Below are 48,975 nucleotides of genomic sequence, written 5' to 3' on the forward strand. Positions count from 1 at the left end.
ATCGTAGACGGCTTCGTTCTGGCCTCCCAAATATGAACCCGAAGCAAATGTGTGCGCACACTAGCCCCTTGTGGGAGAAGGTGGATCGGCGCGCATCGCCGAGACGGATGAGGGGTGTTGGAAGGAATGAGGCGTCGGCGTTCCCTGGAACACCCCTCATCCGTCCAAGCTTCGCTCGGCCACCTTCTCCCACAAGGGGAGAAGGAAAGAGCTAGCTAATGCCCCTCGAAGCCGATCAGCGTCCGCACCGGCACGCCGAGCGCCTCCAGCTTCTGGCGTCCGCCGAGATCCGGCAGGTCGATGACGAAACAGGCCGCGACGATGTCGGCGCCGATCTGCCGCAGGAGCCTGACCGCCGCTTCCGCCGTGCCTCCCGTCGCGATCAGATCATCGACTAGGATCACCTTCTCGCCCTCTGAAACGCCGTCCTTGTGCATCTCCATCTCGTCCAGCCCGTATTCGAGGCTATAGGCGACGCGCACCGTCTCGTAGGGCAGCTTGCCCTTCTTGCGGATCGGCACGAAGCCGGCGGAAAGCTGATGCGCCACGGCGCCGCCCAGGATGAAGCCGCGCGCCTCGATGCCGGCGATCTTGTCGATCTTCAGCCCGGCGTAAGGGTGCACCAACTCGTCAATGGCGCGGCGAAAGGCGCGCGCGTCCCCCAGCAGCGTGGTGATGTCGCGAAACAGGATGCCGGGTTTGGGGTAATCGGGGATAGTGCGGATCGCGGCAAGCAGCGTGTCTTCGAGGGAAGGTTTCATGAGACGAGGCTCTCCGCGGTCGGCTATAAAGGTGTCGGCGCATTTCGACACGACACAACCAATAACGGCTACCGCGATGCGACGCCCGAGACAAGCGCATCCGGCAATGGATTGGGATCGCTTGCCTAGTCCCATGCCTGCACGACGATCCGCCAGTTGCCGCTGCCCTGGAATTGAAACCGCGCCGGAAGACCTGAAACACAGTGCTGCAGCCAACGAAGAAGGGCGCCGCGCGGCGCCCTTCGAAGATATTGCGGATCGCGCCTCAGTGCGCCACGTCGGCCCACACCTTGCGCTTGGTCATGTAGACCAAAGCGCCGAACAGCAGCAGGAACACCAGCACGCGGAAGCCGGTCTTTTTGCGGTCTTCGAGGTGCGGTTCGGCGGCCCACATCAGGAATGCGGCAACGTCGCGCGAATACTGGTCGACCGTCTGCGGCGAGCCGTCGTCATAGGTCACCTGGCCGTCCGAAAGCGGCTTCGGCATCTTCAGCGACACGCCGGACAGGAAGTACGGATTGTAGTGCGTGCCTTCCGGGATCGCCATGCCGGCCGGCGGCGTCTGGTCGTAGCCGGTCAACAGCGAGTGGATGTAGTCCGGCCCGCCCTGGGCATATTGGGTGAAGATGTCGAAGACGAAGCGCGGGAAGCCGCGCTCGACACCGCGCGCCTTGGCGAGCAGCGACATGTCGGGCGGCGCGGCGCCGCCATTGGCGGCCGCTGCGGCCTGCTCGTTCGGGAACGGCGCCGGGAAGTGGTCCGAAGGCTTGCCCGGGCGGTCGAACATGTCGCCGGCATCGTTCGGGCCGTCATGGATGGTGTATTCGGCGGCCAGCGTCTTGATCTGCGCTTCCGAATAGCCGAGGCCCTCCAGCGTGCGGAACGCCACCAGGTTCATCGAGTGGCAGGCCGAGCAGACTTCCTTGTAGACCTTCAGGCCGCGCTGCAGCTGGGCCTTGTCGTAGGTGCCGAACGGGCCGGCGAAGCTCCAGCCCATCTCCTTCGGCTCGTTGATCGGGAAATGCGTCGGCGCCGCCTCAGCGTGCCCCTGCTCCTGAGCGGCGGCGGCTCCAACGCCTGCCGCCAGAAGGCCGAGCACCGCCAGCGAGGTGAGAATCTTCTTCATGCCAAATCCCCTCAGATTCTCAGCCCTTGGTTTCCGGCGCCATGACCGCGCCTGCCGGATGTCCGCCGGCCCCCTTGTTCTTCTTTTCCAGCACCGCCTCGGTGATCGAGTTCGGCAGGCGCCGCGGCGTCTCGATCAGGCCGAGCACCGGCATGACGACCAGGAAGAAGGCGAAGTAGAACAGCGTCGCCATCTGCGCCATGAACACGTAGCTGCCTTCCGCCGGCTGCGAGCCCAGCCATCCGAGCAGGATGGCGTCGGCCACGAACAGCCAGAAGAACAGCTTGTACCAGGGCCGGTAGACCGCCGAGCGCACCTTGGAGGTGTCGAGCCACGGCACCAGGAACAGCATGGCGATGGCGCCGAACATGCACAGCACGCCGCCGAGCTTGGAGTTGATCGGCCCTATGTTGAAGGTGATGGCGCGCAGGATCGCGTAGAACGGCAGGAAGTACCATTCCGGAACGATGTGGGCCGGCGTCTTCAGCGGGTTGGCGACCGTGTAGTTGTCCGGGTGGCCGAGATAGTTCGGCAGGTAAAAGACGAAATAGGCGAAGACGAACAGGAACACGATCATGCCGAACGCGTCCTTGATGGTGGCGTAAGGCGTGAAGGCGACGGTGTCGGTCTTCGACTTCACCTCGATACCGGTCGGGTTCGACTGGCCGACGACATGCAGCGCCCAGATGTGCAGCACGACGACGCCGGCGATCATGAACGGCAAGAGGTAATGCAGCGCGAAGAAGCGGTTCAGCGTCGGATTGTCGACGGCGAAGCCGCCAAGCAGCAGCTCCTGGATCCAGTTGCCGACCAGCGGAATGGCGCTGAAGAAGCCGGTGATGACGGTGGCGCCCCAGAAGCTCATCTGTCCCCAGGGCAGCACGTAGCCCATGAAGCCGGTGGCCATCATCAGGAGATAGATGATGCAGCCGAGGATCCACAGCAGCTCGCGCGGCGCCTTGTAGGAGCCGTAGAAGAGCCCGCGGAAGATGTGGATGTAGACGGCGACGAAGAAGAACGAGGCGCCGTTGGAATGGAGATAGCGCAAGAGCCATCCCGAATTCACGTCGCGCATGATCTTCTCGACCGAATCGAAGGCGAGAGTGGTGTCGGAAGTGTAGTGCATGGCCAGCACGATGCCGGTCAGGATCTGCGCCGCCAGCATGATCGAAAGGATGCCGCCGAACGTCCACATGTAGTTGAGGTTGCGCGGCACTGGATAGGCGACGAAGCTGTCATAGACCAGCCTGGGCAGCGGCATGCGGGCATCGAACCAGCGTCCGATCCCGGTCTTCGGCGTGTAGGTGGAGTGTCCCTCGCTCATCGAAATATCCCTGCCTCAGCCGATAAGGATCTTGGTATCGGAAATGAATTTGAATACCGGGATCGCCATGTTCTCGGGCGCCGGGCCTTTGCGGATGCGGCCGGCGGTGTCGTACTGCGAGCCGTGGCACGGGCAGAACCAGCCGCCGAAATCGCCCTCCTGGCCGAGCGGGATGCAGCCGAGATGGGTGCAGACCTGCACCATCACCATCCAGGCTTCCTTGCCGGGGGTGGTGCGGTTGGCATCGGTCGCCGGCGCGTCGGCCGGCAGGTTGGCGTTGCGCGCGATCGGATCCTTGAGATCATTGAGGCTGACCGCCGCGCCGTCCTTCATCTCTTTCTCGGTGCGGTTGCGCACCACGACCGGCTTGCCGCGCCACTTGACGACCAGCGAGCTGCCGGGCTGCAGCGAAGAGACGTCCACCTCAACCGAAGCCAGCGCCAGCGTCGAGGCATCCGGCTGCATCTGGTCGATGAACGGCCAGGCGACGGCCCCTGCGCCGACCACACCGGCCATGCCGGTGGCGATATAGAGAAAATCGCGACGGTTGGGATCGTGGATGTCGGTTGCGCTCACGGGTGCCTGATCCTTTCGCCTCTTTCCGTGCCGGCGGCCGAGCCTTGTCCCCGCTCCATCGCGCCGGCCCGACAGCGCATGGCGAACAGGCTAGCGAATTCCTCCGGCATTTGGAGTTCGGTTTATGCGTGCAGCCCGTTTTTGTCCAGACGCGTGAAGGCACAAGGGCACATTGTCGCGGGTGCATGTCACGGCCTGCGCCGAGGTGTCGTCGGCAGACCGCCGGACGCCTTGAAACAGCTGGGAATCGAGGACGAAATCGAGTCCTTGTTCGCCTCGACAGCGGCTGCTGGCCCGGTCTATTCTCCAGCCATGGCGCATGTCATCGAGCGTGACAAATGGGCGGAGGCGCCCGACCATTGGCAAGGCGAGCTGCAATGCGGCGCCTGGGGCGCCAAAAGCTGCCTGATCTTCAACTATCTGCCCGGTGTTGGCGGCGGCCCGCGCCTACATAAGCATCCCTATGTGGAGATCTTCATCATCCGCTCCGGCACCGGCCTGTTCACGGTCGGCGACCAGCAGATCGAGGCCTCGGCCGGCCAGATCCTGATCGTGCCGCCAGACACGCCGCATAAATTCACCAATCTCGGCCCCGGTCCGCTCGAGACCACCGACATCCACGAGAACGGCAGCTTCGTCACCGAATGGCTAGAATAAGCGTTATTTCGCGCCGAGCCTGACCAGCACCGCCCTCGGGATGTTGTATTCGCGGATCACAGCGTCGTGCTTGCGCAGCCCGCAGAGTTCGCGCTGGATGAAATAGCCGTGGACGGCTTCCGCCGCTTCCTTCAGCAGCCGGTTGCGATCGCCGCCCTCGCCGTTCTCGCGCAGCTTTGTCAGCGTCTCCTCGACGCGTTGGCCAGCGCGGCCAAGGGCGGCCGCCTTTTCGGCGAGGATTTCGTGGCCGAGCAGGTCGAGCGCGTTCTCCTGCGCGCCTGACCGTCCGAAATTGGTGGGCATTCTGACCGACATGGTTGCGTTCTACTCCGCTGGCCGCGTCTCTTCCAGCACGCTCTCCTCATTGAACAGGAAGCCGCCGGACTGCCGCTTCCACAGCCGCGCATAGAGACCGTCGAGCGCCACCAGCTCGTCATGCGTGCCCTCTTCGACGATCCGTCCGCCGTCGAGCACGACCAGCCGGTCGAGCGTCGCGATGGTCGACAACCGATGGGCGATGGCGATGACGGTCTTGTCCTCCATCAGCCGCGCCAGGTTTTCCTGGATCGCCGCCTCGATGTCGGAATCGAGCGCCGAGGTCGCCTCGTCGAGGATGAGGATCGGCGCATCCTTGAGGAACAGGCGGGCGATCGCCACGCGCTGGCGCTGGCCGCCGGAGAGTTTGACGCCGCGCTCGCCGACATAGGCCTCGTAGCCGGCCCGCTCGCGGTTGTCGCGCAGGCCCATGATGAAATCATGCGCCTCGGCCTTGCGCGCCGCCGTGAGTACCTCGGCGTCCGTCGCGTCCGGCATGCCGAGCTTGATGTTGTCGCGCAGCGAGCGGTGGAAGAGTGCGGTATCCTGGCTGACCACGCCGATATTGGCGCGCAGCGAATTCTGCGTCGCCTTGGCGATGTCCTGGCCGTCGATCAGGATCTTGCCGCCCTCGAGGTCGTAGAGACGCAGGATGAGATTGGCTAAAGTCGTCTTGCCGGCACCGGATGGGCCGACCAGCCCGACCTTCTCGCCGGGCCTCACGACGAGGTCGATGCTGTCGAGGACCCCTGCCCCCTTGCCGTAGTGGAAGGTGACGTTCTTGATGTCGATGCGGCCACCGACAACCGCCAGTTCCTTGGCATCCGGCGCGTCTGTCAGGCCAAGCGGCTGCGTGATCAGCGCCTTGGAGTTCTCAAGCACGCCGAGATTCCTCAATATGCTGTTGAGCTGCATCATCAGCCGTCCCAGCAACATGTTGAGCCTCAGTACCAGGGAAAGCGTGAAGGCGACGGCGCCGACGGTGATCGAGCCTTCGACCCAGAGGTAGATGGCAAAGGCGGCAATCGTGGTGATCATGACGCCCGAAAGCGTCGTCAGCGCCATGCGCACGCCGGTCAGCCGACGCGTGAACGGCCGCAGCGCATCGAGATAAATGTCGAAGCCGCTGCGGATGTAACGATCGTCGCCGTCGGCGGCGAATAGCTTCAGCGTTTGCACGTTGGAATAGGAATCGACGATGCGGCCGGTGATCATGGAACCGGCCTCGGCAGTCGCCTCGGCATGCTTGCGGATCGCCGGCAGATAGAGTTTCGCCAGAAAACCGAAGGCGGTGATCCAGATCACCACCAGCACCGCCAGCCTGAGATCGAGGCCCGCCACCAGCGCCAGCGTCGTCACCGTATAGACGATCATGAACCAGACGACCTCGAGGAAGCTCTCCATCAGGTCGCCCGTCGCCTGCCCCGCTTGCCAGACCTTCGTGGCGATGCGCCCGGCGAAATCGTTCTGGAAGAAGGCATAAGACTGGCGCGAGACATGCCGGTGCGCCTGCCAGCGCACCAGATTGTAGAAGCCTGGCGTGATCGTCTGCTCGTCGACCAGCGCCGACAGACCGACCACCAGCGTGCGGATGACCAGCACCACCGCGCCCATGAACAGGAGTTCAGGGCCAGCGGCGCTCCATAGTGCATGCCAGCTGCGCCCGCTTGGCAGCTGGTCGAGGATATCGACCAGCCGTCCGACGAAATAGAACAGCCCGGCCTCGACCAGCGGCGCGATGCCGCCGATGATCAGCATGGCGAAGAAGGCGAGCTTCGCCTGCCCGACATAGTGCCAGAGGAAGCCGCGGACACTGGCGGGTGGCCGAAGATTCGCTGGCTCGCGGAACGGGTAGACCCAGCCTTCGAACCAGCGATAGACGGCCTTCATCATTCCGCGGCTTCACCCTTGGCGCCAAACTCATGGGCGATCGCATCGTTGGCGGCCTCGGCCGGCATGTCGTCGAGCAGGAAGCCGCCCGACTGGCGCTGCCAGAGCTGCGCATAGAGCCCACCCTTGGCGACCAGCTCCTCGTGCGAGCCCTCCTCGATGACGCGGCCCTTGTCCAGCACGACGAGCCTGTCCATCGCCGCGATCGTCGACAGCCGGTGCGCGATGGCGATGACGGTCTTGCCCTGCATCAGCTTGTAGAGGTTCTCCTGGATCGCCGCCTCTGCTTCCGAATCGAGCGCCGAGGTCGCCTCGTCGAGAATGAGGATCGGCGCGTCTTTCAGCATAACGCGGGCGATAGCGATGCGCTGCCGCTGGCCGCCGGACAATTTGACACCCCGGTCGCCGACATGGGCATCGAAATTCTTGCGGCCGTCGGAATCGGAAAGCTCACTGATGAAGTCCAGCGCCTCCGCGCGTTTCGCGGCCTCGACCAGCATCTCGTTGCTGGCATCGGGCCGGCCGTAGAGGATGTTGTCGCGCACCGAGCGGTGGAGCAGCGAGGTATCCTGCGTCACCATGCCGATCTGCGCGCGCAGTGAATCTTGCGTCACCGAGGCAATCTCCTGGCCGTCGATGAGGATCCTGCCGTTTTCGAGGTCGTAGAAGCGCAACAGAAGGTTGACCAGCGTCGACTTGCCGGCGCCGGAGCGGCCGACGATGCCGACCTTCTCGCCCGGCTTCACCATAAGCGACAGGTTTTCGATGACGCCCTTCTGCTTGCCATAGTGAAAGCGGATGTCCTCGAAGCGGATCTCGCCTTGGCTGACGGCAATGTCCTTGGCGCCCGGCCTGTCCTCGACCAGCCGCGGCAGCGAGATCGACTGGATGCCGTCCTGCACCGTGCCGATGTTCTCGAACAGCCCCGACATCTCCCACATGATCCACTGCGACATGCCCCACATCCTGAGCACCAGGCCGATGACCACGGCCACGGCGCCGATCGTCACCGCGTCGTCCAGCCACAGCCAAAGCGAGATCGCCGTGACCGAGGACAGGAGCAGCGAATTCAGGATATAGAGCAGGCCGTAGAGCATCGTCACCAGCCGCATCGACCGGTAGACGGTATCGAGGAAGCCCGCCATGCCTTCCCTGGCGAAGGCCGCCTCGCGGCGCGCGTGGGAAAACAGCTTCACCGTCTGGATGTTGGCATAGCTGTCGACGACGCGACCGGTCATGGTCGAACGCGTATTGGCCTGTTCCTCGCCGACCTTGCCGAGCCGCGGAATAAAATACCGCAGCAGCCCGATATAGCCGATCAGCCATACGCCCAAGGGCGCGGCCAGCCGCAAGTCCGCCGAGCCGACAATGAACAGCATGCCGAGGAAGTAGACGATGACGTAGTTGAGGACGTCGATAACCTTCATGACGCAGTCGCGCACGGCGAGTGCGGTCTGCATCAGCTTGGTGGCGATGCGGCCGGCGAACTCATCTTGGTAGAAAGCCATCGACTGTTTCAGCAGGTAGCGATGCACCTGCCAGCGGATGCGCATGGGATAGTTGCCCATCATCGTCTGCTGGTTGAATAACGAACGCACCCAGACCGTGCCGGGCAGCGCAAACAGCACGATGAAAGCCATGCCGGCCAGCTTCCAGCTCTCGGTCTGCAGGAACGTTTCCCGGTTCTGCGCCGACAGCCAGTCGACGATGCGGCCCATGAAACCGAACATCCACACTTCGGTGATGGCGATCGCCGCCACCAGCATTGCATCCACGACGATGTAGGGCCAGACGCCGCGCGTGTAGTGCACGCAGAAGGCGACCAGCGTCCTCGGCGGCTCGACCGGCTCCGCGGCGGGGAACGGATCGAGCCTCTTTTCAAACCAGCGGAACATTCCAGGCACTCGACTGTCTATGCGCTCACGCGGCGCGGGATTGATGGGCAGGGCCGTTCGGCCGCGCTGCGCGACGGGCCGGCGATACGGAATCACTCGCATCGCCGGCCCTGCTTCGCGCAATATAGGGTGTCGCGGGCTTTTCGCCGACAGGCTCGCTTGAGGATCCTGACGGCTCCGAGCTTCCTGACGAAAAGCTGTCGCCAGCCCGCGTTTTGCCGGCCGGCCGGAACAGCCTTGCGACACGGCGCACCAGCGAAGGCCGGCTGTGATCGGGCACGGCGCGCGAGAAATCGACGTCCGGCAGCATGCCGCGATGCGGACGCCGACGCTCCTCGGCATGTACCGCCGACGAGTAGGTCTCGCCGATCAGCAGCGCCCAGGTCGCCATCTTGCGCTCGTGCAGGCTTCTCGAGCCGGGTATTCTGAATGGATCGAACATGGGTCCGTCCTCCATGTGCAAATGCGATAAAAAGGGTGAAACGAACTCGACCGCCGGCATTCGGCCGGAGGCACGCAACGCATCGGTCAGGACCTGGCGGCAAGCATCGGCCCGGACCCGTTCAGGTGGGGCATTAGGCCCCTTTGGCAGTTTGAAAAACATCGCAAGATTCCTTCGAAAGCCGAAAACTGGGTTCGGCGGGAATCGGTGCGATGAGGTCTTAAAGTGTCAGAAGAATCGTCGTACCGAAACCGCCGTTGGGCATACGTGAGCCCCGGAGAGGAGATGGATGTGCATGGTCATCATGTGGTCCCCCTCCTTCGGTTCGGGTTGACGATGGTCGGCATATACTCGAATTCGCAGAAAATGGCCACCCGCCAGTCCAGAAATCGCCAAAAGCGGGAGACGCCTGTGGCCGATCTGCCACTTATTAGAAGGATGCGGAAATGAACGACCGTCTCCGCATCGCGCTCTACCAGCCTGATATCGCCGGCAACACCGGGACAATCCTGCGCTTCGCCGCCTGCCTTGATCTCAGTGTCGATATCATCGAGCCGGCCGGCTTTCCGCTCTCCGATCGGGCGCTGAAACGGGCCGGCATGGACTATCTCGAAATGGCGGCGCTTGCCCGCCATGCCGACTGGCACGCCTTCGAGGAATGGCGCCGGACGAATCCGCGCCGCCTGGTGCTGCTCACAACCAAGGCCGCGACCGCCTATACGGACTTCGCTTTCGCCAGCGGCGACATCCTTCTGTTCGGCCGCGAATCCGCTGGTGTGCCGGAAGAGATTCACAAGGCGGCGGACGCGCGACTGACCATCCCGATGCGGCCGGGCGCGCGCAGCATCAATGTTGCGCTGTCCGTCGCGATGGTCGCGGGCGAAGCGTTGCGCCAATTCGGATAGCATCCTTAGCCCCTGCTCGGTGCCGCGGACCGCCTCCCCTTCTGCCGTCATTCTCACCCAGGCGCACATCGCCTTCTCCTCAATTTGCCTTGTCAGGATTTCCTCGCTACAAGCTCAACCAAACTTGAGGTCAAGCGGAAACTGCGAATGGCTCCGGTAAGGGAATTGACGGTCGGCCAGGTGGCCATGCGCAGCGGTGTGGCGGTATCGGCGCTGCATTTCTACGAGGCGCGCGGTCTGATCCGCAGCCACCGCACGGCGGGCAACCAGCGGCGCTACAGCCGCGACGTGCTGAGACGGGTGGCGATCATCCGCATCGCGCAGGAGGTCGGCATCTCGCTGGCCGAGATCGCCGCGACATTCCGGTCCCTGCCGGAAGGCCGCACGCCGACGCGCGAGGATTGGAATCTGCTTTCAACGGCTTGGCGCGACGGGCTCGACCACAAGATCAGCCAGTTGAAGAAGCTGCGCGACGGGCTGACCGACTGTATCGGCTGCGGCTGCATGTCGATCGACAAGTGCCCGCTCAGGAACAAGGACGACCGGTTGGCGAGGGAAGGCACCGGAGCGAGACGGCTGGTAGCGCGCTGATGGTCAGTCAGCAGCCGGCAGCCGCCGCATCGTGAATTCGATGACGTCGCCCGGCCGCTCGAACCAGCTTTCGATCTCGGTCCAGTAGGCCTGCTTGGGAAAGCGTTCGAACCACTCCTTCGCCTTGAGGCGCGCCGCTGGGCGCGGCAGCACGAAGGTCTCGCGCAGGAATCCGTCGCGCGGCCCTCTTTCGCGCTCGGCCCGCGAGCGCTCCAGCCTCTTCCTCAAGCCATCCAGCGGCGGTCTTGCCGGGGTACGCACGAAGGAACTCCTTTGTGCCTCGATCAGACAGGACTTGACCCTTGCCCTTAAGAGATTAGGGATCGCGCCCTGAAAAGACGAGTCATTTGTCAGGCGAATGGGCCTGTGACTGGAGACCGAATTGGAACGACCTGACCTTCCCGTGGGACTGCCGGCCGACATCGAACAGAAGAAGATGAAGGCCCGTCTCTGGTTCGAGGCGCTGCGCGAGCGCATCTGCGCCACATTCGAGCAGATCGAGCGGGAACTCACCGGGCCGCTATCGTCCTGGTCGCCCGGGCATTTCGAGAAGACGCCTTGGGAGCGCGACGAGGGCAAGGGAGGCGGCGGGACTATGTCGATGATGCGCGGCCGCGTCTTCGAGAAAGTCGGCGTGCACACATCGACCGTCTATGGCGAATTCTCGCCCGAATTCCGCAAGCAGATCCCCGGCGCCGAGGACGATCCGCGCTTCTGGGCGAGCGGCATTTCGCTGATCGCGCACCCCTGGAACCCCAACGTGCCGGCCGTGCACATGAACACGCGCATGGTGGTGACCACGCGCCAGTGGTTCGGCGGCGGCGCCGACCTGACGCCGGTGCTCGACCGTCGCCGCACCCAGGACGACCCCGATACGCTGGCCTTCCACCGCGCCATGCAGTTCGCTTGCGAGAAGAACGCCGCGGTCGCCGACTACGCGAAGTTCAAGGCGTGGTGCGACGAGTACTTCTTCCTGCCGCATCGTGACGAGCCGCGCGGCATCGGCGGCATCTTTTTCGACTGGCTGCACTCGAGCGAGGACAAGGGCGGCTGGGACGCTGATTTCAATTTCGTCCAGGACGTCGGACGCTCTTTCCTCGTCGTCTATTCCCATCTGGTGCGGGCCAATTTCGACCAGAACTGGACCGACGGCGACCGCGACGAACAGCTCATCCGGCGCGGCCGTTACGTCGAATTCAATTTGCTTCACGATCGCGGCACCATCTTCGGCCTGAAGACCGGCGGCAATGTCGCCTCGATCCTGTCCAGCCTGCCGCCCGAGGTAAAATGGCCGTAAAAATCCGGTGAGCGGAGGGAACGCCGCATTGATGTCCCATTCGCTGAATCTTGGCGGGCAATGTGGCGGCTACGATTTCTTTTTCGTCTAATATCCTTTTGAAAAAATTGAGCTATTTAACGTTGCCGGGTCGGGAAGCGCCGGCGGTTCGCCGCAGCTGCGAGCCGCGACCCGACGCGACCGGACGGCCCTGATCGAGAGGGGTGCCTTCCATACGGTGCCCGCATTCCAGGAGAGCATGCCAATGCGCAAGCTTATTGTGACGGCAGCAGCCGCTGCCTTTCTCGCCTCCGGTGGCGCCGCGTTCGCCGCGGTCAAGCACACCACGGGCACGGTCAAGAGCTTTGATGGAACGGCCATGAGCCTTGTTCTGGACAACGGATCGACCTTCACCCTGTCCAAGGCCTTCAAGGATCCGGGCATCAAGCCGGGCGAGAAAGTCCGCGTTTCCTGGGATATGAGCGGCAAGAACAAGATTGCCGAGGCCGTCAAGATCATGAAATGACGGCCGCGCGGCTTTAGCAAGATCAGGCAACAAGGAGGCGGAGCGGCATCGCTCCGCCTTTCTGTTTCAGCACTCGGCCGGCGGCCCGAAACAGCGCTTCGCGCCTCTTGATGCAACCGAAGCCGGCGACATGTGTTATGATTATCCACTTGAGCAATTCCAGAAAACCGCCCAGCGGTTTTCTGGAATTGCATAAAAACAATAGCTGGGGTTGGTCGAAGCTGAACCGCTCCGCAGCAAGGAAGGGAAAACCCATGAAGGAATTCCAATGCGGGACACTGGTCCCGGGCTGTGACTGGCACACGCGCGCCGAGGAGGAAGCGGAGGTCATGCGCCGCGCCGTCGAGCATCTGCGCGAGACGCATGGCGAAACGATCATCCGCGAGACCATGATCGAGGCGATCCGCTCCCGCATCCAGAAGGTCCGCGACGCGGCCTGAGGCGTCAGCCAGACCCCAAATCGCGAAGCTCGCACGATATTGGGACAGCGGGATGCAGCATGTGGGTGCATCCTGCTTCCTTATGGCTATCTGCTCTCGTTACCGGCCCTCTCTCCGCTCCCACAAAATTCAAGCAAAAACTTATATTCGTACCAGCTTAGATAACTCCGCGGTAACGGTCTGCATGCGATCGTCGCACGCATGATCCGCCACAGTTGGCTGCCCAAAGGCGCTCGCCACGAGGCGCTGTCCGGATCGGGTGGGGCGAGGTGCTTCGCGCATGCGCGAAAAGTCCGGCAATCGAGGCGGTTCCCGCGCAGCGGCGTTCCTGTTGTGCACGTTGCTCGGCGCGTCGCCGGCAGCCGCCCAGGAAATGACCATCTCGCTCGTCGATATCCATCAGGGCTCACCGCTTAGCGATCGCGCGCGAGACCTCGGCAATGGCGGCTATGAACTGCAGGACGGAAGCCAGGTCTCGTTCAATCGGTGGTATCACGCGAATTGGGTCGACATGCATGTCGACCTGCTCACCCAGTTGACCGAAAACAGCGGCATCCTGTGGGGGTTCGGCACCGGGGAGCAAGCCGAGAAATACCGTATCGCGCCAAGCCTCAAGCTCGGGTTTCTCACCCAGAGGCATCCCAGTCCGAACAGCACCTTGTCCCTTTCGGTCACCTCGATCATCGGCGGCAACCTGACTGAAAAGCCGTGCGTGGCCGACTACGGGGATCTTGGCACCTACAGCGTCAATTGCCGGCTCGCGGCCGGCGAGATGGCGCCTGAGGACACGCTGAAATATCTGGTTAACGCTACACCCGAGAGGCTGCGCCTGTGGCTCAATTACCGTGTTACTTTCTGATCGGCGGGAAGCCCTGCATGAGAAATCTCCTTGCTCCCGAAGTCCGCGATCGCCCGTCCTCGTTCCTGCCACCCTCGTTCTTGCTTGACCGGGAGTAAGACCATGTCTGGTAATTTCTTGAAGTTCGGTATTGCGGCTCTCGTCCTTCTGCCGGCGTCCATCGCATCGGCACAGGAAGCCCTCGACGCGGACGAGACGGCCGCGCTGTGCCACGGCGGTCAATCGATATGCGTGAGCGCAAAGATCCCAGTCGCGAGAACGACCCAGACGGTACAGAACTGGATGAGCCCCGACGTCGGCGCGGCATGGGCGGCGGGCTACAAGGGCAAGGGCGTTACCATCACCATCGTCGACGATTTCAGCAGCTCATCGCGCTTCTCCGGCAATTTCGGCATCGGCGTGCAGACCCAGCGGCATGGCGAATGGACGCGCGAGGAGGCGAGCATGATCGCTCCCGCGGCGACCATCCGCTCCAAGGATTTCTCTACCGGCACCGCCGTCCCGCTGGCAGGCGGCCGGAACGTTCTCAACCTCAGTTACGGCATGTACGCCAACGCCGGCTACAGCGTCAGCCAGATCGGCTGGGCTCGGGAGGAAGCCTCGATCATCTCCTACGCCACCAAGGGATCGGCCATAGTTTCGAAAGCTGCTGGCAACGACGCGGTCGCGGTCGGCGGAGTCACCGGCGGTCAGCAGGACTATCTCGACCTCGCTTTGATCGGCAAGCAAACCGCGATCTTCGTGGGTGCGCTGTCGACGAACGGCACGACAGCCAACAAGGCCGAGCTTGCCTGGTATTCCAACTACGCCGGTTCCAATACCGCCGTGCAGAGCCACTTCCTGGTGGTCGGCGTCGAAGGCGACAAGACCGGCCTTTACGGCACGTCTTTCGCCGCGCCGATCATTTCCGGATATGCCGCGATCATCGGCAGCAAGTTCACCAAGGCGACCCCGGTTCAGATCACCAACGACCTGCTCAACACGGCTCGCAGCGACACGCTGGTCAATTACGATCCCTCGGTCTACGGCAAGGGCGAAGCCAGCCTTTCGCGCGCCCTGGCTCCTGTGTCGATACGTTGACCGGCATCGATCGGTCCGGGCTGCTGCTCTAAGCCTCGAGCGCTTGCGCGGCGCGTTTTAGCAGCGCGCCGCGGTCTAGTATGAAACCGGACTCGACCCATTCCTTTTCGAGGTTTTTCAGCGTGGCGCCAACCTTCGGGCCGGGCGACGCGCCGAGTTCGGTCAGGTCTGCGCCCTTGATCGGAAACACCGGTTTTTCCCATTTCAGGGCGAAGCCGAGCAGGCGCGAGAAACCGCCGGCTTCCATCATCGCCTGATTGTCCTCGACGGCGCGTGTCCGCGCGGCGGCAAGCGCGAGCCGCAGCCGATCGAGGAAGCCTTCGCGGTCGCCGAAATAGAGCTTTTTCGAGAATTCCGTCTCGGTCGTCTTGGATTCAAGTGGTGCAGTCAGCGCCCAGTGCCGGAGACGTCCCCCTTCGCCGGTCGAAAATCTCAGCCTTTCGGCAAGCGTCTTCATGCGCGCGGCATCCGGCGGAACGACGGCCTCCAGCCGGAGCAGCGGGTCTGCATTCCAGCCTAGATCCTTTTCGGTCCGGACCAGCCCGTGGATGGCGTCGATGCCCCACTTCTCGCTCTCCGGCAGCACGGCGGTAAGAACACCGGCCTGGCGCATCCACAGCAGGGCGCGCGAAGGATCGGGTGCCGAAAACAGCTTCTTCAGCTCGGACCAGACGCGCTCGGCCGAAAGCCTGCCGAGCCCGTCCTTCAGCCTGGCGCAGGCCTTCAGGCCTTCGGCATCGGGCCGGCCGTCGCCATACCAGGCGAAGAAGCGGAAGAAGCGCAGGATGCGCAGATAATCCTCGCGGATGCGCGCTTCCGGATCGCCGATGAAGCGCAGCCGCCGCGCCTCGATGTCGGCGACGCCGCCGACAAGATCGACGACCGTCCCGTCGGCCTCGGCATAGAGCGCGTTGATGGTGAAGTCGCGGCGCTCGGCGTCAAGCTTCCAGTCGCGCCCGAACGTGACTTTCGCCCGCCTACCATCGGTCTCGATATCGGCCCTGAGCGTGGTGACCTCATAGGCCTTGCCGCCGGCAATCGCCGTGATCGTGCCGTGCTCGATACCGGTCGGCACCGTCTTGAAGCCGGCGGCCTCGGCGCGGCGGATCGTTTCCTCAGGCAAGGTCGTCGCCGCGATATCGATGTCGGCGACCGGCTGGCCGATCAGCGCATTGCGCACCGCTCCGCCGGCGACGCGCGCCTCCTCGCCGCCTTCCTTCAGCGCGGCAAGCAGCTTCTGCAGGTGCTTTTCGCCCAGCCAGCCGGCCCTGCCAGACAGAGACACCCCCGCGCTCATGCATAGAGCCTTTCATAGAGCGTGCGGACGATGCCGGCGGTGACGCCCCAGATGCGCTGGCCGCCATAGGGCATCTCGTAGAAGAACCATTCGAGGTCGTTCCACATGCGGCTGTCGCGCGCATGGTTGGCGGGATCCATCAGGAAGCGCAGCGGCACTTCGAAGGCGGCGTCGACCTCGTCGGCGTTGAGCGTCAGCGAAAAGCCAGGCCGTACCACGGAAAGCACCGGCACGATGCGATAGCCGCTGCCGGCGACGTAGTCGGGCATCCGGCCGATGATTTCGATATGGTCGCGGTCGAGGCCTATCTCCTCGAAAGTCTCGCGCAGCGCGGCGGCCTCGGGGCCGGGGTCCGTCGGATCGATGGTGCCGCCGGGAAAGGCCACCTGACCGGAATGGCTGCGCAGCTTCTCGGCGCGCTTGGTGAGCAGCACCGTGGCGCCATCGGCGTGATCGATGACCGGGATCAGCACCGCGGCATCGCGCAGCGGCTTGATATGTTTCAACCTCGGGTGGCCGGGATTGAAGCGATGATCGCCGAACTCGTCGCCGGGTTGCGCCTCGGCCTGTGCGGCGACGCGGGCGCGAAAATCCGCGATCGAGAACGGCACTGGCGCCATCTGGTCCATCACGCGCTTAGCCGCTCGAGTTTTTCGGCCGGCATGATCGGATAGACCTCGCCGCCGGAGCGGACGGCGAAGATCGCCTTGCCGCCGATGTCGATCACCTCGCCATGTTCGACCAGTTCGTACATTACCGGCCGCGCCACCAGGGCTTCCAGCCGGCCGCGCACCAGCACATAGGGCTTGAGCCCGCCGGTCGCGTCCTCGTCGACGAAGCGCAGCGGATGGCCGGGCCCGGCGGCGACCACGTCACCGACATTGGTGCGGAAGGTGATGACCTGCTCGTCGCCGATCGCCGACACGTTCATCTCGACGGCGATGAAGGGCGCGTCGGCGACGCGGATGCCAACGCGTTCCACCGGCGTCACCAGATAGGTCTTGCCGTCGGCGTCCTTGCGCAAAACGCTCGAAAAAAGCTGCACCAGCGGCATTCGCCCGATCGGCGTGCCAAGATAGAACCAGGTGCCGTCAGCCTTGATCTCCATGTCGAGATCGCCGCAGAAGTCCGGATTCCAGCGCTCCACCGGAGCCGGTCCCTTGTCCGCGCGCGCCGCTCGCGAGATCAGCGCTTCCAGCCCGCGCGCCTCGGTGGCGCCGGTCAAACCCTGCTCGCGATGTCCGGAATGATCGGTCATGGTCACGAAATAGTCACTGTTGTTTCGCTTGTCAGCCTAAGTCTGTGATTTAAGTTCAATCGCAGGCGCCAGGCGAGGCCGAATCGCGGCATTCTGCGACTCTGAGAGTGCAGGCCGGTATTTCCAACCACAAGGATCGAACGGCATGAGCGTGATGATCAAGGAAAGCCCGTTGAGCGACAAGGCGATGATCGAGGAGGCCGAGAAGGCGCTGGCCGACATCTCGAAGGTGCGCGACGCCGTAGGCCGCGTGATCTTCGGCCAGGAAGCCGTCGTCGAGCGCACGCTGGTTGCGCTGCTGGCCGGCGGCCATGCGCTGCTTGTCGGCGTGCCGGGCCTCGCCAAGACCAAGCTGGTCGAGACGCTTGGCATCGTGCTCGGCCTCGATTCCCGCCGCGTCCAGTTCACGCCCGACCTGATGCCGTCCGATATCCTCGGCTCGGAAGTGATGGAACAGGATGAGTTCGGCAAGCGCTCCTTCCGCTTCATTTCGGGGCCGATCTTCACCCAGCTTCTGATGGCCGATGAGATCAACCGCGCCTCGCCGCGCACCCAGTCGGCGCTGCTGCAGGCGATGCAGGAATATCACGTCACCATCGCCGGCGTGCGCCACGACCTGCCCTCGCCCTTCCACGTGCTGGCGACGCAGAACCCGCTGGAGCAGGAAGGTACCTATCCGCTGCCCGAGGCGCAGCTCGACCGTTTCCTGATGCAGGTCGACATCCTTTATCCGGAGATCGAGGCCGAGCGCCGCATCCTGCTCGAGACCACAGGCGTCGAGGAGGCCAAGGCCGACAATGTGCTGCAGTCGGCCAGGCTGAAGGAAATCCAGACGCTGATCCGCCGCATGCCGGTGCCGGAAAGCGTCGTCGAGGCGATCCTCAAGCTGGTGCGCTCGGCCCGCCCTGGCCAGGGCAACGCCGACACCGACAAGCACGTCGCTTGGGGTCCTGGTCCCCGCGCCAGCCAGGCGCTGACCCTGTGCGCCAGGGCGCGCGCCCTATATGATGGGAGGTTGGCGCCATCGGTCGACGACATCCGTGCCTTGGCCGAGCCGGTGCTGCAGCATCGCATGGCGCTGACTTTCGCTGCCCGCGCCGAAGGCACTTCCGTGCGCGACGTGGTGGCGAAACTGGCAAAAGGCATCTGATGGGTCGAATAGGCGAGGTCCAGGCACCGGTTGCGACGCGCGATGCGCTCGCCCGTGGCCGGTTGCGAGCCTCTTTGGTGCCGGATCTGCTGGTCGAGGCGCGCCGCATCGTCAACACGGTGATCGCCGGCTGGCATGGCCGTCGCAAGCGCGGCATCGGCGAGAATTTCTGGCAGTTCCGCCCCTATGTCGAAGGCGATTCCTCGCGCATCGACTGGCGCCGCTCGGCCCGTGACGACCACACCTATGTGCGCGACCGCGAGTGGGAAGCGGCTCATACCGTCTGGCTCTGGTCCGACCCCTCCCCCTCCATGCTCTACAAGTCCGCGGCAGCCGGCGTTTCCAAGGAATCGCGCGCGCTGGTGCTGGCCCTCGCCATGGCCGAGCTTCTGTCGCGCAGCGGCGAGCGCATCGCCTGGCCCGGCCTCACCGATCCGTTCACCGCCCGCAACGGCGCCGAGCGCATCGCGGCCCAGCTCAGCCATGCCGGCGAGCTGCCGGCCAAACCTGACCTGTCGGCCATCCGCCGCTTCTGCGACATCGTCATCGTCAGCGATTTCCTCGATCCGGTCGAGGAAACGATGGCCTGGCTCGACGTGCTCGCCCGTCACGGCGTGCGCGCGCACCTGATCGAGGTCGTCGACCCGGCTGAAGAGACCTTCCCCTATGCCGGCCGCACCGAATTCACCGATCCCGAAACCGGCGACAAGCTGACCGCCGGCCGCGCCGAAACGCTCAAAGAGCAATACCGTCTGCTCTACACCGCCCGCCGCGAGGAACTGGCCGGCTGGTGCAGGCGTCTGGGCTGGAGCTTCACCGTCAGCCACACAGACCGCCTCGCCTCCGAGGCGCTGGTGCGCGTCCACATGGCGATGACCGCCGATAGCAGTCGTCCAGGGCTGACCACTGGTCATGCCGGGCTGACCGCCGGCGGTGGTGATCCCGGAAAGGCGGTCGCATGAGCTGGCTGCCGCTTTCCTTCGGCGCGCCGATGGTTCTGTGGGGCCTGTTGGCTCTGCCGGTGATCTGGTGGCTGCTGAGGTTGACGCCGCCCAGGCCGCAGACGGAGGTCTTTCCGCCGCTCAGGATCCTCGCCCGCGTCCTGAGGCGCGATGAGACGCCGCATCAAAGCCCCTGGTGGCTGACGCTGCTGCGCCTGCTGATGGCGGCCCTTGTCATCACCGCGCTTGCGGAACCGGTGTTCAATCCGCGCGAAAAACTGCCGGCGGAGGGCTCGGCGCTGGCGCTTGTCATCGACAATGACTGGGCAAGTGCCGCCGATTGGGGCAAGCGCGTCGCCACCGCCGAGCGGCTGATCGCCGATGCCGGCTCGAACGGCGTGCCTGTCGTCATCGCCTTCACCGCCGAGAAGCCCAATGCCGAGATCGGCCCCTTCGATGCATCGGCCGCGCTCGACCGTCTGCGCGCGGCAAAGCCGCGTCCGATCCCGACCGACCGCCCCGCCGTCTATGCCCGTGTCGCCGCCACATTGGAGCGCCTGCCGGGCGCCAGTGTCGCCGTGCTTGCCGACGGGCTGGCGGCCAACGGCGACGAAGCGGCTTTCAGGACGCTTCTCGAAAAAAATGCCTCGCGACTGGTCTGGGCCACTTCGGACCGGGTCTCGCTCACCGGCCTGACCGGTGCCGACAATCAGGTCGACGGCTTCGCGCTGACCGCCGTCCGCGCGCCGGGCGATCCGGCGCCGGCCCAAGTCACGGCCGGCGCCTTTGACGACAAGGGCCGCCGCATCGCCGACGCGACACTGAGCTTCGCGCCGGGTCAGACCACCGCCACCGGAACGATGAAGGTGCCGTTCGAATTGCGCAACGACTTCGCCTCGGTCGCGCTCGACGGCGAGCATCAGGCCGGCGCCGTGCGCGTGCTCGATGAAAGCTCCAAGCGCCGCCGCGTCGGATTGCTTTCGCAGGCCGAGGCCGATCAGGCGCAACCGCTGCTGTCGCCGCTCTACTACATTCGCCGTGCCCTGCAGCCCTTCGCCGATCTGGTCGAGCCGTCGAGCGCCGATCTGGCCGACGCCATCCCGCAGCTTCTCGACCAGAAGCCGGCGATGATCATCATGGCCGATGTCGGCACCATCCCCGAGCAGGTCCGGCAACGGCTGGTCGATTGGGTCGACAAGGGCGGCACACTGGTGCGCTTTGCCGGTTCAAGGCTGGCCGCCGCCGGCAATGACGATGACCTCTTACCGGTCAGGTTGCGCAGCGGCGAGCGCGCGCTGGGCGGTGCGCTGTCCTGGACGACGCCGCAACAGGTCACCGAATTCCCCAAGAATGGCCCGTTCGCCGATCTCGCGCCGCCGACCGAGGTGACGGTCAGCCGGCAGGTGCTGGCCGAACCCACGCCCGACATCGTCGAGCGCACCTGGGCGACGCTGGCCGATGGCACGCCGCTGGTCACGGGCATGAAGAAGGACAAGGGCACGCTCGTGCTCTTCCACGTCACGCCGGAGGCGACCTGGTCGAACCTGCCGATCTCCGGCAGTTTCGTCGAGATGCTGAGGCGCATCGTGCAATTGTCGCGCAACCAGGGCGCCGCGGTCGCCAATGCCGAGGCTGCCGCCGCATCGCTGGCGCCTTATCGTATGATCGGCGCCGACGGCGCGCTGGTGCCGCCGACGCCAGACGCGCGGCCGCTCGTGCCCGGGGCCGGCCCATTGCCGGTGACGCTGGAGAACCCGCCCGGCCTCTACGGCTCGGAGACCGGCGTCTTTGCCCACAACCTGCTCAACGCTTCGAGCACGTTCACGCCGCTCGCTCAGCCGCAGGTTTCGCTGCCGGTGACTGCCATTCCCTACGCGTTCGATGAATCGGAGAACCTGAAGGGCCCGCTGGTTACCGCCGCGCTACTGCTGATGGTCCTCGACACGCTGGCCGTCTTGTGGATGGGCGGGCTGTTTTCGCGCCGGCCACGCCGCGCCGCGGCGACCGCCGCTGCCGTGCTGATCGTACTCGGCGGGCTCTTCGGCCGCGCCGATCTTGCCCGCGCGGACGATTTGAAGCCCGGCGATTCGCAGGCGATCGAGGATATTTCGAAAACCCGCATCGCCTATGTGATCACCGGCGAGCCCGGCGTCGACTCGATCAGTCGCGCCGGCCTCGAAGGCCTGACCCGCTTCCTGATCGAGAAGACGGCGCTGGAGCCCGGCCCGCCGGCCGGCGTCGACATCTCCAAGGACGAATTGGCCTTCTATCCGCTGATCTATTGGCCGATCGACGCCACCGCGCCGATGCCCAGCGAAGCGGCGATCGCGCGGATCGATGCCTATATGCAGCAGGGCGGCACGGTTCTCTTCGACACGCGCGACCAGTTCTCCAACGGCATCGGCGCCGGCTCGGCAAGCCCGGCGACCGAGCGGCTGCGCGACATCCTCGGCAACCTCAACGTGCCGCCGCTGGAACCGGTGCCGTCGGACCATGTGCTGACGAAATCCTTTTTCATCCTTCCGGAGTTTCCCGGCCGCTTCAACGGCAGTCCGCTCTGGGTCGAGACCTCGCTCGACGCCAGCAACACCGAAAACCGTCCGGTGCGGACCGGCGACGGCGTGTCGCCGATCATGATCACCGCCAATGATTTCGCCGGCGCCTGGGCGGTCGACGAGAACGGCGACGCGATGCTGCCGACCGTGCCGCCTGATCCGATGCAGCGCGTCTACGCGCTGCGCGCCGGCGTCAACATCATGATGTACATGCTGACCGGCAACTACAAATCCGACCAGGTGCATGTGCCTGTCCTGCTCGAACGGCTGGGGCAGTAGGTTATGAACTGGTCGATTTCCTTCGAGCCGCTCGTTTCCTGGCCGTTGTTCTGGGTCGCCATCGTGCCGCTCCTGCTGCTCGCACTGGCGGGGCTGTGGTTTCGTCAGCGCGGCTCGATCCTGCGCTTCATCGCCCTGCTTGCGCTTGGAGCCGCGCTCCTCAACCCCGTCTTCCTGGATGAGGAACGCGAGGCGCTGAAAAGCGTCGTCGCCGTCATCGTCGACCGCAGCCAGAGCCAGGACATCGGCGACCGCGCCAGGCAGACCGACGAGGCGCTGGCCGGCCTTCAGCAGCGGCTCGGCCGCTTCAAACAGTTCGATGTCCGCGTCGTCGATGCCGGCAAGTCCGAAGCCGCCGACGAGCGCACGGAAACCAGGCTGTTCGGCGCGCTGGAAGGCGCTTTCCGCGACGTACCGCCCTCGCGCATCGGCGGCGCGATCATGATCACCGACGGCGAGGTGCATGACGCGCCGGCCGGCGCTCCGGACTTCAACGCGCCGCTGCATGCGCTGGTCACCGGCAACGAACATGAGAAGGACCGCCGCATCCGCTTCGAGAACGCGCCGCGCTTCGGTCTCGTCGGCAAGCCGCTCGACATGAGCTACCGGGTCATTTCCACCGAAGGCCAGGGCAGCCCGGTCGACGTGCGGGTCTCGGTCAATGGCGAGCAGGTCTCGGTCGAACATGCGACCATCGGCCAGCCGATGAAGCTTGAGGTCACCATCCCCAACGCCGGGCGCAACATCGTCCAGCTTTCAATCGATCACGAGCCGGGGGAACTGACCGACGCCAACAACCGCGCCATCGCGCTGGTCGACGGCATCCGCGATCATCTGCGCGTGCTTCTGGTCTCCGGCGAGCCGCATGCCGGCGAGCGCACCTGGCGCAACCTTCTGAAGTCCGACGCGTCGGTCGACCTCGTCCACTTCACCATTCTGCGGCCGCCGGAAAAACAGGACGGCACGCCGATCAATGAACTGTCGCTGATCGCCTTCCCGACGCGCGAACTGTTCGTCGAAAAGATCAAGGATTTCGATCTGATCATCTTCGACCGCTATCAGCATCGCGATGTGCTGCCGATCCTCTATTACGACTACATCTCCGAATATGTCGAAAAGGGTGGCGCTCTGCTGATCGCTGCCGGCCCCGAATATGCCGGCGAGAGCTCGATTGCCCGCACGCCGCTGATATCAGCCCTGCCGGCGATGCCCACCGGCGAGGTCGTCGACAAGGCCTTCTATCCGCGTCTCACCGATCTCGGCCAGCGTCACCCCGTGACGCGCGGGCTCGACGGCTCGGCCACCGATCCGCCGCACTGGAGCCGCTGGTTCCGCACCATAGGCGTCAAGAATCCCGAGGGCGAGGTGGTGATGAAAGGGGCCGACGATCGCCCTCTGCTTGTGCTCGACCGCAAGGGCGAGGGCCGGGTCGGGATGCTGCTTTCCGACCAGGGCTGGCTGTGGGCGCGCGGCTTCGAAGGCGGCGGGCCGCATGTCCAGCTCTATCGCCGCATAGCCCACTGGCTGATGAAGGAGCCGGAGCTGGAAGAAGAACGGCTGACCGCCGACGGCCGCGGCATGGTGTTGGAAATAAGGCGCCAGACAATGAGCGATGATCCAGGCCCGGCCCAGGTGATCACGCCATCCGGCAAGGCGATGACGGTCAAGCTGCAAAAAGCCGAGCCGGGGATTTTCACTGGCAGCCTGGAGACTAGCGAGATCGGCCTCTATCAGGTGGGCAATGGCGACCTCACCGCACTTGCCCATGTCGGCCCGGTCAACGCGCCGGAATTCTCCGATGTCATTTCCACCGAAGACAGGTTGAAGGCGCCGGCCGAGGCGACCGGCGGCAGCGTGCGCAGACTCGCTCCGTCGTCAGTGCTAGGCAATCTTGCGGGCGGTGTGGCGCTGCCTTCCATCGTCCCGGTCCGCTCCTCGGGCGCTGCATCGGGCGATGACTGGATCGGGCTGCGCACCACCAACGACAGCACCCTGAAGGCCGTTTCGCGCGTGCCGCTGTTCGGCGGCTTCCTCGGCCTCGGCCTGCTGCTCCTGGCCATCGGCTCGATGTGGTATCGGGAAGGGCGGTAGGGGCTACTGCACTTCCCTTCTCCCCTTGTGGGAAGAAGGTGGATCGGCGCGCAGCGCCGAGACGGATGAGGGGTGCTCCAGCGGAGTGAGACGTCGGCGTTCCCTGGAACACCCCTCATCCGTCGCCTTCGGCGACACCTTCTCCCACAAGGGGAGAAGGAAGAAGTGCTGCCCCTACTCTTCCGGTTCGGTAGTGAACAGCAGCGGATAGCCCTTGGCCTTGCCGGCATCGGTTGCCCGCGCGGCCTTGGTCTCGGCGACGTCGCGCGTGAAGACGGCGACCACGCAGACGCCGCGCGTATGCGCCGTGATCATCACGCGATGCGCCTGATCCTCGCTGAGCTTGAATTCACCTTTGAGCACCGTCACCACGAACTCGCGCGGGGTGAAGTCGTCATTGATCAGGATGACCTTGTAGAGCTTTGGCCGCTCGGTTTTCGGCTGCGTCTTGGTACGCGGTTTGAGGACAGTTTCAGGCATCGGAATCCGCCAGTTGGGAACTCAAGCAATTCCAGGAAAAGTGCTTAGCAGTCTTCCGGAATTACGTGAAAATTGGCTCGCTTCCACTTTAGTCGTGCGCAGAAGCATTCGTCCATTTGCCCGCCGTAGCAGCGAGGACAATATCCAGCCTATGTGGGAAAGCGCCGTTTGCGGTTCAACGGCCCTGACGGCCGATAGTACGGCGCATCGTTGTACCGGATCTGCCGGAGCCGCCATCGTCCATGTCGGAACCGCGCTCCATGAACGCAGCGGCCAGCCAGGCGGCGAAGCCGATCAGCGTCGCACCCGCCAGCACGATCAGGAACCAGCTCTGTGCCGGCGTGATGTAGTCGAAGCTCGATGAGATCACCGGCGCGAAAGGCTCTGGCTCGGTCCTGCCGCTGGCGGGATCCGGCACCGGGCTGGCGGTGAAGATGATCAGAGCTCTCGCCGCCGCGGTGGCAACCAGGCCGCCGAGGGTCAACGAACGCATCCGGGACGAAAGCCGCTTCCTCATGCGGACTGTCCTACAGCGCTGGCATTGCGATCGGGTTAAGGATCGGGAACGGCGCGGCGCAAGCTGCCGGTGTCAGGCTTCGGCCGCCGAAAACCGCTCCGGCCAACCGGCCGGAACGGTTCTTGGTAAGTTGCAGTACCGAGACCCGGATCAGGTCTTCGGAGCATCCTTCTTGTCGGTCTTCTTGACGACCTTCTTCGTCGAAGCCTTCTTGTGCTTCTTCGCGGCGACTTTCTTCACGGGCGGCTTTGCCGTGCTGTCGGCCGGAGCGGTGGTCGCGGTCGAAGCGGCCGGAGCAGCGGTCGTCGTGGCGGCGGCGTTGCCGAGAGACGGCATCGCGAAGGCGAGAGCGACGGCGAGACCGGTGGCGGAGAGAATGGACTTCTTCATGGCTTCATTTCCTTTCATGCGGGTCGAGGAGGTGAGCGTCACTGAACCGGGTCGATCGGTGTCACTCCAAGCAGCTTCAAAGCATTTGCGAGCATCCGGATGCCCTGTGCCTGTTTCTTGGCGGCGCAGAACCGGTTTCCCTTTCTTTGAAGTGCCTTCGCCGCGGTGACCTGCGTTGCCGCGGCATGGGTTTCGAGGGCTTCGTCAACTTGACGGCTGAGGTTGGTGCAGCGCTCGGTCCGGGTCAGCGGCGTCACCTTTGCGTTGGAGGCTCCGACCGCGGCTGTGATGAGGGACATGCTGAGCAAAGCACCCATCACGCTGATCCAGAACCTCTGCATCGGTCTTGCCCGTTACTCCGGAAACTTGCGTCGCAGCCGATGACCTGACCGCCACGACACCGGTTATGCCCTTGAAATTTTTCAGGAGTTTTTCCCGACTGTAGAATTTTGTTTCTGAATTGTTTCTGGGGAAGCCGACCTGCCCAAATCGTCGCCACTGGCCAAGATGTGGCCCGAATTCTATCGTGTGGGTGATCACCGAAGGGCGGCTTGGCTACAGCAATCGCGGGGTTCTCGTGAAATCCGACGCGCACATACTGATCGTCGATGACGACAAGGGCATACGGGACCTGCTTCAGGAGTTCTTCCAGAAGCGGGGACTGCACACGACGGTGGCCGCCGACGGCACCGAGATGGAGGCGATCCTGCGCCGCGCGCAGGTCGATCTCATCGTCCTCGACGTGATGCTGCCCGGCAAGAGCGGGCTGGAGCTTTGCCGCGAGATCCGCGCCAACTACACCACACCGATCATCATGCTGACCGCGGTGACCGAGACGACGGACCGAGTCGTCGGCCTCGAGATGGGCGCGGACGATTATGTGCCGAAACCCTTCGATCCGCGCGAGCTGCTCGCCCGCATCCGCGCGGTTCTGAGGCGCAACGGCGCAGCCGAGCCGCGCCGGCCCGCCGCCAAGCAGATCTACCGCTTCGCCGGCTGGACCATGGATTGCTCGCGCCGCCGGCTGACGGCGCCCGACGACGTGCGGGTGGAGCTGACGATGGCGGAGTTCAACCTCTTGCAGACCTTCGTCAAGAGCGCGCAGCGCGTGCTCACCCGCGAGCAGCTCATCGAGCTTTCGGGCGGCGACACCGGCTACAGCTTCGACCGCAGCGTCGACATCCTGGTGAGCCGCCTGCGCCGCAAGATGGAGGACGATCCGAAGACGCCGAAGCTGATCCTCACCGTGCGCAGCGGCGGCTATCAGTTTCTGCCCGAAACGACCGCCGAATGAGACGTTTCCTGCCGCAAACCCTGCCTGTCTGGGTTCTGCTCATCGTCATAGCCGGCCTGATGATCAGCCAGGTGGCGACGCTCTATATCGTGGCGCGCGACCGCGCCGCCGCCAACGATGTGGTCGATCTCTACCGTCTGAACGACCGCGCCTATTCGCTGGTGCAGCTGATGCATGACGCCACGCCTGAAGAACGCAAGGCGACCGCGTCCGGTCTGTTCAATGCCACCTATGCGCTGACCGTTTCGGACACACCCGCCGTCACCTCCTCGATCGCCGGCGATGATCAGCTTGCCGAGTTGGAGGACATCCTGGTCGGCCGCCTATCGAAGTTCGGCATCACCGATGCGCGCGTGCGGCGCGATCCGGCAACCCAGGAAGCCGATACTCCGGACGGCCGGGTTGTGAACAAGGATGTCGGCCAAGTCGAGCGCGACCTTCTGGTGCTGGCCGCCGATTTCGCCCAGAGCGACAAGCTGACGGCGTCGCTGCGCTTTTCCGACGGCCAGTGGCTGAACTTCACCGAGCCGAACACGCCGGCGGGGCCGATCCTGAGCTGGGACAGCCTGCCGCTCTATTCGCTGATAGCGGGACTGATCGTTGTGATGTCGATCTGGTCGCTGCGCCGGCTGACGGCGCCCTATCGCATGATGGAAACCGCGGTCAACCGCATCGGCAACGATCTCAAAAGCCCGCCGATCGCCGAGACCGGCAGCCGTGAGATCCGCGCCGCGGCAAAGGCGGTCAACGCCATGCAGATGCGACTGCGCGACTATGTCGAGGACCGCGAGCATCTGGCGGCGGCGCTTGCCCATGATCTGCGCACGCCGCTGACCAGGATGCGGCTGCGGCTCGAGCTGCTGCGCAAATCGCCTACCCGCGAAGCCCTTGCGCATGACCTTGCCGACATCGAAAGCATCGCGAGCTCAGTGATCGACTTCGCCAAATTCGAGGTCACGGAGGAAAAGGCCGAACGGATCGATTTCTGGTCGCTGGTGGAGTCCGTCGCGGACATGTTCGAGGATGCTTCATTCGACGAGGGCGCCACGCCGACGCGCGGCCTGGTCTGCATCGCGCGGCCGGTGGCGCTGCGCCGCTGCATCACCAATCTCGTCCAGAACGCGGTCACCTACGGCAAGAAGGCGCATATCGGCGTGCGGCGCTCGGGCGACACGATCACGCTCTCCATCCGCGACGAGGGTCCGGGCATTCCGCAGGCGAAGCTGGATCAGGTGTTCGGCTCCTTCGTGCGCCTCGAGCAGTCGCGCAACCGCGAGACCGGCGGCCTGGGCCTCGGCCTCACCATCGCCCGCAACATCGCCCGCGGCGCCGGCGGCGAGATCAACCTGTCCAACCATCCCGACGGTGGCCTGCTGACGGAGCTCCGCCTGCCGCTGGCAGCTTGAGTCAGCAGGCGCTTTCCCGACTGCTGCCGGGGCTGGATCAGCCGCGCCATCCTTGTGATAGTGCGCCGCTCTACAGCGCCGCGCGTCCTCTTGGACGCGCAAAGGCGGTGTAGCACTTCAATTTGGTGCATGATCCTTTCCGAAATCGCATCCGATTTTCGGGGTCATGCACGAGGAGCCGAACCATGTTCTATGCGATCCTTGCCTATCACGTCGAAGAGACCGTCCAGTCCTGGACTCCCGAGGACGATTCCGCACTGATGAAAGACCTGCTTGAGATCAACGACAGGCTGACCCGCGCCGGCAAGCTCGGGCCGGCGGCAAGGCTGGGCGAGACCGCGAAAGCGGTCACGCTGCGCGGTGCGGGCGACGGCATGGTGATCGACGGTCCGTTTGCCGAGACCAAGGAGCAGTTGCTCGGCCTCTATGTCCTCGATTGCGCGAACCAGGACGAGGCGATAGCGGTGGCGCGCGATCTCAGGCGCGTCAATCCCACCGCTGTCTACGAGATCCGTCCGATCGCGCTTTATCTGCCCGGCGCGCCGCTGGCAACCGACGCTGGATAACAAGGATCACGGCAGCGGGCGGCGCCCGGCGATGCGGCCGCGAGCCGCGACATCGGCCGGGGCCTCGTCCGCCGGATAGCCGAGATCCTTCAGTTCCGGTATCGACAGGCCGGCCAAAGCCCTGCGCTGCATGGCATCCTGATACCGGCGCAGGAGCCCGGCGAAGACAGTCGCGGCATGGGCGGCGAGCGTGCCGGCAAAGCGGGAGGTCGGCTGGAAGGTCCTGAGGCTGATGTAGGTCATTGTCATTCTCCCTCGTTCGAACTCACGAGGGCAATGTCCCACCGCCGCGCTTTGCCAATGTTCATCCAGGCGTGAAGCCGCAGGAAAAACCGCGCATGGAAGCGCTAAATCGTCGTTAAGTCGGCTGCGGGACGTGGTATTGTATCCGAGGGCTTTTCACGGGGGTCGGAGTGCACATCCGATTGCTTGGCGGCATCGAGGTTGTCTCCGCAGGCGGGCAACCTCTGCACTTCGCGACGCGCAAGACGTCGCTGCTCTTTGCCGCGCTGGTTCTCGTCGGCCCCAAGGGCGTTCGCCGCGAGAGGGTGGCGGCGACGCTGTGGGCCGGCAGCGGCGAGCAGCAGGCGCGAAACAGCCTGCGCCAGGCCCTGGTCGACATCAGGCGGCTGTTTCCGTCTACGGGCGACGAGGCTATTCGCATCGAAGGCAATGCCGATACCATCTGGCTGGCGGCGAATACCGACGAGGCCGACATCTGGGTTTTCGATCGGAAGTGCCAGGCCGATGACGGCGAGAGCCTCGCAGCAGCAGCCGACCTCTACCGGGGCGACCTGCTTGACGGGCTGTCATCCCCCGGCCAGATCGATGAGTGGCTTGCGCCGCTTCGGGCAAACTACAGCCGCAAGGCGCTGGACCTGGCCGAGCGGCTGAGCCTGTTGCGGGAGCTGGGCTCGCACGAGGAACAGGCCTGCGAAACACTGGCCGAGCGGCTGGTGACGCTCGACCCATGCGCCGAGCAGGCCCACCGCGCCCTGATCCGCATCTTTCGCCGCCGTGGCAAGACCAACGATGCCTTCCGCCAGTTCCTGGCCTGCAAGGAAGCGCTGAAGCGCGAGCTCGGCGTCGAGCCCGAGGAAGCGACGCGGGCGTTGGTCGAACGTATCGAAGCTGCCAACATGGAGCCGAAGGAACCGGTAGTCGACAGCGGCCCGCCAGAGGTCGAACTGTCCAACCTGGAAGTGAGGGCGGAGTTGCCGCGCCCTGCCGTTTCGGTGCCGGAAAAGCCGTCGATCGCAGTCCTGCCGTTCCAGAACATGAGCGGCGACGCCGAGCAGGACTATTTCACCGACGGCGTTGTCGAGGAGATCACGACGGCGCTGTCGCATGTGAACTGGCTGTTCGTGATCGCGCGGAATTCCGCCTTCGCCTACAAGGGCCAGGCGGTCGACGTCACCCGCGTGGGGCGCGAACTCGGGGTCCGCTACGTGCTGGAAGGCAGCGTCCGCAAGGCCGGCAGTCGGCTTCGGGTGGCAGGCCAGCTCGTCGAGGCGGCGGCGGGGACAAGCCTCTGGGCCGACCGCTTCGAGGGCGACGTATCGGAGATATTCGAACTGCAGGACCTCGTCGCCTCCAGCGTCATCGGCGCGATTTCGCCCAGGCTCGAGCAGGCCGAGATGGCGCGCGCCAAGCGCAAGCCCACCGAAAGTCTCGACGCCTACGACCACTATCTGCGCGGCATGACGAGCCTTTACCGCTGGACGAGGGAGGGGTTGGATGAGGCACTGCCGCAGTTCTACAAGGCCATCGAGCTCGACCCCGATTTTGCCGCGGCACAGGGCGCTGCCGCCTGGTGCTATTTCTGGCGGATGGCAAATGGCTGGATGACCGACCGGCATCAGGAGACCGCCGAGGTCGCCCGCCTGGTCGGCAACGTCGCCATTCACGGTAAGGACGATGCGGTGGCTTTGGCCTTCAGCAGCGTGGCGCTTGGCTACGTCATCGGCGACTACGAGGCCGGCTCGGCGCTGGCCGATCGGGCGCTCGTGCTCAACCCGAACTGCGCCACCGCCTGGAGTGCCAGCGGCTACCTCAAGGCCTGCTACGGCGATCCGGACATCGCCATCGAGCACCTGTCGCGGGCAAGACGGCTGAGCCCGCTCGATCCGCTGACCTTCTTCATGCAGACCTTCACCGCCTTCGCCCATTTCGTGGCCGGCCGTTACGACGCCGCCTGGCCGCTGGCCGAGGCGGCTTCCCGCGCGCAGCCCTATTATCTCACCGGCCTGCGCGTGGCCGCCGCCAGCAATGCCATGGCCGGCAGGCAGAATGCCGCGAGCAAGCATATCGCCCGTTCGCGGCAGCTCGACCCCGAACTGACGCTTTCCAACCTCAAGCACCGGGTGGGGCCAATCAGGCCGGCCTATTTCACCAAATATTTTGAGGCCCTGCGGCTGGCCGGCCTGCCCGAATGAAACGTCTTGGCCGCGCTCTCTTCAATCCGATGGCGCCGCAGCCGCGATTTCTTTGCCGATGCGAAGCGTCTCGCATACCAGAAGATCGAGGTCGTCGCGCCGCGTGCGGTGGTTGGTGATTGCAGCCCTCAGGCAATGCCTGCCGTGTACGGTGGTGTCGGACAAGGTGGCGATGCCTTGTTCCTGCAGCCGCAGCATGATTTCGGTGTTGAATGCCTTGAGCCGCTCCTCGTATGCGCCGGCCAGACGATGGCGGAAGCAGACGATGTTGATGGTGGTCGGCGCCGTAAGCTCGAGCGCCGGCTCGGCCTGGATCAGACCCGTGAGATGACGGGCCTGGGCGATGTTCTGGTCGATGAGCCGCCCGAATTTCTCGACCCCGTGCTCCCTCAGCGCCATCCAGATTTTCAGCGCGCGAAAACCACGCGATGTTTGAAGCCCATAATCGTGCAGCCATTGCCCGGAGGCGAGGCCGCGCGGCGTCGATTCCAGATATTCCGGGGTGACAGCGAAGGTGTTGCGGTGGGCGGAGGCATCGCGAACCAGCGCGCAACCCGCCTCGAACGGCGCGTGCAGCCATTTGTGCGGGTCGAGCGCGATGGAATGCGCCTGCTCGATGCCGGCGACGAGCGATCTGTTTTGAGGTGCGATCGCGATCAGAGCGCCGATGCAGCCGTCGACATGGAACCAGAGGTCTTCCTCGGCCGCCAACGCCGCCAACGCCTGGAGGTCGTCGATCGCGCCGGTGTTGACGGTGCCGGCTGTGCCGATGATGCAGGCCGGCTTGAAACCGGCCGCGCGGTCTTCCGCGATGGCCGTCCTGAGCGCATCGACGTCGATGCGCAAATCGGAGTCGGTCGAAACGCGCTGCAGCGCCCGATTGCCAAGGCCGAGCGCTTCCATCGCCTTGCGGTGGCAGGAATGGACCTGGTCCGAGGCATAGAAGCGCAACGGCCTTGGGATGGCGCCGACGCCCCTTTCGCGAACGTCGACGCCCGCCTTGGCATTGCGCGCCACGGTCAGCCCGATGATGTTGGCCATCGAGCCGCCGCTGACCAGCGTGCCGCCGGCCGAGGCCGGAAAGCCCACCATCTCCTTGCACCAATTGACCACCTGGCTGTCCATCAGTCCGGCGGCGTGGTTGCCGCCGCCGAGGTTCGAGCCCTGGATCGCCGCCAGGAAATCGCCGAGCGCGCCGGTGAAATTGCTTGAACCCATATACCAGGACCAGAAGCGCGGATGAATGTTGCCCATCGGATAGGCCATCACGTTGCGGGCGACGTCGCCATAGACATCGGCAATGGGCGCCGGCTCGCGCGGCATTGGCGCGTTGAAGAACGTCCGCACCTCGGCCGGCATCTCGCGCCACACCGGACGATCCCGGACATCCCTGAGATAGCCGACGGCGGCGTCGATGATCCGGTGCGACAGGGCCTGCACATCGGCCCAGTCCGGCGGATCGAGCGTCTCATCCATCGCCGTCGTTTCCTGCAAGCTGTCCATCCGGTTTCTCCTGCATGGCGCGCGATCCTTGATCGACGCGCGAGATCGGCGGCGCCGCCATCCGAGTGGACAGCGGCGCCGCGCGTTGTCTTCAGGCGTCGAACTGGCAGCTCGGCGTCGAGCGCGACAGTGCCGTCTCCTCGGCATCCATCTCCGCCTGGATGCCGTCGAAGAGCGGCGTCGACATGTAGCGTTCGCCGGTGTCGGGCAGAATGCACAGGATCACCGAACCGGCCGGAGCCGTGCCCGCGATCTGGCGCGCCACGGCGAAAGTGGCGCCGCCCGAGATGCCGGTGAAGATGCCTTCCTGCTGCGCCAGCGCCTTCGCCCATTTGATGCCTTCCGGGCCGGGGATCGGCACGACTTCGTCATAGTAGTGCTGGTCGATCGCTTCCTGCAGGACGTTGGGGATGAAATCGGGCGTCCAGCCCTGGATCGGATGCGGCTCGAAGGCCGGATGGCTGGCGGCGGGCGCGCCGCCCGCGCCGCGCTCCTGCCCCTTGCCGCTGCCGATAAGCTGTGCGTTCGCAGGTTCGGCCAGCACGATCTTGACGTCCGGCCGCTCGCGGCGCAGCACCCGGCCGACGCCGGCGACCGTGCCGCCGGTGCCATAGCCGGTGACCAGCACGTCGAGCCTCGAGCCCGCGAAATCGTTGATGATCTCGCGCGCCGTCGTCGCCTCGTGAATGGCGGCATTGGCTTCCGTCTCGAACTGGCGGGCCAGGAACCAGCCATTGGCCTCGGCGAGTTCCACCGCCTTCTTGTACATCCCAAAACCCTTCTGGGCGCGCGGCGTCAGCACCACCTTGGCGCCCAGCATGCGCATCAGCTTGCGGCGCTCGATGGAGAAGCTGTCGGCCATCGTCACCACCAGCGGATAACCTTTCTGCGCGCAGACCATGGCTAAGCCGATGCCGGTGTTGCCGCTGGTCGCCTCGACGACGGTCTGGCCCGGCTTCAATTTGCCGCTGCGCTCGCCTTCCTCGATGATGTTGAGCGCCAGCCGGTCCTTGACCGAGGCTGCCGGATTGAAGAACTCGGCCTTCACATAGATCGTCGCATGGGTCGGACCGAGATTGTTGATACGGATGACCGGCGTGTCGCCGACCGTATCGAGAATGCTGTCGAACAGCCGGCCGCGACCGGCGGTGGTCCTGATCTTCAACTGCTGCAACATGGAGCTTTTCTCCTCGTTATCTCACGTGCCGGTTACAAACCGGCGGCTTGGGCGGCGCGGTTTCGACACCTTGCCGAGTTAGGATGCTTGACCAGCCGCGAATGCGGCAACGGCGGCGTTCCGGCATGGAATTGGGCTGCCGGATGCTTCCTGTCGTCTTTGGTGATAGAACATGGACCAGCTGGTCAGCGTTGGAGAGAGCGTGGAAACATTCGTGGAATCCACCCGATCGAGCCTGAACGACACCGCCGGCCTATCCGTGCGACTGCTTGGGCAACTGGCGGTTGCTCGTGACGGCGAGCCGGTTAAGCTGCCCTCCTCGCGCAAGCTGCGCGCGCTGCTGGCATATCTGGCGCTCGCGCCGCATCCCGTCAGCCGCAGCCGGCTCTGCGAGCTTCTGTGGGACGTTCCCAACGATCCGCGCGGCGAACTTCGCTGGTGCCTGAGCAAGCTTCGCGGCGCGCTCGACGAACCGGGTCTGCACAGGATCGAGACCGAAGGCGACACCGTGGCGCTTCGCCTTGCCGATATCAATGTCGATGCCGTCGACGCCGCCGCGGCGGTGGCCGAAGGGATCGAGACGCTTAGCCTCGGACGCCTGCGAGCGTTGGCGCAACTTTTCGCCGGCGATTTCCTCGACGGGCTGGAACTCGATCGGAGCCCGCATTTCACCAGCTGGCTCACCGCACAACGCCGCCGTTTCAGCTCATGCCATGTCGCCGTTCTGGAGCATATCATCGCCCTTCTCCCGCAGGGAGCCGATGAAGCAGGCGCCTATCTGGACAAATGGCTGGAGCTCGCGCCGTTCGACGGGCGCGCGCATGTGGCGTTGCTGGAAAACCTTGCGCGGCGCGGCCAGATCGGCGCCGGCGAGGAACATCTGGCCACCGCCGCGGAGCTGTTTCGCTCCGAGGAGCTGGATGTCGCTCCCTTGCGCGAGGCATGGCACGAGATTAGAGCCCGCAACATCAGCGCGACGCCATGCGCCCGGTCCGGGCCAACTTTTCTGGCCCCGCAACCGCCGATCGTTGCCGTCGATTTCGAACCCGCCGCGTCGCGCCGGGCCTCGCTGGCGGTGATGCCGTTTGCGGAAAGCACCGTCAATTTCCGCGGCGGGCTGGCCGACGGTCTGACCCACGACATCATCACGCGCCTCGCCAAGCTCCGCGATTTCTTCGTCATCGCGCGCGGCTCGGTCTTCGCGCTCGCGGAAAAGAACATCGCGCCGGAGGATGCCGGCCGCCGGCTCAACGTCGATTATGTGGCGACCGGCTCGGTCCGCAGCCTTTCGGGCAGGGTCATCGTCTCGGTCGAGCTCGTCGAGGTCCGCACCGCGCGGATCGTCTGGGCCGAGACCTTCGAGCACAGGCCGGATGAAATCTTTGTCGTCATCGACGATATCGGCAACAGCATCGTCTCCTCGATCGCCGCCGAGATTGCGACCGTCGAGCGAAACCGCGCGATGCTGAAGGCGCCGAACTCGCTGAATGCCTGGGAAGCCTATCATCGCGGCCTCTGGCACATGTACCGCTTCACCCGTCAGGAAAACGAGCTGGCGCAGCAGTTCTTCAACGACGCCCTGAAGCTCGACCCGACCTTCGCCCGCGCCTATGCCGGGCTTTCCTTCACCCATTGGCAGAATGCCTTCCAGCGTTGGGGTGATCGCGACCGGGAGACGGCGCAGGCTTTCGAAACCGCCGGTCACAGCCTTCTGGTCGATGACCGCAATCCGGCCGCACACTGGGCGATGGGACGCGCCTTGTGGCTGCGCGGCGAGCAGGACAACTCTCTGATCGAGCTGGCAAAGGCCGTCGACCTCAGCCCGAATTTCGCGCTCGGCCACTATGCGCTGTCCTTTGTCCACTCGCAGTCGGGCGATCCGCAATTGGCGATCGGCTCGTCCGATCACTCGCGTCATCTCAGTCCCTTCGATCCACTGCTGTTCGGCATGATGGGCGCGCGCGCCATGGCCCATGCACGGCTGGGCGAATACAATGAAGCCGCGGAATGGGCGCTGAAAGCGGCGGCCAGGCCCAATGCCCATGTCATCATCCTGGCGATCGCGGCCCACTGCCTGGCGCTGGCCGGCCGCCGGCACGAGGCGCGGAATTTTGCTGCCGCGATCCGCACCACATGGCCTGACTATCGGGCGGACGATTTCATCGCCACCTTCCGCTTCGACCGGGACGGTGAAGTCCTGTTCCGCAGCGGAGCCAAGCTCATCGGGTTGAACTGAGTCTGTTCCGCGTCAATGCACGAGCGGGCCGCTGGCCTTCCGCCATGCATCGATGCCGCCCTGTATGTGGCGGGCGCTCGATATCCCGACATCCTGCGCCGCCTGCACGGCCATCGCCGAGCGCTCGCCGAAGGCGCAATAGAACAGGATCTGTCTGCTGGTCGATTTCGCCAGCTCATGCAGCATACCGCCAGGAGCGATGTTTTCCTGCAGCCGCGGATAGGGCAGATGGATCGCGCCGGGGATGACGCCGTGGCGATCCCGTTCGGATTGCTCGCGCAGGTCGATCAGCGCCACGTCGGGCCGGCCGATCAGAGCCAGCGCCTGTTCGGCGCTCACCGACCAGCCGCGGCTGGCGATATCGTCCTGATGCAGCCCCACCCGCATGTTGGCCGGCACCGCGACGTCCATCATCTTCGGATTGGACAGCTTCAGATTGTTCATGATGTCGACATACTCGTCGACCGACTTCACCTGCAGGCGGGGATTGAAGGCCTTTTCCTCGCCGATCGTCGACACGGTTTCGCCCTTGTAGTCATGCGCCGGGAAGATCATCGTCTCGTCGGGTAGCTTCAGCAGTCGGCCGAAGATCGATTCATACTGCTGGCGCGGATCGCCGTTCTGGAAATCGGTGCGGCCGGTGCCGCGAATGAGCAGCGTGTCGCCGGTAAAAACCCGGTCCGGCAGGATGAAGCTGTAGGAATCGTCGGTGTGGCCGGGCGTGTAGATGACGTCCAGCGCCAGCCCCTCGATCGCAAGCTTGTCGCCGTCGGCAAGCCGCATCGACACGACGTCAGCCTTCGTCTGCTCGCCCATCACGGTCACGCAATGCGTCCTGTCGCGCAGCGCGCCGAGGCCGGTGATGTGATCGGCATGGAGATGCGTGTCGACCGCCTTGACCAGCCTGAGATCGAGCTCGTTGACCAGTTGCAGGTAGCGTTCGACCTTCTCCAGCACCGGATCGATGATCAATGCCTCGCCGCCCCGGCGGCTGGCAAGCAGATAGGAGTAGGTGCCCGAAACGGAATCGAAGAGCTGACGAAAGATCATTTCTCGGCCCCATACGTCAGCGGCCCAGCCCGGCCGTCAGTCAGGCAAGTCTAAATCAAGCACGAGGTGCCCGCCAGCGAACACTTCATGCTTGATTTTAATGCATGTCGCCCAAAAAGTGCGCCGCGGTTTTGGGAGAAGGACATGCATCAAAATTAAAGGCCGAAGCTATCGCCTGAGCACCGCGCTCAGCACGTCGCGGATGCCGATCGCGCCGACGAAGCGCGAGCCTTCATCGAACAGCGCCACCGGCGCCGTCTGCGAACGGTGCATGGCGAGCATCACCGTCTTCAGCGGCGTGCCCGGATTGGCCCAGAAGACTTGCGCCCCCTCCTCCGGCTGGCGCTCTACATCGGCGCACGACACCCACACCGCCGGCTTGCCGTGGCGTTCGGCCGCTGTCACGAGACCATGCTCGTCGATCTTGAAGCGCGTCGTCTTGCGCCGGTCGAGCCACACCCAGCCGTTCTCGCCCTGGTCCAGATCACGGCGGTCGCGCATCACGTTCCACGCCGTCAGCACCGAAAGCGGATTCACATTGGCGATGAAGTCGCGGACATAGTCGTTGGCCGGACGCAGCACGATGTCTTCCGGCGCGCCGGTCTGGACGATGCGCCCGCCCTCCATGATGGTGATGTAGCTGCCGATCTTCAGCGCCTCCTCGAGGTCGTGGCTGACGAAGATGATGGTCTTCTTCAGTTCCGCCTGGAGCTGCAGGAGCTCGTCCTGCAGCTTGGTGCGGATCAGCGGGTCGAGCGCCGAGAACGGCTCGTCCATTAGAAGGATCGGCGCTTCGGTGGCGAAAGCCCGGGCGAGGCCGACGCGCTGCTGCATGCCGCCCGAAAGCTCATGCGCGTATTTCTTCGACCACTGGTCGAGATGGACGAGCTGCAGCTGCTTTTGTACCCGCATCTTGCGCTCGGCGTCCGGCACGCCGGCAAGCTCGAGGCCGAAGCCGACATTTTCCTCCACCGTACGCCACGGCAGCAGGCCAAACTGCTGGAACACCATCGCCACCTGCTTCTGCCGCAGCCGCCGCAGGGTCGCGTCGTCGCAGGTGACGACATCGACGGTGCGGTCGCCGTCATTGACCAGCACCTGGCCGCGCGACACGACGTTGAGCCGGTTGACGGCTCTGAGCAGCGTCGACTTGCCGGAGCCCGACAGGCCCATCAGCACGGATATCTCGCCTTCATTCACGGTGAGATTGGCCCCGGCGCATCCCAGCACATTGCCGGTCTTTTCGAGGATCTCGGCGCGGCTGGCGCCCTTGTCGATCATCGCCAGCGAGCCGGCCTGGTCGGCGCCGAAGACGATATCGACGTTCTTGAAGTCAACCGCGACGGTCATTTCTTGCCTCCAACGCCGATGCGAGTCATCCGGTCGAGCACGATGGCGAGCACGACGATGGCCAGGCCGGCCTCAAGTCCGAGATCAATGCGGCGCGAGCCCAGCGCACGATTGATTTCGGTGCCGAGGCCGCCGGCGCCGATGAGCGCCGCGAACACCACCATCGACAGCGACAGCATGATCGATTGCGTCAGTCCCGCCATGATCGTCGGCAGCGCCGAGGGCAGCTCCACCTTCCACAGGAGTTGGCGTTTGGTGGCGCCGAAGGCTTCACCCGCTTCGATGATCGCCTTGGGCACCGAAACCACGCCAAGATGGGTAAGCCGCACGGCCGTCGGGATGACGAAGATGATGGTGACGATGAGGCCCGGCGCGTTGCCGAGCCCGAACAGCGTCAGCACCGGGATCAGATAAACGAACGTCGGCAGCGTCTGCATCAGGTCGAGCACCGGCAGCATGACGCGGTAGACCTTCGGCTTGTGCGCCGCCCAGATTCCGAGCGGCACGCCGATGGCCATTGCCATGGCGGCGGCGGCGACCACCAGCACCAGCGTCTGCACTGTCTGCTTCCAGAGGTTCTGGTTGATGATGAAGATGAGACCGATGAAGACGCCGATGGCGAGCGGGCGCGAGCGCTGCAGGAACCAGGCGATCACGGCGGCCACCAGGGCGAGCAGCACAGGCGGCACCATCAGCAGCAGGTCCACCGCTCCGTCGAGCAGGAAATTCAGGCCGTTCGAGAAAGCCCTGAAAATCGTATCGAAATTGTCGGTAAGGAAACCGAAGAAGGCTTTGCCCCACGGTCCGATGGGAATCTTGTAGGCGACCAGAAATTTCGAAATCGGATCCATCTTCCCCTCTTTGGCCTTCGCCGTCCTTGGCAGACGGTCGTCTTCTCAGCATATGAAAAAGGGCAGCCTTTTCCAGTGGCTGCCCTTTTCCGGAGATCATACCGGACTCAAAGCCGGCTCAGCTCCCGAGCGCGGTCTTGATCGCCGCCGCCGCGTCGCCGCCATCGAAGGTGGTCACGCCTGCGATCCAGGGCGTGATTGCGTCCGGATGCTTCTTCAGCCAGTCGGTCGCGACCGTCTGGGCGTCGCCGCCCTTCAGGATCGCGTCCATCATCTCGCCTTCCATGTCGAGATTGAACTTCAGGTTGGCGATGAACTTGCCGGCGTTCGGGCATTCGGTGGTGTAGCCCTTGCGCACGTTGGTGTAGACGGTGGCTGCGCCGAAGCCGCTGTCGCCCATGCCGTCGAGATAGGTGATCTTCATAGCGCCCATCACCGGATGCGGCGTCCAGCCGAGGAAGGCGATCCACTCATTGTTCTTCATCGACTGCTCGGCCTGGGTCAGCATGCCGGCTTCCGACGACTCGACCAGCTCGAAGCCGTTGAGGTTGTCGGCCGGGTTCTTGATCATGTCGAGGATGATGCGGTTGCCGTCATTGCCGGCCTCGATGCCGTAGATCTTGCCGTTGAACTTGTCCTTGAACTTGCCTAGATCGGTGAGCGTCTTGACGCCGGCGTCGGCGACATAGGTCGGCACGACGATGCCGTAGCCGGCACCGGTCAGGTTAGTGCTGATCGTCTCGACCGAGCCGTCGGCCGTGTAGTCCTTGATGTCATTGGTCATCGACGGCATCCAGTTGCCGAGGAAGACGTCGAGGTCCTTGTTCTTCAGCGATGCCATGGTCACCGGCACCGAGAGCTGGATCACCTGCGGCTCGTAGCCGAGCGCGGTGAGCAGCACCGAGGCCAGCCCGGTGGTCGCCTGGATGTCGGTCCAGCCGACATCGGACAGACGCACGGCCTTGCAGCTCGCCGGATCGCCGGCATAGGCGGCGGTCGTGGACAAAAGCGCCGCCAGGCCGAGGCCGGCGACGAAGGATTTCATACGCGACATGAACTTTTCTCCCATTGCAATTCGAGGCGACGCGAAGTCAGGGGTCTTGCGCCCGCCTTGTTTCGTCAGCCAAACACCATTTTGATGTGGTTTCAAGCGGCGCCCCATCACGATCAACGGCGCGCGCTGGCCATTCAGCGACATGCCGACGCCTTTCCGGCAGGGCGGCTTTTTTGGTGGACGGCGCTGGCGCCCCCTCCCAGTGCCACGGCAACTCGGCTTAAAAGGGGGCCATGGCCAAGCTTTACTTCAATTACGCGACGATGAATGCCGGCAAGACGACGATGCTCTTGCAGGCGTCCTACAACTATCGCGAACGCGGCATGACGACGATGCTGTTCGTCGCCGGCCATTATCACAAGGGCGACACGGGGCTGATCTCGTCGCGCATCGGGCTTGAGGCCGAGGCCGAGATGTTCCGCGACGGCGACGATCTCTACGCCCGCGTCGCCGAGCATCACGAGCACACGACCGTGCATTGCATATTCGTCGACGAGGCGCAGTTCCTGGAGGAGGAGCAGGTCTGGCAGCTTGCCCGCATCGCCGACCGGCTGAACATCCCGGTCATGTGCTACGGCCTGCGCACCGACTTCCAGGGCAAGCTGTTTTCCGGTTCGCGCGCGCTGCTTGCCATCGCCGACGACCTGCGCGAAGTGCGCACCATCTGCCGCTGCGGCCGCAAGGCGACGATGGTCGTGCGCCTCGGTCCCGACGGCAAGGTGGCCAAGCAGGGCGAGCAGGTGGCGATCGGCAAGGACGTCTATGTCTCGCTCTGCCGCCAGCACTGGGAAGAGGAAATGGGCCGCGCCGCGCCCGATGACTTCATCGGTTTTGCCCGCAATTGAGGCGGAGACCTGCCGACAGTCGGATAACTGGCTGCCAAGGCGCAAGAGATTGTGGCGCGGCTGCAGTGACGCTGCTCATAGCGCAAAAACAATAGCTTAAGGTATATCAGCTACAGCTGTTTGAAGGCGACGCGCATGACTCGCGCCTTGAGCATGCTTGCCTTGTCTTTCAAGGACCTAACCAATTCTTTTGTTTTAACCGCTGGGCTTGTCTTCCTTCTTTCAATCCCTTGAGGCCCCACATATATTCGCCGCCACGTGCGACACGAAACCGGATGCCGAAGCGGGAGGCCCCTATGGCGACATTGCAGAATTTCGATGCCGAAATTGCCAAGACCAAGCAGGTCGTGGAAGACATGCGCACCAAGATCGAGCAGTCCGGCACCGTGCTCGATACGCTCGCCCAGGCCGACAAGAAGATCGGCGACGCCAATTTCGACATCGAGAACGCCCGCATCGAGGACGTGCTCAAGCAGCAGAAGGTGATGGAAGGCAATATCGCCGACCTGATCATCGGGCTGGAAGACGCCACCAACGTCTTCGGCGCCGAGTTCGAGAGCATGAAGAACTATACCGGCTGGGAAAATTTCGTCGGCGTCTTCTCAGCACAGCGCAAGCAGCGCATGCGCACCGACCGCGTGCGCAACATGTCGCTGGCCGGCAATCTGCAGGAGCTGCTGGCCAAATCCGATACCATCGTCGGTATTCTCAAAGCCCAGAAGCAGATCCTCGACCAGCGCTACAAGACCTCCGAGACCAGCCTGTCGCAGGTGATCGAGCGCCGCAAGACGACCATGGCCAATCTCGAGGCGGTGCAGAAGCGCATCGAGGAGCTCAACCCGATGCTGCTCGACATCGAGAACAAGATCGCCGCCTCGACCAGCCAGAAGGAGCGCACCCAGCTCGAAGGCGAGCGCTCAAAGATGGCGACCGAATACAACGAGAAGCAGGCCAAAGAGCAGGAGCTGCTCGCCGAAAGCCAGACGCTGGAGCGCTACACCTCGATGTTCCAGACCTTCGTCGATTCGCTCAACAACCAGATCGCCGCGCAATCGACGCTGATCAACAAGCTGACCATCGACACCGAGCAGCGCATCGTGCTGTACAAGGCGCTGGAAGACTCGCTGAAGACCGCCGCGCAGCAGGACGTCGCCCACAAGATCAACACGCTTGGCAGCCAGGTCGACAACACCGCCGACGAAACCATGGCCGGCATCGGCGCCGCCTCGCAGAAGCACATCGGCGATCTGCTTGAGATGCACGAGAAGAATATGGTGGCGAGCGCCGACATCCAGCGCCGCAAGAAGCTCGCCGACGATGCCTTCTCCCGCCGATTCGACGAGGTGATGAAGAAGCACAATTCCGCCAACTACGTGCAGCAGTAGGCGGCGTGCCGGGATTCTTCTCCAGGGCAGTGCCATGACCCCCGAAAATGAAGCGGCGGCGCGCTACTTCTCCGCTATCACAGCGGCGCTGAGCGGGCTGGAAGTATTCATGCGCGACGACCGCTCGCCGCTCTACCGGCATGGCATCGTCGCCAAGATCGTCGCCGAATATATCGCGCGGCTGGACAAGTCCTTTTCCTGCTGGCGCAATCGGCTCGGCTTCATGGACACGTTCCGTATCTCGCGCGCCGACAGCGGCTATCCGGTGTTCCAGAACCTGCTCGAGCTGGAGAACGACCGCCGCCAGGCCGACGCGCGGCTCGCCAACATTCCGCAGGCCGGCGAGCTGCGCGAGGAGATGGCCGACTTCATCCTGCGCCACAAGGAGTTTCCCGCGGCACTGCAGAAGTCGATGGCCGAGCGGCTCTATCTGGAAGACGTCAAGAGCGAGGCGACCTTCGGTCCCTTTATCCTGGCGCAGACGGCGAAGGTCTCGGTCAATCCGAAGACCTTGCGGCCCTATTACCTCGTGCACTGGGCCTCGTTCGACGGCAGCGCCAACCTGCCGCTGGTCTACATGGTGACAGTGGAGGACTCCTCCGAGAGCATGGTGCGCCAGCTTGTCGACGAGAACGGCAAGCTCAACGAGCGGGTCGACATCCCGCTTCCCGTCGACGGCCTGCTCAACCCAGAGCTTGCCCATCGCTTCGACGATTTCACCGAGAAGAACTCGGCCTATACGCTCTCGCCCGCAACCATCGCGGTCAATCTCGACAAGGATTTCGAGCCGTTGCATCCGAAACAGTTGAGGCGCGTCGTGCTCGGTCCCTTCTATTCCGCAGGCATCACCGAAAACAATTCGACCGTGACCGAGGTACTGGCAAAGGTGCGCAAGTCGGAAAACGCCTGGCTGCTCACCTGGACCATCCAGGAAGTCTTTTCCAAGGCCGAGAAGCCCGGTCGCAAGGGCCTGTTCTCCAGCGAGAAGACGACGCAGGAATTCTTCATCAACACCGACGACCTCGAGGCGGCGCGCCAGGGCGTGTCGAGCTACGAGAACCATGCGCTGATCCCGCACGAGGCCTACCAGGCGCTCTATGCCGCGGGCGAAGCGCAGAAGATCTTTTCCGGCTACAAGGTCCACATCCTGTCCAAGGGGCAGGTCATCAGCGACGTCTGATTTCAACCGCGGAGCACCCTCGATGGACACCGGGCTGACCACGATCTCGGAAGCGGCAATCGAAAAGCACCGCGCCACCGCGCAGAGCTTCATCACCCGCATCGTCGTGCTGGAGGATCCGTCGCGCGAATCCGGCACAGCGCTGGCCGGCACCAACCGTCGTTTCGTTTCGACCGTGTCGACCGGCTCGGTGCGCCGCACGCGCGAGGTCGAACTGTCGAAAACGGTTCAAGCCGTCCATCCCGACGACCAGTTGATGAGCATCCCGCAGCACATGCTCCTCTTCCGTGCCCGGCGCGGCCTGGCGATCGCGCTTGCCGTATCGGATGTCTTCGCCGAAGGCTCCGACCTCGAAAGCCTGCAGGCCAAGAACGCCCGCGCGCCGCTCGAAGGCGATGAGGCCGCGGCCTTCAAGAAGCTTTTGTCGGCCTCGGCTTACATTTCCGCCTTCAGCCTCGCCTCCTACCTCTTCCAGCTGATCGACAGTGACGGTGAGGCGCCGAACGACATTCCCGAGCCGGACTTTCTGTTCGACACGCCGCAGGACGCGGTGAAGTCGATCGTGGCCGGGCTCGACAAGGCGATTGCCGGCTCGAAGGATGACGCCGACCTGATGACGCGGGGGCGCGCCTTCGCCCGCGTCGCCATTGACGGGCTCCTGGCGCGCAAGGGCCGCTTCGACGGCATCGGCCCGTTCGAGAACGCGCATATCCGCATCGACGTCGACGACTTCACCCTCGACGGCTTCGACGTCGCGCCCGGCAAACGCTCCAAGCCGCTGGTGATGACCTTCAAGAAACCGGAAGAGGTCGTCGGCAATCACATCGCCAAATTCCAGTCGGTCAGGTTGGCCAAGATGCTGATGGCCTACGACTTCGAGCGTGAGCTGAACCCTTTCGTCGAGCTCGGCGGCTTTCTCTTCACCTTCATCGGCGACGGCGCGCCCGGCACCGGCAAGACGACGCTGATCCAGATGATCGCCGGCCTCGTCAACGGCTACTGCCAGGTGGCCGGCTACCCGTTCGCCTACGAGAATTTCGGCGTCGACCAGATCTCGTCCTACCAGGGCAAGTCCGGCCAGAACTGCCGCCAGTTCATCAACAATGTGCTCAATCCGCGCGCCATCGGTTTCGGCACCATCGACGACATCGACCAGGTGGCGGCGCGCCGCTCCGACGATCGCGCGTCCGCCGGCCAGCAGGAGATTACCGGCGTGCTTATGGATGCTTTTGCAGGTGCGGCCACCGTGGTGCGCGGCAACTGCTCCTTCGGCATGTTCTCCAACTATCCGGAAAATGTCGACGATGCGCTGCGCCAGCGCGCCGGCGCCCGCTGGTTGGTCGACGGACCGCAGACGCGTGACGACTACATCGACATCTTCGTGCTGCTCGCCGGCAAGAACCACAAGATCCCGCTCGGGGACCACGAGCTCTATGCCGCGCAGGAGATCCAGCGCGCCGTCGCCGAAGCCTATGAGGAGCATGAGAAGCCGCAGGAAGACGGGCTGATGAAGGTCTACGAGCGCTACATGGAGGAGAACGGCGCGCCCACGACGATGGCCGACATCGGCACCTACCTGCACATGATCAAGGACGCCGAGCCGCGCTTCACCGGCCGCGCCATCAAGAACGTCACCGACGCCATCAAGATGCGCGCCATGGACATCGAGCTGCCGGACGACTGGTTCGAGAAGCCGGAAGCCTTCATGCACAAGAGCTACGACGACAAGAAGGCGATGATCGAGGAACTGCGCGGGCCGTTTTCGATGGACATGGTCATGCAGGAGATCAACCGCTACGCCGATTCCGAATTCCGCTATTCCGACAAGTCCGACGACGCCGCGGTGGAGAAGCTCCTGCGCGACACTCGTCTGCGCGAGCGCGCCGCGCGCGAGATGGAGGCGTTGAAGAAGAAGGGTTTGTGGAATGCGTAATTTGCGCCAACGCCCCCTTCTCTCCTTCGGGCACCTTCTCCCCGCGAACGGGGAGAAGGCATAAGATGGCCCGCCCCGCCAAAAAGCCCGACCTCCTGCGCGACAACGAGCTGATCTACGGCAGGCTGCTCGCCGTCGACGAGCCGCATCTCATCCAGCGCTACAACAAGGCGCTTGTCGCCTTCGGCCTCGAGCCTACCAAGCTGAAAGGCTTCCAGATTGATCGCACCGGCTTCTCGCCCGAGGTCGCCGAGGAGTGCGGCGACTACGACTATCTCGATCCCAACGAGGTCAATCGCCGCTTCATCATCCTGACGCCGTCGCAGATCGACCTGCCGGTGGTGCACACCGCTTTCTCCAACACCTCGCAGCTGATGTTCGAGTTCATGTCCAAGAACCAGCGCGCCATCGACGCGCTGACCATCAAGGATGTCATCTACGGCGAGATCGAGGATTCCGTCCCTAAGGTCAACGACATCGAGGACCTGCTGTCGATCAACCAGGTCGAGTTCAAGGTGCTGTCGGCCGAGGACGTGTTGGGCAAGGCGGCCGAGCTCGGCAAGCTCGTCGACCGGCTGAAGCAGGAGCCCGACGCCTGGCGCGACAACGCCATGCTTGAGCGCATGGTCGATCTCGCCAAGGTCTGCGGCGACATCCGCGAGAACGCGCTGGTCCCGGACCAGGTGATCTTTCGCCACAACGCCTACTGGACCAGCCATTTCGGCGGACTCTACGTCTTCGTCGACCCTGACATGACGACGGTGATCAGCGATCCGGCCGCCCCCGGCTTCCGCCGCTCGCGCCCCTGGCAAGTGAGCTATCTGTCGATCAACGACGCCGACAAGGTATTCCGCTTCCTTGCCGCCACTGGCCGGCTGGACCTGCCGCGCGCTTCCTGGATCGAGGCCTCGGGCTATCTCGAGCATCGCGCCGAGATGGTGGTGCGGGCATTGATCCGCGACGCCGAGCCCAACCGCAACCTGACCGATGTCGACAAGGTCTGGCTGCAGACCTGGACCCACGGCCATGCCGACTTGATCGCCAGCGACGGCAATTTCCCCTTCCTCAACGCCGCCAAGCGCGAGATCGCCCAGTTCGGTCACCTGAAGCTGGAAGATGTGTCGCCGCGCCAGCGCTTCCTGGTCGTGCGCGCCAGGCCCGATCATCACGATGCCTGGCTCACCAACCAGCTGATCTCGGATTTCGTGCCGCAGGACTTCGTCTCGCGCTACGTCTTCAACAAACCAGGCTTCTACAAGGACTTCGACGGCTTCAGCGACGCCTGGCGATCGCATGTTGTGGACGTTCTGAAAACCACATATTTGAAGGATAAGGCGGCGTTCCGCGCGCGCCTTTACGGCTTGACTGACTGAGGGGGTGACGAGAGCCATGCTTGACCCGATCGTGAATTTCTTCACCCGGATTTTCCAATGGATCGGCCGCGGCATCGGCTTCGTCGTCGGCATCATCCTATGGCCGTTCATGTGGGCGGGCCGCTGGTACGGGCAACGCGGCTGGATCCTCAAGGCCGTGGTAGGCCTTGCCGTCCTGGTGCTGATCGGCCTTTACGCCAACTTCTTCTACGCCACCCAGTGGTGGAATAACTTCGAGCCGAACTATCCCGACAAATATACCTTCGAGACGCGCAACGTGTCGGCCGGCGAACAGGTCTCGGCCGGCGCCGGCACCGACACCGCCAAGACCTGCGGCAACTCGGCGATCGCCCAGGTGGCGGCCGATCTGACGGATTTCAACGTCAACCAGAATGCCTGGATCTCATCGATGATCCTCTACAAGCTCGGCCTGTTCGGCATCGACTGGGACCACACGCCGTGGATGGACAACAAGGCCTCCTTCCAGCGCGGCATCAATCAGGCGGTGCGGCGCACCGCGACAGAGCTTGCCGACAATCTCGGCCGGGTGCGCACGACTTCGCAGATTGACAGCGACCTGCAGGACGCTCGCGGCAATCTGCAATTCGACGAATACACTTGGTATTTCGGACTTAACCCGTTCGGGCCTAAGACGCCGACGCCGAGCTATTATCGCGACGCGGTGCGCAAGCTACGCTCCTTCAACGCTCGCCTCGCCACCTGCCAGGCGACGTTCGATGCCCGCGCCGACAACCTGAAGCAATATATCGACCGCATCTCGTCGGACATCGGCTCGACCTCGGCGATCCTCAAGGAGCGCGCCGAGAACCACAACAATGGCTGGTTTGACACCCGGGCCGACGATCGCTTCTGGTTCGCCTACGGCCAACTCTATGCCTATTACGGCCTGATGAAGGGCGCCCAGGCCGACTTCGACGATGTCATCAAGGAAAAGCATCTCCAGAATCTGTGGGAGACGATGGACGCTCAATTCGTCTCGGCGCTGCGCATCCAGCCCTTTATCATCGCCAACGGCCGTGAGGACGGCTGGCTCTTGCCGACGCATCTGACGACCATGGGCTTCTATATCCTGCGCGTGCGCTCCAACATGGTCGAGATCAGCAACGTGCTGACCCAATAGCCTGACCAGCCGACAGTTGGGGCTGGCGGATTTGCGCCGTCGCCTCTGTCGCTTTTCGCGTATTGCGCGGCTGTTTTGAGACGGCGGAACGATCCCCGCTCTGGCTTCTATACTGCCCAGCGACCGGGCGCCAAAGACCCTTGGAAAGGTCGACCGGGAACAGCAAATTATTTCTTCGCAGGAAACATAGTTGCATGGAAGTTGACGCCGTGACAGCGACAGGGTTAGAACATGCCCCTGCGTCCGGGCGGCGTTTCAATCATGCACCAGAGCGGTCCATCGTTTCACCGAAACGCAGAACCGCTCTATCTCCCTGTTTTAACGCAATTCCGGACGGAAAACCGTTTCACACTTTTCCTGGAATTGCTCTAGTGATCGAACCCCTCCCCTCCACCGCTCAATCCAGAGGAAAGCCGTCATGGCCGAAGTGAAGTCCGACATCGAGATCGCGCGCGCCGCCAAGAAGAAACCGATCCAGGAGATCGGCGCCAAGATCGGCATCCCGTATGAGCACCTTTTGCCCTACGGCCACGACAAGGCGAAGATCTCGGCCGAGTTCATCAAATCGGTGAAGG

General features: G+C 64.0%; 48 protein-coding genes. 24 read left to right on the plus strand and 24 right to left on the minus strand.

The window, feature by feature from the left end; all coding sequences use genetic code 11:
- Positions 1 to 215: 215 nt before the first annotated feature.
- The 4 genes from RFM40_RS27675 to petA all read right to left on the minus strand — a co-directional run bounded on the left by RFM40_RS27675 (position 216) and on the right by petA (position 3,787).
- Positions 216 to 761 (minus strand): adenine phosphoribosyltransferase, encoded by a 546-nt coding sequence (locus tag RFM40_RS27675; protein ID WP_320229700.1) that lies wholly within the window; start codon positions 759 to 761, stop codon positions 216 to 218.
- A 265-nt stretch (positions 762 to 1,026) separates the two neighbouring features.
- Positions 1,027 to 1,887 carry a cytochrome c1 gene (locus tag RFM40_RS27680; RefSeq protein WP_320229699.1) on the minus strand — a complete coding sequence of 287 codons (861 nt, stop codon included), beginning with the start codon at positions 1,885 to 1,887 and terminating at the stop codon, positions 1,027 to 1,029.
- 19 nt (positions 1,888 to 1,906) lie between these two features.
- The gene (locus tag RFM40_RS27685; protein WP_320229698.1) at positions 1,907 to 3,211 is read right to left on the minus strand and encodes a cytochrome b; all 1,305 of its coding nucleotides are present in this window, start codon (positions 3,209 to 3,211) and stop codon (positions 1,907 to 1,909) included.
- 15 nt (positions 3,212 to 3,226) lie between these two features.
- Positions 3,227 to 3,787 (minus strand): ubiquinol-cytochrome c reductase iron-sulfur subunit, encoded by a 561-nt coding sequence (petA, locus tag RFM40_RS27690; protein WP_292298792.1) that lies wholly within the window; start codon positions 3,785 to 3,787, stop codon positions 3,227 to 3,229.
- Positions 3,788 to 4,099: 312 nt separating this feature from the next.
- On the opposite strand from petA, the gene RFM40_RS27695 reads away from it, so the two are divergent.
- Positions 4,100 to 4,444 carry a cupin domain-containing protein gene (locus tag RFM40_RS27695; RefSeq protein ID WP_320278622.1) on the plus strand — a complete coding sequence of 115 codons (345 nt, stop codon included), beginning with the start codon at positions 4,100 to 4,102 and terminating at the stop codon, positions 4,442 to 4,444.
- A gap of 3 nt (positions 4,445 to 4,447) precedes the next feature.
- On the opposite strand, the gene RFM40_RS27700 is transcribed toward RFM40_RS27695, so the two are convergent.
- From RFM40_RS27700 to RFM40_RS27715, 4 genes are read right to left on the minus strand one after another with little or no spacing between them, the layout of a single operon-like run.
- Positions 4,448 to 4,759, minus strand: a complete 312-nt coding sequence (locus RFM40_RS27700; protein WP_320229697.1) for a DUF6665 family protein — start codon at positions 4,757 to 4,759, stop codon at positions 4,448 to 4,450.
- A gap of 9 nt (positions 4,760 to 4,768) precedes the next feature.
- Complete coding sequence (locus RFM40_RS27705; protein WP_320229696.1) at positions 4,769 to 6,652, minus strand: ABC transporter ATP-binding protein; 1,884 nt, start codon at positions 6,650 to 6,652, stop codon at positions 4,769 to 4,771.
- A complete protein-coding gene (locus RFM40_RS27710) occupies positions 6,649 to 8,544 on the minus strand; it encodes an ABC transporter ATP-binding protein (RefSeq protein WP_320229695.1) in 1,896 nt (631 codons plus the stop codon). Before RFM40_RS27710 ends, RFM40_RS27705 begins: the two co-directional genes overlap by 4 nt.
- Positions 8,545 to 8,569: 25 nt before the next feature.
- On the minus strand, positions 8,570 to 8,986 hold the full coding sequence (locus RFM40_RS27715) for a hypothetical protein (RefSeq protein ID WP_320229694.1): 417 nt from the start codon (positions 8,984 to 8,986) through the stop codon (positions 8,570 to 8,572).
- 446 nt (positions 8,987 to 9,432) lie between these two features.
- On the opposite strand from RFM40_RS27715, the gene RFM40_RS27720 reads away from it, so the two are divergent.
- Positions 9,433 to 9,891 carry a tRNA (cytidine(34)-2'-O)-methyltransferase gene (locus tag RFM40_RS27720; RefSeq protein WP_320278612.1) on the plus strand — a complete coding sequence of 153 codons (459 nt, stop codon included), beginning with the start codon at positions 9,433 to 9,435 and terminating at the stop codon, positions 9,889 to 9,891.
- 147 nt (positions 9,892 to 10,038) lie between these two features.
- Entirely contained in the window at positions 10,039 to 10,482 is a 444-nt protein-coding gene (soxR, locus tag RFM40_RS27725) for a redox-sensitive transcriptional activator SoxR (protein WP_320229692.1), read from the plus strand.
- A 3-nt stretch (positions 10,483 to 10,485) separates the two neighbouring features.
- Here the strand turns inward: soxR and RFM40_RS27730 are convergent, their stop codons facing one another.
- A complete protein-coding gene (locus RFM40_RS27730) occupies positions 10,486 to 10,743 on the minus strand; it encodes a hypothetical protein (RefSeq protein ID WP_126098750.1) in 258 nt (85 codons plus the stop codon).
- Positions 10,744 to 10,864: 121 nt separating this feature from the next.
- Here RFM40_RS27730 and hemF point away from each other — a divergent pair, with 121 nt between their 5' ends.
- Entirely contained in the window at positions 10,865 to 11,779 is a 915-nt protein-coding gene (gene hemF, locus RFM40_RS27735) for an oxygen-dependent coproporphyrinogen oxidase (RefSeq protein WP_320278613.1), read from the plus strand.
- Between the two features lie 244 nt (positions 11,780 to 12,023).
- Entirely contained in the window at positions 12,024 to 12,284 is a 261-nt protein-coding gene (locus RFM40_RS27740; RefSeq protein ID WP_320229704.1) for a DUF1344 domain-containing protein, read from the plus strand.
- Between the two features lie 22 nt (positions 12,285 to 12,306).
- On the opposite strand, the gene RFM40_RS27745 is transcribed toward RFM40_RS27740, so the two are convergent.
- Positions 12,307 to 12,540, minus strand: a complete 234-nt coding sequence (locus RFM40_RS27745; protein ID WP_320229690.1) for a hypothetical protein — start codon at positions 12,538 to 12,540, stop codon at positions 12,307 to 12,309.
- Between RFM40_RS27745 and RFM40_RS27750 the strand changes: the two genes are divergently transcribed.
- The 3 genes from RFM40_RS27750 (at position 12,539) to RFM40_RS27760 (ending at position 14,663) form a co-directional block, all read left to right on the plus strand.
- A complete protein-coding gene (locus RFM40_RS27750; RefSeq protein WP_040970995.1) occupies positions 12,539 to 12,724 on the plus strand; it encodes a DUF1059 domain-containing protein in 186 nt (61 codons plus the stop codon). The genes RFM40_RS27745 and RFM40_RS27750 overlap by 2 nt on opposite strands.
- A 280-nt stretch (positions 12,725 to 13,004) precedes the next feature.
- Positions 13,005 to 13,583 (plus strand): hypothetical protein, encoded by a 579-nt coding sequence (locus RFM40_RS27755; RefSeq protein WP_320229689.1) that lies wholly within the window; start codon positions 13,005 to 13,007, stop codon positions 13,581 to 13,583.
- Between the two features lie 102 nt (positions 13,584 to 13,685).
- On the plus strand, positions 13,686 to 14,663 hold the full coding sequence (locus tag RFM40_RS27760; protein WP_320278614.1) for a S8 family serine peptidase: 978 nt from the start codon (positions 13,686 to 13,688) through the stop codon (positions 14,661 to 14,663).
- A 28-nt stretch (positions 14,664 to 14,691) separates the two neighbouring features.
- On the opposite strand, the gene RFM40_RS27765 is transcribed toward RFM40_RS27760, so the two are convergent.
- The 3 genes from RFM40_RS27765 to RFM40_RS27775 are packed head-to-tail and all read right to left on the minus strand — an operon-like array spanning position 14,692 to position 17,218.
- On the minus strand, positions 14,692 to 15,960 hold the full coding sequence (locus RFM40_RS27765) for a CCA tRNA nucleotidyltransferase (RefSeq protein ID WP_320278615.1): 1,269 nt from the start codon (positions 15,958 to 15,960) through the stop codon (positions 14,692 to 14,694).
- Positions 15,957 to 16,589 (minus strand): CoA pyrophosphatase, encoded by a 633-nt coding sequence (locus RFM40_RS27770; protein ID WP_320229703.1) that lies wholly within the window; start codon positions 16,587 to 16,589, stop codon positions 15,957 to 15,959. The genes RFM40_RS27765 and RFM40_RS27770 overlap by 4 nt, the downstream gene beginning before the upstream one ends.
- Positions 16,589 to 17,218: a DUF1285 domain-containing protein gene (locus RFM40_RS27775; protein WP_320229702.1), complete on the minus strand. Its 630-nt coding sequence runs from the start codon at positions 17,216 to 17,218 to the stop codon at positions 16,589 to 16,591. Before RFM40_RS27775 ends, RFM40_RS27770 begins: the two co-directional genes overlap by 1 nt.
- A 145-nt stretch (positions 17,219 to 17,363) precedes the next feature.
- On the opposite strand from RFM40_RS27775, the gene RFM40_RS27780 reads away from it, so the two are divergent.
- From RFM40_RS27780 to RFM40_RS27795, 4 genes are read left to right on the plus strand one after another with little or no spacing between them, the layout of a single operon-like run.
- Positions 17,364 to 18,368, plus strand: coding sequence for an AAA family ATPase (locus RFM40_RS27780; protein ID WP_292340260.1), 1,005 nt, complete (start codon positions 17,364 to 17,366; stop codon positions 18,366 to 18,368).
- Positions 18,368 to 19,330, plus strand: a complete 963-nt coding sequence (locus RFM40_RS27785; RefSeq protein WP_320229686.1) for a DUF58 domain-containing protein — start codon at positions 18,368 to 18,370, stop codon at positions 19,328 to 19,330. The genes RFM40_RS27780 and RFM40_RS27785 overlap by 1 nt, the downstream gene beginning before the upstream one ends.
- Positions 19,327 to 22,143 carry a DUF4159 domain-containing protein gene (locus tag RFM40_RS27790; RefSeq protein ID WP_320229685.1) on the plus strand — a complete coding sequence of 939 codons (2,817 nt, stop codon included), beginning with the start codon at positions 19,327 to 19,329 and terminating at the stop codon, positions 22,141 to 22,143. The genes RFM40_RS27785 and RFM40_RS27790 overlap by 4 nt, the downstream gene beginning before the upstream one ends.
- A 3-nt stretch (positions 22,144 to 22,146) precedes the next feature.
- Positions 22,147 to 24,234, plus strand: a complete 2,088-nt coding sequence (locus RFM40_RS27795) for a hypothetical protein (protein WP_320278616.1) — start codon at positions 22,147 to 22,149, stop codon at positions 24,232 to 24,234.
- 174 nt (positions 24,235 to 24,408) lie between these two features.
- On the opposite strand, the gene clpS is transcribed toward RFM40_RS27795, so the two are convergent.
- From clpS to RFM40_RS27815, 4 genes are all read right to left on the minus strand, one after another.
- Positions 24,409 to 24,714: an ATP-dependent Clp protease adapter ClpS gene (clpS, locus tag RFM40_RS27800; protein WP_320229683.1), complete on the minus strand. Its 306-nt coding sequence runs from the start codon at positions 24,712 to 24,714 to the stop codon at positions 24,409 to 24,411.
- 175 nt (positions 24,715 to 24,889) lie between these two features.
- Complete coding sequence (locus tag RFM40_RS27805; protein WP_320229682.1) at positions 24,890 to 25,231, minus strand: hypothetical protein; 342 nt, start codon at positions 25,229 to 25,231, stop codon at positions 24,890 to 24,892.
- Between the two features lie 150 nt (positions 25,232 to 25,381).
- On the minus strand, positions 25,382 to 25,621 hold the full coding sequence (locus RFM40_RS27810) for a hypothetical protein (protein ID WP_320221892.1): 240 nt from the start codon (positions 25,619 to 25,621) through the stop codon (positions 25,382 to 25,384).
- 38 nt (positions 25,622 to 25,659) lie between these two features.
- Entirely contained in the window at positions 25,660 to 25,962 is a 303-nt protein-coding gene (locus RFM40_RS27815) for a hypothetical protein (RefSeq protein ID WP_320229681.1), read from the minus strand.
- Between the two features lie 236 nt (positions 25,963 to 26,198).
- Here RFM40_RS27815 and RFM40_RS27820 point away from each other — a divergent pair, with 236 nt between their 5' ends.
- From RFM40_RS27820 to RFM40_RS27830, 3 genes are all read left to right on the plus strand, one after another.
- Complete coding sequence (locus RFM40_RS27820) at positions 26,199 to 26,915, plus strand: response regulator transcription factor (protein WP_320229701.1); 717 nt, start codon at positions 26,199 to 26,201, stop codon at positions 26,913 to 26,915.
- Complete coding sequence (locus tag RFM40_RS27825) at positions 26,912 to 28,321, plus strand: ATP-binding protein (protein ID WP_320229680.1); 1,410 nt, start codon at positions 26,912 to 26,914, stop codon at positions 28,319 to 28,321. The genes RFM40_RS27820 and RFM40_RS27825 overlap by 4 nt, the downstream gene beginning before the upstream one ends.
- A 185-nt stretch (positions 28,322 to 28,506) precedes the next feature.
- Positions 28,507 to 28,887, plus strand: a complete 381-nt coding sequence (locus tag RFM40_RS27830) for a YciI family protein (RefSeq protein WP_320229679.1) — start codon at positions 28,507 to 28,509, stop codon at positions 28,885 to 28,887.
- A gap of 6 nt (positions 28,888 to 28,893) precedes the next feature.
- Here RFM40_RS27830 and RFM40_RS27835 read toward each other — a convergent pair whose 3' ends face one another.
- Positions 28,894 to 29,130 carry a hypothetical protein gene (locus RFM40_RS27835; protein WP_320229678.1) on the minus strand — a complete coding sequence of 79 codons (237 nt, stop codon included), beginning with the start codon at positions 29,128 to 29,130 and terminating at the stop codon, positions 28,894 to 28,896.
- Between the two features lie 170 nt (positions 29,131 to 29,300).
- Between RFM40_RS27835 and RFM40_RS27840 the strand changes: the two genes are divergently transcribed.
- Entirely contained in the window at positions 29,301 to 31,322 is a 2,022-nt protein-coding gene (locus tag RFM40_RS27840) for a BTAD domain-containing putative transcriptional regulator (protein ID WP_320229677.1), read from the plus strand.
- A gap of 21 nt (positions 31,323 to 31,343) precedes the next feature.
- On the opposite strand, the gene RFM40_RS27845 is transcribed toward RFM40_RS27840, so the two are convergent.
- Positions 31,344 to 32,825, minus strand: coding sequence for a pyridoxal phosphate-dependent decarboxylase family protein (locus RFM40_RS27845; RefSeq protein ID WP_320229676.1), 1,482 nt, complete (start codon positions 32,823 to 32,825; stop codon positions 31,344 to 31,346).
- A gap of 91 nt (positions 32,826 to 32,916) precedes the next feature.
- Positions 32,917 to 34,002, minus strand: a complete 1,086-nt coding sequence (locus tag RFM40_RS27850; RefSeq protein ID WP_320229675.1) for a PLP-dependent cysteine synthase family protein — start codon at positions 34,000 to 34,002, stop codon at positions 32,917 to 32,919.
- Positions 34,003 to 34,174: 172 nt separating this feature from the next.
- Between RFM40_RS27850 and RFM40_RS27855 the strand changes: the two genes are divergently transcribed.
- On the plus strand, positions 34,175 to 36,238 hold the full coding sequence (locus RFM40_RS27855; protein WP_430691737.1) for a transcriptional regulator: 2,064 nt from the start codon (positions 34,175 to 34,177) through the stop codon (positions 36,236 to 36,238).
- 12 nt (positions 36,239 to 36,250) lie between these two features.
- Here RFM40_RS27855 and RFM40_RS27860 read toward each other — a convergent pair whose 3' ends face one another.
- From RFM40_RS27860 to RFM40_RS27875, 4 genes are all read right to left on the minus strand, one after another.
- Complete coding sequence (locus RFM40_RS27860) at positions 36,251 to 37,288, minus strand: MBL fold metallo-hydrolase (RefSeq protein ID WP_320278617.1); 1,038 nt, start codon at positions 37,286 to 37,288, stop codon at positions 36,251 to 36,253.
- Between the two features lie 168 nt (positions 37,289 to 37,456).
- Positions 37,457 to 38,638 carry a choline ABC transporter ATP-binding protein gene (choV, locus tag RFM40_RS27865; protein ID WP_320229672.1) on the minus strand — a complete coding sequence of 394 codons (1,182 nt, stop codon included), beginning with the start codon at positions 38,636 to 38,638 and terminating at the stop codon, positions 37,457 to 37,459.
- Positions 38,635 to 39,489, minus strand: coding sequence for a choline ABC transporter permease subunit (gene choW / locus RFM40_RS27870; protein ID WP_320278618.1), 855 nt, complete (start codon positions 39,487 to 39,489; stop codon positions 38,635 to 38,637). Before choW ends, choV begins: the two co-directional genes overlap by 4 nt.
- Before the next feature lie 118 nt (positions 39,490 to 39,607).
- The gene (locus RFM40_RS27875; protein ID WP_320229670.1) at positions 39,608 to 40,543 is read right to left on the minus strand and encodes a choline ABC transporter substrate-binding protein; all 936 of its coding nucleotides are present in this window, start codon (positions 40,541 to 40,543) and stop codon (positions 39,608 to 39,610) included.
- Between the two features lie 233 nt (positions 40,544 to 40,776).
- Between RFM40_RS27875 and RFM40_RS27880 the strand changes: the two genes are divergently transcribed.
- The 7 genes from RFM40_RS27880 to RFM40_RS27910 all read left to right on the plus strand — a co-directional run.
- Entirely contained in the window at positions 40,777 to 41,388 is a 612-nt protein-coding gene (locus RFM40_RS27880) for a thymidine kinase (RefSeq protein ID WP_320229669.1), read from the plus strand.
- A gap of 296 nt (positions 41,389 to 41,684) precedes the next feature.
- A complete protein-coding gene (locus RFM40_RS27885; RefSeq protein WP_320278619.1) occupies positions 41,685 to 42,773 on the plus strand; it encodes a hypothetical protein in 1,089 nt (362 codons plus the stop codon).
- Positions 42,774 to 42,807: 34 nt separating this feature from the next.
- On the plus strand, positions 42,808 to 43,953 hold the full coding sequence (locus RFM40_RS27890; RefSeq protein WP_320229667.1) for a hypothetical protein: 1,146 nt from the start codon (positions 42,808 to 42,810) through the stop codon (positions 43,951 to 43,953).
- A 22-nt stretch (positions 43,954 to 43,975) separates the two neighbouring features.
- Entirely contained in the window at positions 43,976 to 45,886 is a 1,911-nt protein-coding gene (locus tag RFM40_RS27895; RefSeq protein ID WP_320278620.1) for an AAA family ATPase, read from the plus strand.
- Between the two features lie 65 nt (positions 45,887 to 45,951).
- A complete protein-coding gene (locus RFM40_RS27900; protein ID WP_320278621.1) occupies positions 45,952 to 47,259 on the plus strand; it encodes a DUF6638 family protein in 1,308 nt (435 codons plus the stop codon).
- A 16-nt stretch (positions 47,260 to 47,275) separates the two neighbouring features.
- A complete protein-coding gene (locus RFM40_RS27905) occupies positions 47,276 to 48,400 on the plus strand; it encodes a DUF2333 family protein (protein WP_320229664.1) in 1,125 nt (374 codons plus the stop codon).
- 418 nt (positions 48,401 to 48,818) lie between these two features.
- The coding region (locus tag RFM40_RS27910) for a formate--tetrahydrofolate ligase (protein ID WP_320278623.1) at positions 48,819 to 48,975 on the plus strand (157 nt) is incomplete at its 3' end.

Origin of the sequence: Mesorhizobium captivum, assembly GCF_033977165.1 — a bacterium.
Taxonomy (GTDB): domain Bacteria; phylum Pseudomonadota; class Alphaproteobacteria; order Rhizobiales; family Rhizobiaceae; genus Mesorhizobium; species Mesorhizobium captivum.

Bases quoted from the DNA above. Each gene is read 5' to 3' on its own strand.
- RFM40_RS27880 (WP_320229669.1), top strand. From the start codon at position 40,777: ATGGCCAAGCTTTACTTCAATTACGCGACGATGAATGCCGGCAAGACG.
- RFM40_RS27900 (WP_320278621.1), top strand. From the start codon at position 45,952: ATGGCCCGCCCCGCCAAAAAGCCCGACCTCCTGCGCGACAACGAGCTG.
- RFM40_RS27775 (WP_320229702.1), bottom strand. From the start codon at position 17,218: ATGACCGATCATTCCGGACATCGCGAGCAGGGTTTGACCGGCGCCACC.
- RFM40_RS27855 (WP_430691737.1), top strand. From the start codon at position 34,175: ATGGACCAGCTGGTCAGCGTTGGAGAGAGCGTGGAAACATTCGTGGAA.
- RFM40_RS27885 (WP_320278619.1), top strand. From the start codon at position 41,685: ATGGCGACATTGCAGAATTTCGATGCCGAAATTGCCAAGACCAAGCAG.
- RFM40_RS27685 (WP_320229698.1), bottom strand. From the start codon at position 3,211: ATGAGCGAGGGACACTCCACCTACACGCCGAAGACCGGGATCGGACGC.
- RFM40_RS27780 (WP_292340260.1), top strand. From the start codon at position 17,364: ATGAGCGTGATGATCAAGGAAAGCCCGTTGAGCGACAAGGCGATGATC.
- RFM40_RS27790 (WP_320229685.1), top strand. From the start codon at position 19,327: ATGAGCTGGCTGCCGCTTTCCTTCGGCGCGCCGATGGTTCTGTGGGGC.
- RFM40_RS27835 (WP_320229678.1), bottom strand. From the start codon at position 29,130: ATGACCTACATCAGCCTCAGGACCTTCCAGCCGACCTCCCGCTTTGCC.
- RFM40_RS27895 (WP_320278620.1), top strand. From the start codon at position 43,976: ATGGACACCGGGCTGACCACGATCTCGGAAGCGGCAATCGAAAAGCAC.
- RFM40_RS27850 (WP_320229675.1), bottom strand. From the start codon at position 34,002: ATGTTGCAGCAGTTGAAGATCAGGACCACCGCCGGTCGCGGCCGGCTG.
- RFM40_RS27810 (WP_320221892.1), bottom strand. From the start codon at position 25,621: ATGAAGAAGTCCATTCTCTCCGCCACCGGTCTCGCCGTCGCTCTCGCC.
- RFM40_RS27905 (WP_320229664.1), top strand. From the start codon at position 47,276: ATGCTTGACCCGATCGTGAATTTCTTCACCCGGATTTTCCAATGGATC.
- RFM40_RS27830 (WP_320229679.1), top strand. From the start codon at position 28,507: ATGTTCTATGCGATCCTTGCCTATCACGTCGAAGAGACCGTCCAGTCC.
- clpS (WP_320229683.1), bottom strand. From the start codon at position 24,714: ATGCCTGAAACTGTCCTCAAACCGCGTACCAAGACGCAGCCGAAAACC.
- RFM40_RS27785 (WP_320229686.1), top strand. From the start codon at position 18,368: ATGGGTCGAATAGGCGAGGTCCAGGCACCGGTTGCGACGCGCGATGCG.
- RFM40_RS27675 (WP_320229700.1), bottom strand. From the start codon at position 761: ATGAAACCTTCCCTCGAAGACACGCTGCTTGCCGCGATCCGCACTATC.
- RFM40_RS27700 (WP_320229697.1), bottom strand. From the start codon at position 4,759: ATGTCGGTCAGAATGCCCACCAATTTCGGACGGTCAGGCGCGCAGGAG.
- RFM40_RS27760 (WP_320278614.1), top strand. From the start codon at position 13,686: ATGTCTGGTAATTTCTTGAAGTTCGGTATTGCGGCTCTCGTCCTTCTG.
- RFM40_RS27740 (WP_320229704.1), top strand. From the start codon at position 12,024: ATGCGCAAGCTTATTGTGACGGCAGCAGCCGCTGCCTTTCTCGCCTCC.
- RFM40_RS27805 (WP_320229682.1), bottom strand. From the start codon at position 25,231: ATGAGGAAGCGGCTTTCGTCCCGGATGCGTTCGTTGACCCTCGGCGGC.
- RFM40_RS27795 (WP_320278616.1), top strand. From the start codon at position 22,147: ATGAACTGGTCGATTTCCTTCGAGCCGCTCGTTTCCTGGCCGTTGTTC.
- RFM40_RS27825 (WP_320229680.1), top strand. From the start codon at position 26,912: ATGAGACGTTTCCTGCCGCAAACCCTGCCTGTCTGGGTTCTGCTCATC.
- RFM40_RS27680 (WP_320229699.1), bottom strand. From the start codon at position 1,887: ATGAAGAAGATTCTCACCTCGCTGGCGGTGCTCGGCCTTCTGGCGGCA.
- RFM40_RS27755 (WP_320229689.1), top strand. From the start codon at position 13,005: ATGCGCGAAAAGTCCGGCAATCGAGGCGGTTCCCGCGCAGCGGCGTTC.
- choV (WP_320229672.1), bottom strand. From the start codon at position 38,638: ATGACCGTCGCGGTTGACTTCAAGAACGTCGATATCGTCTTCGGCGCC.
- RFM40_RS27845 (WP_320229676.1), bottom strand. From the start codon at position 32,825: ATGGACAGCTTGCAGGAAACGACGGCGATGGATGAGACGCTCGATCCG.
- RFM40_RS27695 (WP_320278622.1), top strand. From the start codon at position 4,100: ATGGCGCATGTCATCGAGCGTGACAAATGGGCGGAGGCGCCCGACCAT.
- RFM40_RS27875 (WP_320229670.1), bottom strand. From the start codon at position 40,543: ATGTCGCGTATGAAATCCTTCGTCGCCGGCCTCGGCCTGGCGGCGCTT.
- RFM40_RS27720 (WP_320278612.1), top strand. From the start codon at position 9,433: ATGAACGACCGTCTCCGCATCGCGCTCTACCAGCCTGATATCGCCGGC.
- RFM40_RS27765 (WP_320278615.1), bottom strand. From the start codon at position 15,960: ATGAGCGCGGGGGTGTCTCTGTCTGGCAGGGCCGGCTGGCTGGGCGAA.
- choW (WP_320278618.1), bottom strand. From the start codon at position 39,489: ATGGATCCGATTTCGAAATTTCTGGTCGCCTACAAGATTCCCATCGGA.
- RFM40_RS27860 (WP_320278617.1), bottom strand. From the start codon at position 37,288: ATGATCTTTCGTCAGCTCTTCGATTCCGTTTCGGGCACCTACTCCTAT.
- RFM40_RS27890 (WP_320229667.1), top strand. From the start codon at position 42,808: ATGACCCCCGAAAATGAAGCGGCGGCGCGCTACTTCTCCGCTATCACA.
- RFM40_RS27710 (WP_320229695.1), bottom strand. From the start codon at position 8,544: ATGTTCCGCTGGTTTGAAAAGAGGCTCGATCCGTTCCCCGCCGCGGAG.
- RFM40_RS27815 (WP_320229681.1), bottom strand. From the start codon at position 25,962: ATGCAGAGGTTCTGGATCAGCGTGATGGGTGCTTTGCTCAGCATGTCC.
- RFM40_RS27745 (WP_320229690.1), bottom strand. From the start codon at position 12,540: ATGGGTTTTCCCTTCCTTGCTGCGGAGCGGTTCAGCTTCGACCAACCC.
- soxR (WP_320229692.1), top strand. From the start codon at position 10,039: ATGGCTCCGGTAAGGGAATTGACGGTCGGCCAGGTGGCCATGCGCAGC.
- RFM40_RS27750 (WP_040970995.1), top strand. From the start codon at position 12,539: ATGAAGGAATTCCAATGCGGGACACTGGTCCCGGGCTGTGACTGGCAC.
- RFM40_RS27770 (WP_320229703.1), bottom strand. From the start codon at position 16,589: ATGGACCAGATGGCGCCAGTGCCGTTCTCGATCGCGGATTTTCGCGCC.
- RFM40_RS27705 (WP_320229696.1), bottom strand. From the start codon at position 6,652: ATGATGAAGGCCGTCTATCGCTGGTTCGAAGGCTGGGTCTACCCGTTC.
- RFM40_RS27715 (WP_320229694.1), bottom strand. From the start codon at position 8,986: ATGTTCGATCCATTCAGAATACCCGGCTCGAGAAGCCTGCACGAGCGC.